This is a genomic window from Streptomyces sp. NPDC024687, from assembly GCF_055559055.1.
In genome coordinates this window covers 123002-177215 of record NZ_JBVHLJ010000012.1, presented here as the reverse complement: position 1 = coordinate 177215, position 54214 = coordinate 123002, and the positions used below count along the sequence as shown (strand labels likewise).

Below are 54214 nucleotides of genomic sequence, written 5' to 3'. Positions count from 1 at the left end.
ACAAGTCCAACAACTCGTGGACGTCCGTCCTGCGTCGTGCCGGTCTGGCCGAGCTACCTGAACAGGCCGGCGAGGAAGACCTTTTGAAGCGCGTGCATGCGTTCCTGCACGTCGACGACCTCGAGCGCGCGGAGGCATATACCCGCCTGCTGAGCGATGACGCTCCGACTTACGAAGGCTTGAACACGAGAGACAAGACATACGCGCGCATGCTCTTCTTCAACCTGTGGGACAAGGCCGGCGGTTTCAGCTCCTACGCGCAAGGGCTGGAATCGCTCCGCGAACAGCCAGCCCTCCGTAGCGAACTGCGGCAGGTGCTCAAGCACGTGATGGGGCAGGCCGACCACTTCCCCATCCCCTTGGAGGGCCCACACGCACACATCCCTTTGAAGATCCACAGCGCGTACAACCGCTCGGAGATCCTGGCTGCGCTGGGCGTCGCTCGACTCAACGGGCAGATGCCTGGCTCCTTCGCGCAGGGCGTCCTGTGGGACCAACCAAACCAGACGGACGCGCTGTTGATCACTCTAGAGAAGAACGAGAAGGACTTCTCCCCCACCGTCAGGTACAAGGACTACGCCCTGAGCCCTTCGCTCTTCCACTGGGAGTCACAGAGCACAACCGCAGAGACCTCTCCCACCGGTCTGCGTTACCAAGAGCACGTCCAACGCGGCAGCCATGTGCTGCTGTTCATGCGGCGGTATAAGGACACGGACATCGGCAAAGCCCAGCCGTGGATGCTGCTCGGCCCGGCGACCTACGTCCGGCACGAGGGCAGCAAGCCCATGGCCATCACCTGGCAACTTCATCATGAGCTGCCTGCAAGTGTGTGGTCATACTCGGCCATCGCCGCGGGCTAGCCGACCGGCTGTCGTGGGTTACGAATGATCTCGCCGGCTCGATGAAGGAAGGTGGCATGTGCTTCCGCCATCTCAGCCCTGGCCTGCTCAAAGCTGGCCCAATCTGCGCTTGAATTTGAGGAACTGACACTCTCGATGTGCAGTAAGGCGCGCGCGGCCGCCACCGACTTGCTCGTGATCGCATGGGCCAAGGAATATGCCTCAGTTGGCCCCCAAAGCGCCAATTGGCTGGTTTTGGCCTGCAGTTCGAGCGCTCGTTCTCGCACCTCACGGCCTGTCGGTTCATCAAGCCGGGTTCCACTTCGTATCTCAGGTGCCATACGGGCAAGCACTTCCTCAAGAGCGGCATAAGCCGCAAGGAGGGCGGCAAAGGACTGGTGTCGCTGACTACGCACCCATTGCCAATGCTCCGCCGCCGCCTGGCCGTGCACCTGCGCCAGGGCCGCCTCAACTGCCTTTCGCCCGCCCGCTTCCGCTCCGCGCTTGGCGTACCTTCCAGCGATCACAGCCCCGATGACCGCCGCCGCGAAAGCGATAACACCCGAGAGGACCGTCCCCGTCGCATCACTCATCACACCATCCTCGCTTGGACCCGGCGCCACCACAACGCCCCTCCAAGCGGACTGTGCCATTACCTGCGCTCTGTGAGCACTCAAGCTATTAGCCTCGACCCATGACGACACCCACACCCGGGTTTCAACCCGGCGCCATCCTCACCCGTGCAGAAATCCATCCCGTGCTTGGCGGCAGCGGGTACGCCGGTATCTGCCCGGCGAAGGAGAAAAGGAACGTTCTCCTGTTCTCCGACAGCAAGATTGGCGAGCGTTACGGATATCGCGACGGCTGGCTCGCTGAGGATGACGACATCGGCCCAATATTTACCTATACCGGAGCAGGTAAGCGAGGCGATCAGACCCTCAGTGGCGGAAATGCTGCAATCATGGAACACGCCAGCAAAGGCCGCACTCTACACTTATTTATCGCCGTGGGCAAGGTCCCAGGAAGCGACACACGAACGCACAGGTATATAGGCCAGTTTAAGGTCGACGACCGCAATCCGTTCGAGATACGGGAAGCCAGGGACGAACTAGGCGAGGATCGCAACGTCATTGTCTTCCGACTCCGCCCTATCGGTCTTTACATCCGGGAGGCTTCCGACACTCTTCAACCCGCGCCCACTTCCAGATTTCGCTTCCATCGGACTGCAGGCCGCCTCGCTCGGGCCTACCGACGCCAGAGGCGCCGACAGCAGCCGACCAACATCGAGCAGGTAGGAGCGGCGACCCGTGACGATCTGGCAGACGCTTTCGAGGACCGCGAGACTGCGGCTGGGGAAACTATCGTTCAATTAGAGGTGTCGATGCGGAATTCGACATCTCAACTTGTCTTCGATCTTTACAACCAGACGAACAACACGCTGTACGAGCCAGCGGCTAGCGCAGCAAGTGAGTCAATCACTCAGGCTCTTGCCCAACTCCTGCAAGCGCGCCGCTACTTGAGACGCCTGGCTCACAGTCAGCCCCTCCACCTGATGGTGCTCGCACCGACACTTCCCCGCGAAGACCTCCGTGATCTGCTCACTGAACACGGGATCGGCATCGTGTATCGAAATGACAGCGGCGGTTTCTCTGAGTTCGAGGCAAGCACCACGCCCTCGAGCAATGCTCCTGACTTCCGCTGCATAGATTGCCCTGCACTCGCCTCCTGAGTTTCAGGTGATGGCGCGCATGAGGGGCTGAACGGGAGGATTACCAGCAGGTGTGCAGGCGCTGGTAATCCTCCGACAGCTACCCAGCCTCCGCCTCGAAGCGGACCTGCGCCCGATCAAGCGCCTCGTTGGCGTCGCGTCCGTGAGCCCTCAGCCAGTGAAGGACGTCGACCATCACATCGATCGCCGCTTCTTCGACCACCGCCACCGCTCCGGTTCCTGCCCGCCACAGGCGCGCCCGCTCGCAGCCGTAATTGCTCAGCAAGCTCTCCACCCGATTCACGCGAGCGCCTCCAAAGTGCTCCTCTGCTGAGGACAGTCCCGTCGGCAGCTCACACCACGTCACCTTCTGGTCGGCCTGGAGCTGAACGCCCCAACGGTCGGTGACAGCGCTGATCAGCGCCATTCCTCTGCCGGACTCGGCATCCAGGCCGGCGTCGAGGAGCACCGGCAGTGCGCGGGTATCGGAGTCGTGAACCTCGATCCGCAGACGGCTTCCGCTCATGGACACGACGAGGGTGGCGGGCGTACCGGTACCCACGTGAGTGATGACGTTCGACGCGAGCTCGCTGACACAGAGCTGAGCGGCATCGATGACACCGTGAAGGCCCCACAGCCCCAGGTGAAGCCGCATGATCCGCCGCAGCGCGGCAACCTCCTGCGGCTCCGCCGTGAAGGGAAGACTCCAGGGCTTCCTCGGGACACCAGCGATGCAGTCCATCCATCAACACCTCTACCTTCGAGTCCAGTTGCTTCGTGCGACCACTCACATACAGAGAGTTGCATTGGAACTCTCAAAATGGAACTCTCATCTCAGGCTTCTGGTGGTGCGACCGAACGGAGAGCGCCCCCGGCGCGCGCCACCTTGCCGTTCCCTCGGGACAACCAGGACGATTCGCTAGATCGACACGAAGGGCCGCAGGCATGGCAGTTGGACCCACGACACGAAGGCGCCAACTCGGCGCCGACCTCCGTCGTCTCCGCGAGCGAACAGGGTTGACCCTCGAAGAGGCAGGCACCCGCGTCGGCATCTCGAAGGCGACCTTGAGCCGCTACGAAACGAAGGAAGGGACCGTCAAGTGGCCGGCCGTTGATGCCCTCTGCCGCGAGTACGGCGCCTCCGACGAGGAACGCCTTGCCCTCGTGGAGCTCGCGAAAGGCGCCAAGATTCAGGGCTGGTGGCGGTCCCTCGACGACCCCATCCCCGAGTCGATGAACCTCATGCTCACGCTTGAGGACGAAGTCGTACGCGAAGACCATTACGCCTGCATGTACATCCCTGGTCTTCTGCAGACCCGCGCCTACGCGGAAGCCGTCCACCGAGCCTCGGAAGTGCAGTGCCCCGAGCGCGAAGTTCAGCACATGGTCGACATCCGCATGAAGCGGCAAGAGCTCCTCGAACGAGAGGAACCCCCGCTGCTGTGGTGCGTGATCGATGAGGCGGCACTACGGCGCCGCGTAGGCGGCCGCGAGGTCATGCGGGACCAGCTCCACCACCTGCTCGCCATGACAGAGCGACCACACGTCACCGTCCAGGTGCTCCCCTTCTCATCTGGCGCACACGCTGCCGCCGTAGGCAGTTTCGCGGTCCTGCGAGGTCCGTCTCCCGAACTGGACGTGGTGTACGTGGACTTGCTCGGTGGTGGCCTCTTCATGGAGAAGCAACGGGAACTGGAGCGTTATAGATTGGCGTTCGAGTACCTCAGCGCGCAGGCGCTCGACCTTGAGTCCTCGGCGGCGGTCATCCGCCGTATAAGCAAGGAGCTTTGATGACGAAGGCACCGACGCACGCGTGGTTCAAGTCCTCCTACAGCGGAGGCAGCGGAACCGAGTGCGTGGAGGCCGCCTTCGTGCAGCCTGAGGTTCTCGTACGGGACTCCAAGGCGCCTGAACGCCCGTATCTCGTCATGTCAGTGGGCGCCTGGTGCGGCTTCCTGTCCGGAGTACGTCGTACCTCCCCTGAGGGCTTCTAGGAGCAGGCGACCGTGAGCGGACCGCAAGCCAAGAAACCCGTGCCCGCGCCCTTGCGAACCATCGGCGATATCCGGGCCGCCCTCCGGTCCGGGCACCGATTCTCCGACGACCAGGCATCGTTCGAAGCGGACCTCCAACGTGCGCTGGAGGCGTCGTCGGAGACGGATCTGAGCGCGGTCGCCTCGGTCATCGTCGGCTAAGAGGCAGGATCCGTCTCTGCCACGACCCTGACTTCGACACGGCGGTACAGGAAGGCATCGATCTCGTGGGGCGCCTGAAGCAGGAGACCGATGAGCGGTGAGTGGCGTCCTCGCGGCAATGATGAACGGGCCGATCGTCCCCACCAGGAGAACACCCCGTGACCACCGTGAACGGCATCGACGCCCGCGCCACACACCACTGCGAAACCACCACCCTCGGCGTCCTCCTCCGCCACCAAGGCATCGACCTCTCCGAGCCCATGCTCTTCGGGCTCGGTCGTGGGCTCTCCTTCGTCTACTGGGACAGCAAGCACATGCCGTTCCCGTTCCTCGGGGGACGGGTGAAACCGTTCGAGCTGACCCGGAATCTGGCCGAGACACTCGGGCTGGAGCTCGTGGTTCGGGAGACCTCCTCGCCACGGAAGGCGTGGGCGAACGTGGTGGAGGTGATTGATGCCGGGCGGCCCGTGGGGCTGCAGCTGGACAGTTATCACCTGGACTACTTCGGGGCGAAGGTGCACTTCGGGGGGCATGTCGTCGCGATGTACGGCTACGACGACCGGGTGGCCCACCTCGTTGACACCGGGCAGCAGGGCGGAGCGGTGTCCACCGGGCTGGACAGTCTCGCGCGGGCCAGGGCCGCGCGGGGACCGATGACCGCCAGGCACCGGTCGTTCACCCTCACCGCGCGGCAGGACCTGCCCGCTCCTGAGGAGAGGGTCGTTTCCGCGATCACCGGCTGTGCGGACGCGTTCCTCGACCCGCCCATCGCCAACCTGGGTCACCGTGGCATCGAGAAGAGCGGCAAGCTGGTCCGCACCTGGCTGCGGCGGAGCGAGGACCCGCGGCGGGACCTGCCGCAGGTCGCCCTGCTGATGGAGAAGGCCGGTACGGGCGGCGCCCTGTTCCGTAACCTCTACCGCGACTTCCTCGCGGAGTGCGCCGAACTGCTCGACAGTGACCACCTGCGCACCGGACACCGGCTGTACGCCGAGGCCGCCGCCCTGTGGACCCAGGTCTCGGCGCTGATCACCCGGGCCGGTGAGTCGGGCGAGGAGCAGTACTCGTACAGGCGGGCGCCACGCTCCTCGAACCGTCACGCATCGAGCGTGAGGCCATGGAGGCGCTGAGCCGGCTGGGGGGCGAGGGGGCCTGAACCGCAGGTCCGGATCCGGATCCGGATGCGGATGCGGATGCCCTCCTTGGCCGGTCGCTCCAGCCGACCTTCTTGGACCGCGCGACCAGGCGTGTCATGGACTACGGGGATACTGCCTCTCAAGCAACGACCCCGGAAGGCGACGACACCATGCTCATCCTCTTTGGCACCAAGGGATACCTGTACCAGCTCGCGATACTCACCATGGTGTGCGGGCGCTGCGGGAATCCGGCCGCGCACACCCTGCGCAAGCGCGTCACGAAGTTCACGCTGTTCTTCGTGCCGCTGTTCCCGATCTCCACCAAGTACGCGACGCAGTGCACCTTCTGCGGTGCGGAGAACAAAGTGACCTCGCAGGAGGCGGAGCAGCTTCAGGCGCAGGCAGCCGCCGGGGGTGGGCAGGGGGGCCAGGTGTCCGGCGGACAGGCCCCGCAGCAGCCGTACCACCAGTAAGGGAGTACGGCGGTACGGGTGCGGGTGAGCTTGCGGGCGCCCCGCCGTAGAAGCCGATCTCCTGCGAGCGGGGCGGCGGGGGTGTGTCCGGGCGCCTGACGGGACCTGGGCCACGCCCCGATCGATGAGCTCGAAGCCGTCGACGAAGCGCTCGGCGTCGATGTCGATCTCCTCGGCGCGGCAGTCGTCGCCGGTGATGGGCGGCTCCGGGCGTCCGGTGCGGGCGGGGTCTTTCGAGACCCATTCACTCCGACCGTCCGACCGTGACGCAGATCACAGCATTGAACTCCGGCCTTCGCGTCATCAATGGGCACTTCCGCGGTTCGAGAGGGCAATCGATACACAACCGCCCCCGCCTCGCAGCCGATCCGGAGACCCCGCTCATGCGCCTCACCACCCTGCAACAGACCGTCCGCGCCCGCCTGATCACCCCCGGCCACCCCGAACTCCCGTTGCGCCCCACGCTGCGCTACGACGCCGCCGATCCGTTCGCCGTGCACATCGACTTTCCCGCGCAGGTCTCGGCCGACGGTCAGGGCGTGACGTGGATGTTCGCGCGGACGCTGCTGGAGGAGGGGCTCGGGAGACCCGCCGGGGAGGGGGACGTACGGATACGGCCGCAGGGCTGGGCCCGGACCGTCATCGAGTTCCGCTCACCGCTGGGCCTCGCCGTGATCCGCTTCGGCACGGCCGGCATCCGCCGCTTCCTGCTGCGCTCCTACGACGTCGTCGAGATGGGCGCCGAGAACGTGGGCCCCTACCTCGACCACGGGCTCGCTTCGCTGCTCGACGAGGTGTGAGGCGGCGCGGGTAACGGCGGTCGGCCGGACCGCGTCACAGCCCTCGCGCGAACTCCGCCACCGTCTCGAAGTCGCCTTCGCGCAGCCCCACCCGGGGATCCACTCGATGCAGCAGAGCCGGACCGTCATGGTGAGCGGCCACGAACTCCCGGTCCCGGTCGTCGATTTCGTCGTCGAGCCAGACGAAGGGACGGCCGCCGGCGTGGGTGACGAGGTGGTGGGTCTTCCAGAACGTGCCGGTCGGGCCTGGGGTGAGGGTCGTGGGCCAGTCGACGACGGGGAGGTCCGGGAGGCCGAGGACGGGGGCGATGAAGGTGTTCGCCTCGTGGCGCCACATGGTTGCCCAGACGAGTTCGTAGCGGTCCGCCAGGGCCAGCAGCGCGGGTCCGTGGCCGGGGTTGAGCCAGACACGCAGGGGCTTGACGGCGGACGGGGGCAGGCCGGGGTGCTGGGCGATCCAGCCCTCGGGCTTCATGCGGTGAGTGGTGTAGCCCTCGGGGCGGCGTTCGGGCCGGGCGGCGTAGGGGTTCAGGGGGCCGTCGACGTCCAGGTAGAGGAGAGCGCGGCCGGCGTTCACGGCTGCGCGCCGCCGGCGAGGAAGCGCATCACCTCGGGGTCGCCGTCCAGGGCCACGAGATGGTCGAGGTCAGCCTCGGTGAACGCCCGCAGCCGCAACCGTTCGGTCTCCAGGAAGACGTACGCCATCGGCCCCTCCTCATCGTGTGAGGGAAGACTCGCCCGCCCGCTCGCTTCGCGCCAGCCGTTTTCCACTACCAGTCTGTGACAGCCCTGTTGCCGGAGGTGTGGGATCCGTCACAGCCGTACGCCTCCCGTGCTGCTGAACTCGGCGGACCCGGAAACGAGGCAGTCAGGGGGCCGGGATGTCGTCGTCGTTGATTCCGCGTCTGCGCGGCACCGCCGTGCTCGCGATGAGCGGGGCGGTCGCCGTGTACGTGTGGGGGCTGCTGCATCTGGCCGGGGCGTTCCTGGAGGCGGAGGACGGCGGCACGGGCTCGGCGCCGATCCCCCCGTGCCGCGGGGACGACCGGGTCGTCCATGTCATCGACTACTCGGTGGGCTTCTTCCCCCTCTCGTTCGACTGCGAGATGACGGGCGGCGGCAGCTACACCGCCGACGTGATTCCCGCCTACGTCAATCCCGCCGCCGTGGGCCTCGCCCTCGCCGCAGTCGGCTGTGTCGTCTGCGCCGGTTATGTGACGGAGCTGAGGCTGCGGGCCGAGGCGCGGAAGGGCGAAGCCCTCTAGACGGGGCGGGCGGGGGCGTCAGGCCGCTGCGGGGCTCAGGCCGCTGCGGGGGTCAGTTCCGCCTTGCCGAACAACAGGGCGTAACCGGAGGGCAGTCGGTCCAGAACGCGGTCCACGAGCTCGTCGCCCACCAGCTCCGGCAGCACGCTCAGGACCGAGCTGACGTCCCAGCGGGCCGTCGCCGGGGTCGCGCCCTCGATGCGGCCGGCCACGGCGTCCACGAACTCCGGTGCCGTCAGGGGCCTGTTGAGCGGGATCCGGGAGGCGACAAGCCTGGCGGCCTCCTCGGGCAGGGCCCGGGCGAGGTCGACACGTTCGTCGCCGGTGACATGGCCGCCGAGGGTGGACAGGACGACGCGGACGACACGTTCCGCCTCCGCCGTGGTCGCGTACTGTCCGGCCTCGCGCACGGCGTCGACGAGGTCGCTCCACCGTGCCGTTCTGGTCGCTCGATCCGCGCTGAGTGCGCTCATGTACGGGTCTCCTGGGGGTCGTTGCGCCCCGCGGGCGGACCTGCCGCTCCGCGGGAGCGCCACTGCCTTGCCTGTTCTTCGAGGCCTTGCCTGTTCTTCGAGCCGCCGCGGTCAGCGGCTGATCTCCTTGCGGCCGCTGTCGCCGCCCGTGATCTGGATCCGGCGCGGCTTGGCCTGCTCGGCCACCGGGATGCGCAGGGTGAGGACGCCGACGTCGTACGAGGCGTCGATACGTTCCGTGTCGAGGGTGTCGCCGAGGAAGAGCTGACGGGTGAACGAGCCCGTGGGGCGTTCGGCGACGATCATCTCCGCGCCCTCGGGGGCGGGGACGCGGCGCTCGGCGCGGACGTTCAGGACGTTGCGTTCGACGTCCAACTCGATCGTCTCGGGGTCGACGCCGGGGAGGTCGAAGTGGACGACGAACTCGTCCCCCGACCGGTACGCGTCCATCGCCATCGCGGCGGGACGGGCGGTGGAACCGAGAACCTGCTGCGCGAGCCGGTCGAACTCGCGGAAGGGGTCGGTACGCATGAGCATCACAGTCCATCTCCTTTCCACAGACTCCGTGGGTGCGATGCCCTATGCCTTCTTATATAGCTCGCGACCAGGAAACTTGACAAGCCCCGACTCAGGTTAGTTTCGGGGCGCCGGTCCGGAGTTAGCCTCGGGACACATCGACCGAGGAGGCAGGCATGGCGAAGGTTCCCAGCGCGGTGATCGCTGCGGGCGGGCTCGTCGGCGGGTACGGCGTGGCCCGCTGGACGAAGAAGCGGCCGCTGGGCGGGGCGGTACTGGCCGTCGCCGGGGCCGCGGCGGCCCGGCAGTGGCGGGAGCGGGCCGGCGGGAAGGCGGCCGGAGCACTGTCGGCCGCGTACGTGGCCGCCTTCGCGGGGTCCCACCCGCTGGCCAAGAAAGTGGGCGCGTGGCCCGCGGTGTTCGGCGTGGCGGGCGCGGTGGCCCTGGCGTCGTGGGCGGTCGCGGACCGCGACGCCTGAGAGGTCAGCGGCGTTCGCCGCCCCGGTGGGTCAGCACATTGACCACCTGGCCGTTCGGATCCCGGACGAAGAAGCGCCGTACGCCCCACTCCTCGTCCCGCAGCTCCCGTACGACCTCCGCGCCCGACGCCACGACCTGTGCGTACACGGCGTCGACGTCCTCGACCTCCACGCTCAGGTCGGGGACGACCGGCGCGGTGCGCTCCTCCGTGAGGAAGCTGATCTGCGCGGTCGGGTTGGCGGGCGAAGCCAGCGTCACGACCCACCCCATGTCCATGACCTCCTCGAAGCCCAGCAGGCCGTAGAAGTCACGGTTGGCGGTCAGGGCCTCCCCGGACTCGACGTGGATGTCGGGCATGATCCTGCGGATGCTCACGGGCACGGTTCCCTTCTGTTGCCTTTTCTGTCATCGGCGCTCTGTCATCGGCGTTCTGCCATCTGCTTTCTGTTATCGACAGTCCCACCCTCGCGTCTCCTGACCGTCCCAGCCACCGGCACGCGAGGAATGACGTCCGTGACTTCACAGATCAGCCGCCGCAGCATGCTCAAGGCGGCGGGAGCCGCGGGTGTCGCGGTGACCGCCGCGACGGCCCTGCCCGCCACCGCGGCCGCCGCCGACGCCGCCTTCGCGCACCCCGGCCTGCTGCACACCGGGGCCGACCTCGCCCGCATGGCCGCCAAGGTGAAGGCGGGCGCCGCGCCCTACACGGCCGGTTTCGCCAAGCTGACCGCCAATCGCCATGCGCAGAGCGGCTGGACGCCCAACCCGCAGGCCACGGTGTACCGGGGCTCGGGCTCCCCCCAGAACTACGCGATCCTCTACAACGACATCCACGCCGCCTACCAGAACGCCCTCCGGTACCACGTCAGCGGCGACAGCGCGCACGCCGACACGGCCGTGGCGATCCTGAACGCCTGGTCGGCGAAGCTGACCTCCGTCGAAGGCACCGCGGACCGCTTCCTCGCCGCCGGACTCTACGGCTACCAGTTCGCCAACGCCGCCGAACTGGTCCGCGACCACCCGGACTTCGACCTCGCCCGCTTCCAGGAACTGCTCTCCAAAGTCTTCGCCCCGCTCAGCGACGACTTCCTGGTCCGGCACAACGGGGCCGTCGTCACCAACTACTGGACCAACTGGGACCTCGCCGCCATGGCCTGCGTCCTGGCCACGGGCATCTTCTGCGACGACAGCTCCCAAGTCGCCCGCGCGGTCGACTACTTCAAGCACGGCGAGGGCCTCGGCGCCATCGAGCACGCCATCCCCGTCGTGTACGACGACGGCCTCGCCGAGTGGCTGGAGGCGGGCCGGGACCAGGGGCACGCGCTCCTCGGTGTCGGCCTGATGGGCACGTTCTGCGAGATGGCCTGGAACCAGGGGTACGACCTGTACGGCTACGACGACAACCGGTTCCTCAAGGGGGCCCAGTACGTGGCGAAGTGGAGCATGGGAGGGGACGTCTCCTACACGGCGAACACCCGCGCGAAGGGTGCGATCGGAGGGTGGTCCGGTCGGGAGACGGCGTCCGCGGCGGCCGGCGTCGACCCCGCGACGACCCGCCCCATCTGGGCCATGATCGCCAACCACTACACGAAACGCCGGGCCCTTCCGGCGTCGTACGTCACCCGCATCGCGACGAGGTCCGCGCCGGAGGGGGGCGGCGGGGACTACGGCCCCAACAGCGGCGGCTACGACCAACTGGGCTTCGGCACGCTGGCGTTCACGCGGGACCGGGTGTCGGGGGCGGGGGGTTCTGCCATCCCTACGCCCGGCGCGGCCGCTTCCCCGAACTCCGGCACACGTCCCCAGACGGGGCCCACGGCCGACCAGGACCTCGCGGCCACCGGTTCCGACGACATCGTCGGCTGGTCCGCCGCCGCGGGGATCACTGCGGTGGCGGGGGGACTGCTTTTGCTGCGGCGGCGCGGGCGGACGGAGTAAGGCTGCGGGCCGGTGGGGGCTGGTCGCGCAGTTCCCCGCGGTGCCGCTGCGCTGGGCTTGGACGGGGCGCCTATCGGGGTGCCGGGTCAGGTTTTCGGGCGGCTAGCGGCCGGTGGGGGCTGGTCGCGCAGTTCCCCGCGCCCCTAGGGGGTTGCGGTCACCCGCGTTACGACGGACCGTTCGCCGGAGTGGGTTGTCGGGCGCCCGCGGGCCGGTGGGGGCTGGTCGCGCAGTTCCCCGCGCCCCTGGGTGGGACTCGTGCACCCGCGTACGGCGGCGAGGGGACGGGGTGGGGGGTGTCCGCCCGCAGCGGCCGGCGTCCGTTACCGAGCACCGCCAAAGCAGCCGAGCCGCCGGACCGAGGACGGACACCCCCCACCCCGGCACCGACCCACCCACCGGACCGCACGCGCTACGCACACCCCCACCGGAGCCAAGCAGGCCGCCGCAGGCATCCAGGGGCGCGGGGAACTGCGCACAACGCCCGCCCCCACCGAACCCGCACACGCAACCCCCCTCACGCAGCAGTCAACGGCTTCGCGATGTCCTCCAGCGACCGCCCCTCCGCCCGCACCGCCAGGAACGCCGCCACCAGACCCGCCGCACACATCAGCCCGGCCCCGATCTGGAAGGCAAGCACCGTGTCACCGACCTTGCCCGTGCTCGTCAGGTCGGCGAACAGCAGCGGTCCGCTGATGCCGCCCGCCGCCGTACCCAGCGCGTAGAAGAACGCGATCGACAACGCCCGCGTCTCCATCGGGAACACCTCGGACACCGTGAGGTAGGCACTGGACGCACCCGCCGAGGCGAAGAACAGCACCGCACACCAGCACGCCGTCAACGTGCCCGCACTCAAGGAACCCTGGTCGAACAACCACGCCGTCCCGAACAGCAGCAGCCCCGACAGCAGATACGTCGACGAGATCATCACCCGCCGTCCCACCGTGTCGAACAGCTTCCCCAGCAGCAGCGGCCCGAAGAAGTTGCCGATCGCGATGACCGCGAAGTAGTACCCGGTGTCCCCCGTCGGCACGTCGAAGAACGTCGTGAGGATCGCCCCGAACCCGAACGTGATCGCGTTGTAGAGGAAGGCCTGGCCGATGAAGAGCGAGAACCCCAGGATCGACCGGCGCCGGTAGTCCGAGAACACCGTCCGCGCGATCTCCACGAACGTCACGCTCCGCCGCTGATGGATCGTGATCTCACCCTCGGGCCGCGGCAACCGCTCGCCGCCCCTCTCCTCCTCGACCCGCTCCTCGATCGAGGAGACGATCCGTTCCGCCTCCTCGTCCCGCCCGTGGATCAGCAGCCACCGTGGACTCTCCGGCACATGCCGCCGCACCAGCAGGATCACGAAGGCCAGCACCGCCCCCAGCGCGAACGTCAGCCGCCACCCCACGTCCTTCGCGAAGATGTCCGTGTTCAGCGCGACGATCGACAGCAGGGAGCCGCCCACCGCTCCCAGCCAGAAACTCCCGTTGATCATCAGGTCGACCCGGCCCCGGTACTGCGCCGGGATCAGCTCGTCGATCGCGGAGTTGATCGCCGCGTACTCGCCGCCGATCCCGAACCCGGTCAGAAACCGGAACAGGAAGAACCACCAGGAGTCGAAGGACACCGCCGTCAGCGCCGTGGCCGCCAGATACACCGCCAGCGTGATCATGAACAGCTTCTTGCGGCCCCACTTGTCCGTCAGCCGCCCCCAGAACAGGGCCCCCACACACGCGCCCGCCACATACAGCGCCGCCGCGATACCGGTGACCTGCCCGGAGGAGATGGACAGCCCGCTTCCCGGCTCCGAGAGCCGGCTCGCGATGTTGCCGACGACCGTGACCTCGAGGCCGTCGAGGATCCACACGGTGCCGAGTCCGATGACGATCGTCCAGTGCCAGCGGGACCAGGGAAGCCGGTCGAGTCTGGCGGGGATGTCGGTCGTCAGGGTGCGGCCGGTATCGGCCTGGGCTGTGGTCACGGAAGGGCTCCCTCCCCCTCGGGCGATCGTCGGGCGATCGTCGAACGAACGCCAAGCGGGTGCCCGCGACCAGTCCGGCTACGCCCCCAGCGCCCGCGACACCGTATAGATCAACAAGCCCGCGAGCGACCCCACCACCGTGCCGTTGATCCGGATGAACTGAAGGTCGCGGCCGATGTTCGCCTCGATCTTCCGGGTCGTGTGCTCGGCGTCCCAGCCGGCCACCGTGTCCGTGATCAGGGAGGTGATCTCGCGCCGGTAGGTGGTGACCACGTACACCGCGGCTCCCTCCACCCAGCCGTCGACCTTCGCCTGCACCTTGGGGTCGACGGCCATCCGCGCCCCCAGCGACAGCAGCGACGCGCGCACCCGCAGCCGCAGCTCACTGCGCTCGTCCTCGGCGGCGGAGACGATCATCGACCGTACGGCGGTCCAGGCGGAGGCGATCAGGTCCTGGACCTCGCCGCGGCCCAGCACCTCGCCCTTGAGCCGCTCGACACGCGCGCGGGTGTCCGTGTCGGACTGCAGGTCGTTGGCGAAGTCCGTCAGGAACCGGTCGAGGGCTCCGCGCGCCGGATGGGACGGCATGTCCCGCATCTCGGTCGCGAACCGCAGCAGCTCCTTGTAGACCCGCTCGCCGACCTTCTTGTCGACGAAACGCGGGGTCCAGCCGGGCGCGCCCCCCTGCACCGCGTCCATGACCTGCTCGTCGTGGAGCACTAGCCAGTCGTGGGCCCGTGCCACCACCAGGTCGACGACCCGCCGGTGCCCGCCGTCGGCGACGACCTTGTCCAGCATCTTCCCGATGCCGGGCGCGATCTCCTGGGCGTCGGCCCGCCGGGTGATCGCCTCGCCGACCACGGCCTGGACGTCGGAGTCCCGCAGGACGGTCAGGGCACCCCGGAGCGCGGCCGACAGCTCCGCGGTGACCCGGTCGGCGTGCTCGGGGTCGGCGAGCCAGGTGCCCAGCCGGCTGCCGATGCCCACGGCCCGCAGCCGCTGTCGTACGACGTCCTCCGAGAGGAAGTTCTCGCCGACGAACTCGCCCAGTGACACCCCCAGCTGGTCCTTCTTGGTGGGGATGATCGCGGTGTGCGGGATGGGCAGGCCGAGGGGGTGGCGGAAGAGGGCGGTGACCGCGAACCAGTCGGCGAGCGCGCCCACCATGCCGGCCTCGGCGGCCGCGGCGACATAGCCGGCCCAGGGGCCCGCCCCGGAGTTGTGCGCCCACGTGGCCAGCACGAACACCACCGCCACGAACAGCAGCAGCCCGGTCGCGGTGAGCTTCATGCGTCGCACCCCGCGCTGTTTCTCCAGGTCCGCGGCGCTGAAGGTGGTCATCGCACGTACGGCCGCGGCGGGCGCGGAACGGCCCGGGGACGTCACGCCCCCGCCCCCTCGGGCCGGCCGCTCCACGTCAGACGGTTCCGCTTCCTCAGATTTCGTGCGTTCCATCCGCTCCACCCGTTCGGTGATCCCCCACACATTGTCCCTTCCTGACCGACTCATGGAACAGAACAGGAGTTCCCGGCGTCAGTCCGGATGAGGGAATCGGTAGGGGGTCTCGTCACTTCTCCCCCGGTTTATGCCTCATCATGAGTTGATCAGATCGGAGCCCCGGGCTCCCATCGCCCTAGGAGAACAAGTCCGCATGACTCGGCGTCATGGTTACGCCCTGCTGACCGCGATCGTCGCCCTGATCGTGGCCCTGTCCACCGCCATCTACGTAGGAGTGGCGGCCGACACCGGCACCTCGGACCAGACCGCGCTGTCCGGCTCACCCGCACGCCCGTCCGCCGCGCCCGTGTCCGCCGGGGTCTGGGTCGGCAGCTGGTCCGCCTCCCCGGTCGGCGCCGAGCCCGGCACCGAGGCCGAGGGCATGACCGGCCGTTCCGTCCGCAACGTCGTCCACGCCGGCGTCGGCGGTACGAGTGCCCGTATCACGCTGTCCAATCTCTACGGCCGGACCCCGCTGACCATCACGCACGCCTCCCTCGCGCTCGCCGCCGGCCCGCGGACCGCCGCGGCGCAGGCGGGGACCACGCGGCGGCTCACGTTCGCCGGCACCACCACGGTCGTCATCGCGGCGGGCGGACAGGTGCTCAGCGACGCCGTCGCCCTGGCCGTCCCGACGGGCGGCGACGTCCTCGTCACCACCTACTCGCCCACCCTGTCCGGCCCGGTCACCTCCCACCCGACGGCCCGCCAGACCTCGTACGCCGGTCCGGGCGACCTCACCGAGGACGAGACCGGGACGGGGTACACCGAGCAGGTGGACCGCTGGCGGTACCTCACCGCGCTGGACGTGCTCGGCGACGAGGCCGACGGGACGGTGGTCGCCTTCGGTGACTCGCTGACCGACGGCAAGAACTCCACCCTCGACGCGAACGCCCGCTGGCCGGACTTCCTGAACCGGCGCCTGCGCACCGCGCTCGCCGCCGGCCGGGATCTGCCCCGCTACAGCGTCGTCAACGCCGGGATCGGCGGCAACCGGGTCCTCGCGGACGCCCGGGGCCGCATGGAGAACCAGGCCGGCATCCGCCGCTTCCGACGGGACGTGCTCGACCGCCCCAACGTCAAGATCGTCGTCATCGACCTCGGCATCAACGACATCCTCCGCACCCCGGGCACCGTCGACTCCGGCAAGCTCCTGGCCGGCCTGCGCGACCTGGTCCGCCAGGCCCACGCCCGCGGCATCAAGGTCGTCGGCGCGACGCTCATGCCCGTCGGCACCCGCGCCACCTGGACCGAGGCCCGCGAAGAGGTCCGCCAGACCGTCAACGCGGAGATCCGTGCGGGCAGGGTCTACGACGCGGTGATCGACTTCGACAAGGCGCTGAGGGATCCCTACAACCCCCTCGGGCTCCGCGCGATGTACGACTCGGGGGACCGCCTCCACCCCAACGACAAGGGGTACGAGCGGATGGCGGACACCTTCGACCTGGCCTACCTGAAGGGGTCCACGGCGGCACGGCTGTAGCTGCTGGCCGGTGGGGGCCGGTCGCCGCAACGGCCCCCACCGACCGCTCAGTCCTCGCGTCGCCGGCGTCGTTCCCGCATCAGGCCGTGCTGATCCCCGATCATCCGCCGATGCGCATCGCGCGCATCCTCCCGGACCGACTCCCTCAGCTCCCGGACGGCCTCCCGGCGCTCCAGCCGGTGCTGCCGCCGCTCGTCCCGGAGCCGCTGCCGCTCGGCCCTCGTCACCTTCCGCTCGACGCCGACGCCGCCCCAGAACGCGAACCCGGTCACGACCACCCGAGGTGCCCCCGGCTCCCCCGGGACGCCCTCCTCGCGGTGGTCGAACCCGCCCATGATCCCGATCCCGCGCACCACGACCTCGACCCCCGGCGGTACGACGACCTGCATCCCGCCCATGATCGCGACACAGTTGATCTCGACCTCGCCGTCGGCGAAGTTCGCCTCCCGCAGATCGATCTCCCCGCCGCCCCAGAAGGCGAAGCAGTTGAACCGCCGGGGCACGGTCCACCGCCCCTTGCGCTGGAACCCGGACATCACGGCGACGGCCCACGTGGACGAGCCCTCGCCGCCGACGATCCGGGACGCCCAACTCCCGTCCGGCTCGGGCCGCTTCAGCATGTCGACCTTGGGAGCGGTCACGCCGCCGACCGGCAGGTCACGGGTGATCGGCGCGAGCTCGCCGTACGTCCGCGCCTTGTAGGTCGCGTCCAGTCGCTCCTCGAACTCCTCCATGTCGAGCCGCCCCTCCGCGAGGGCGTCCCGCAGGACCTCGGAGACTCGCTCACGATCGGCGTCTGAAGCCCGGAGTTCCGGGAGTTCGTCGGTCATGTACAGCAGCCTACGAGCTAGCTCACCCCACGGCTACGACACCGCTTTCTCCGCTTCTCCCGCGTACATCTTCGCGATCACCGCCTCGATGTCCGGCTCCCGCACCGACAGATCCACCAGCGGGTACTCCGCCGCGACCCGCGCCACCAGCGCCGCCGCCGACTCGGACGCCGGGAACGCCAGCCACTGCCGCGGCCCCTGCACCTTCACCACGCGCGCGCCCGGCGCCTGGATCGGCGGCAACTCCCGCTCCAGGTCCACCACAAGCGTGCGCTCGCTCTCGCCCACCTCGTGGAGGCCGACGAGGGGACCGTCGTACATCAGGCGCCCGTGGTCGATGACCATCACGCGTGAGCAGAGTTGCTCGATGTCCTGGAGGTCGTGGGTGGTCAGCAGGACCGTCGTGCCGCGCTCGGTGTTCAACTCCCGCAGGAATCCCCGCACCTTGGCCTTGGAGATGACGTCGAGTCCGATGGTCGGCTCGTCCAGGTACAGCACCTCCGGGTCGTGCAGGAGTGCTGCCGCGATGTCCCCCCGCATCCGCTGGCCCAGGGACAGTTGGCGTACCGGGACGTCCAACAGGTCGGCCAGTTCGAGAAGTTCGACGCAGCGGTCGAGGTTCTCGCGGTAACGGGCGTCCGGGATGCGGTACATGCGGTGCATCAGCTTGTAGGAGTCGATCAGTGGGAGGTCCCACCACAGGGTCGTGCGCTGGCCGAAGACCACGCCGATGCGGTGGGCGAGCTTCGTCCGCTCCCGGGACGGGTCGATCCCCGCCACCCGCAGCCGACCACCGCTCGGCGTCAGGATGCCCGTCAGCATCTTGATCGTCGTCGACTTGCCGGCACCGTTCGGACCGATGTAGCCGACCATCTCACCGCGCGCCACGGTGAAGGAGATCGAGTCGACCGCCCGCACCTGGCGCCGCTCCCGTTTCAGGAAGCCGGTCTTCTTGCGCACGTCGAAGACCTTCTCGACGTGGTCCAGTTCAATGAACGTGTCCATCGCTAACTCCCGGTACTCCGATACGACCCGAGCCCCGCCCGCCACGCGAGCCCGGCCAGCGCACAGCACGCCAGTGCCACCAGCGGCGGTGTGAAGGCCGCCCAGTGCGGCAGATCCAGCGGATAAGGCCTGCCCAGCACATAGGAGGCCGGCACCCAGTTGACGAAGGCGAGGGGCAGCACGAACGTCACCCCGCGCACGAAGTCCTTCCCGAACACCGTCGGCGGGTACTGAAGCAGGGTCGTACCGCCGTACGTGAACGCGTTCTGCACCTCGGCGGCGTCCTGCGCGAAGATCTGGAAGGCCGCGCCCGCCACGAACAGCGCACTGAAGAGCACCGCGCCGCTGACCACCATCACCGGCACCAGCAGCACCTTCGCCGCGCTCCAGTCGACGTCCACCGACGCCAGCGCCCACACCAGCACCACCGTGCCCTGGATGATCCGGCCCAGGCGGCGCACCGCGAAGTGGTCCGCCCCGATCTGCGCGAGCACCGGTGCCGGCCGCACCAACAGTATGTCGAAGGAACCGTCCCGGATCCGGCCGCCCAGCACGTCCATCGAGCCGAGCACCAGGTCGGCGATCCCGAAGGCGGTCACCGAGATGCCGTAGAGGAAGGCGATCTCGGGCAGGCCCCAGCCGCCCAGCGAGTCGACCTGCGAGAACATCAACAGGATCCCGACGAAGTCCAGGCAGGTCATCAGCAGGTTGCCGCACATCGTGACGACGAAGGAGGTGCGGTAGGTCATCGCGGACCGCACCCACATGCCCGCGATCAGCCAGTAGGCCCGCACACCCTCGCCCAGGCGGGACGTCCCGGTCTCAGCCACCCTGCACCACCACCCGCCGGGTCGCCGCCGACTGCAGCAGCCGCCCGGCCCCCAGCAGCACCACCGCCCAGGTCGCCTGAAAGGCGTACGCCCCGAGCGGGTCGGTCTCCCCCATCAGCACGTCCGCCGGCACCTGGAGCTGCGCCGCCCACGGCAGCGCCTGCACGATGTCGCCCAGCACCCCGGGGAAGGCGTTGAGCGGGAACACGATGCCCGAGCAGAAGACCCCCGTGATCATCACCGCCTGCATGATGCCCATGCCGTCCATCAGCCAGAACACGCTCAGGGCGGCCAGATAACGGATCCCGAAACTGACCAGCATCGCGAGCAGCAGCGCCACCAGCAGGGCCGCCCAGGACATGACGTCCGTGGGCAGCGCCATCGGGAAGAACAGCGCGCCGAAGGTGAAGGGGATCACACCGCGGCCCACCAGCTGGAACAGTGACCTGCCCAAGTCGCTCGCCAGCCACCACAGTTGGAGGTCGGCCGGCCGGTACAGATCCACCGCGATCTCCCCCGTGCGGATCCGCTCGATCAGGTCCTTCTCGGCGCCGCCGCCCTGGAGCGCCAGCGTCGAGTAGAGACACTGCCCCAGCCATACGTAGGTGACCGCCTGCGCCTGGTCGTAGCCCCCGAGATGGGGCTTCTCGTCCCACAGCGCGAGATACGTGTAGACGAGGATCACGCCGAAAACGGTGTTGGTGAACACCCCCGCGAACGTGGCCGCGCGATATGTCGCGTATCGTCTGAATCCCCCTGCCGCGACGGCCGCGTACAACCGCCAGGAACCCACATCCACAGCCCTCCTCGGCCCGCCGGCACCAAAGCGCAGGAGCCTAGTGCGCAGGTGACAGGGCAGGCCACCCATTTTCCCGGCGAGACGCGCGCCATATCCGGGAACGGAACGCAGGGTGCGAGAGTCTTCAACAGGGGACGCAGAAGGCGTACGAGGTCGTACGGGAACGTACGACGCGAAACAGGAGTCCGTGCACGAGATGAGCGACCAGCCGCAGCAGCCGACCAAGGGCTGGGCACCGAGCGAACCGCAGACGCAGACGCCCGAAGAGCCCGGCGAAAAGAAGAAGGCCAAGCGGCCCAAGCGCACCGGCTGGCGACGGGTGATCCCGACCTGGCGCATGGTGCTGGGCACCCTCGTCCTCGGCCTGGTCGCCCTGGCCGGCCTGTTCTTCCTCGGCTACTCGATGGTCAAGATCCCGCCGGCCAACGCGCTCGCCATGAAGCAGTCCAACGTCTACCTCTACGCCGACGGCAGCCAGCTCGCCCGCGACGGCGAGGTCAACCGCGAGAACGTCTCCCTCTCGCAGGTCTCCAAGGAGGCCCAGCACGCCGTCCTCGCCGCAGAGGACCGCGACTTCTACACCGAGTCCGCGATCGACCCCAAGGCCATGCTCCGCGCCGGCTGGAACACCGCCACCGGCAAGGGCAAGCAGTCCGGCTCCACCATCACCCAGCAGTACGTGAAGAACTACTACCTGGCCCAGGAGCAGACCGTCACCCGCAAGGCCAAGGAGTTCTTCATCTCGATCAAGCTGGACCGCGAGAAGCCCAAGGACCAGATCCTCGAGGGCTATCTCAACACCAGCTACTTCGGCCGCAACGCCTACGGCATCCAGTCCGCCGCCCAGGCCTACTACGGCATGGACGCCGTCGAACTCGACCCGGCCCACGCCGCCTACCTCGCCGCGCTGGTCAACGCGCCGAGCGAGTACGACGTCGTCGCACACCCCGAGAACAAGGCGGCGGCCGAGGCCCGCTGGAACTACGTCCTGGACGGCATGGTCAAGAAGGGCTGGCTGGCCCAGTCCGAGCGCACCGGACTGAAGTTCCCGATGCCGAAGGAACAGACCGTCTCCACCGGCCTGTCCGGGCAGCGCGGCTACATCAAGAACGCGGTCGAGGACTACATCATCGACAACAAGATCCTCACCAAGGAGCAGCTGGAGGCGGGCGGCTACCGCATCACCACCACCCTGGAAAAGGGCAAGCAGGACGCCTTCGTGAAGGCCGTCAACGACCAGGTGATCAAGAAGCTCGACAAGAAGAACAACAAGGTCGACAACTACGTCCGCGCGGGCGGCGCCTCCGTCGACCCGAAGACCGGCAAGGTCGTCGCGATGTACGGCGGCATCGACTACGTCAAGCAGTACACGAACGGCGCGACCCGCGGCGACTTCCAGGTCGGCTCCATCTTCAAGCCCATCGTGTTCGCCTCGGCCGTCCAGAACCACTCCGAGACCCAGGACGGCCAGCTCATCACCCCCAACACCTACTACGACGGCACCAACAAGCGCCCCGTCGTCGGGTGGAACGGCGGCACCTACGCCCCCGAGAACGAGGACCAGGGCTCCTACGGCGAGATCACCGTCCGCGCGGCCACCGACAAGTCCGTCAACTCGGTGTACGCGCAGATGGCCGTCGACGTCGGCTCCGACAAGGTCAAGCAGACCGCGATCGACCTGGGCATCCCCTCCGACACCCCGGACCTGACGGCCTCCCCGTCCATCGCGCTCGGCGTGAACACCGCGAGCGTCCTCGACATGGCGGAGGCCTACGCCACCCTCGCCAACCACGGCCGGCACGGCACGTACACGATGATCGACAAGATCACCAAGGACGGCGAGCAGACCGTCGAGCTGCCCCGGAAGAAGACCGAGCAGGCCGTCAGCCGCGAGGCCGCCGACACCACCACCTCGATCCTTCAGAGCGTCGTCGAGAACGGCACCGCCACCGCCGCCCAGGGCGCGGGCCGCCCCGCCGCCGGCAAGACCGGCACCGCCGAGGAGGACACCGCGGCCTGGTTCGCCGGCTACACCCCCGAACTCGCCACGGTCGTCTCCGTCATGGGCCAGGACCCGGTGACCGCCGCGCACAAGTCGCTGTACGGCGCGATGGGCCTGCAGCGCGTCAACGGCGGCGGACCGCCCGCCGAGATCTGGGCGCAGTACACCAAGGCCGCCCTCAAGGGCACCTCGGACAGCGACTTCGACCTCGAGCTCCAGGCGGGCGCCGACGAGGTGGCCCCCAGCAGCCAGGCCCCCGTCGACCCGACCACGGGCGGCCAGGACGACGGCGGCACCACGGGCGACACCACCGGCGGCCAGGACACCGAGGGCCAGACCGAGGGGCAGACCCAGGGTCAGGACAACGGCGGCACGACCACGACCGGCGGCGACACCACGACGGGCGGCACCACCGGGGGCACGACCGACGGCGGCACCACGGACGGCGGCGGCACCACGACGGGCGAGACCACGGGCGGCCCGACGAACGGCGGCACCACGGGCGACGGCGGCACGACGGGTGACACGACCGGGGGCACCACCGGAGACAGCCCGAGCGGCGGGGCGACGACGGACGGCGCGGGCCTGGTGAGCCCGGCCAGACGGGACTGACCGTCCCGCGGCACGACGGCACGACGAGAGGGGCCGGTGACGTAGGTCACCGGCCCCTCTCGGATTTTTCCTGCTGTCTACAGATACAGGCCCGTCGAGTCCTCGGAGCCCTCGAACCGGTCGGCCGCCACGGCGTGCAGATCACGCTCACGCATGAGGACGTAACCCGTCCCGCGCACCTCGACCTCGGCCCGGTCCTCCGGGTCGTACAGCACCCGGTCCCCGGGCTCCACGGTCCGTACGTTCTGCCCCACGGCGACGACCTCGGCCCAGGCCAGCCGGCGCCCGACGGCCGCGGTGGCGGGAATCAGGATGCCGCCACCCGACCGCCGCTCGCCCTCACCGTTCTCCTGCCGCACGAGTACGCGGTCGTGCAGCATCCGGATGGGCAGCTTGTCGTGCGGGGTGTCGTTTCTCTTGGCGCTCACGCCACTGAACCTACCTGTCTTCGGCGCCCGTGTACTCGGCCGGGTCAGCGCTTGCGGCGCCGGGTGCCCAGGGCGAGCAGCCCCACGAGTCCCACGGCGACGAGGGCGACCGGCACGACACGCTCCAGCCGGGGCGCGCCCTCCTCGTCCACGAACTGGGCCTTCACATCCGTGACGGCCTTGTTGACGGAGACGTACGCCCGCCCGAGCGTGTGGTCGACGGTGGAGACGACCTTGGCCTTGGCGTCGCCGACGATCGTCTTGGGGTGCACCCGCACCCCGATCTCGTCGAGCGTCTCTGCCAGCACCTCGCGGCGGCGCTTGATGTCCGCCTCGATCTGCGCCGGGGTTCTGATGTCCGACGTGTCCGCCACGGTAGAGCCTCCGGTGTCGCTGCTACTTGTCCTGGACAGTGTGTCAGTTCCGCCCGCGACCGCACGGTCAGGACCCCCGGTTACGCTGACCCAATGAGCGAGCGACTCCAGCCCGGGGACGTGGCCCCCGCCTTCACCCTGCCCGACGCCGACGGCAACGACGTGTCCCTCTCCGCCCACAAGGGCCGCAAGGTCATCGTCTACTTCTACCCGGCCGCCCTGACCCCCGGCTGCACGAAGCAGGCCTGCGACTTCACCGACAACCTGGAGGTCCTGGCCGGCGCGGGCTACGACGTCCTCGGCATCTCCCCGGACGCCCCGGAGAAGCTGGCGAAGTTCCGCGACAAGGAATCCCTGAAGGTCACCCTCCTGGCCGACCCGGAGAAGACCGTCACCGAGGCCTACGGCGCCTACGGCGAGAAGAAGAACTACGGCAAGACCTATATGGGCGTCATCCGCTCCACGATCGTCGTCGACGAGGAGGGCAAGGTCGAACAGGCTTTGTACAACGTCCGGGCGACGGGGCACGTGGCCAAACTACTGAAGGACCTCTCGATCTGACCCTCACGTCAGGAGCTGGGCCAACCCGTACACTGAGTGCCGCCGGTCACCCGCGATGACCGTATGAGCGGCCGTGATGGAATTGGCAGTCATGCTGGGTTTAGGTCCCAGTGGGTTAACACCCGTGTGGGTTCGAGTCCCACCGGCCGCACACTGTCGAAGGGCCGCCCGACAAGGCGGCCCTTCCAACATTTTTCAGCCCAACAGCTCCCGAACCACCGGCACCAGCGCCCTGAACGCCTGCCCCCGGTGGCTGATCGCGTTCTTCTCCTCGGCGGTCAGCTCGGCGCAGGTCCGGGTCTCGCCCTCCGGCTGGAGGATCGGGTCGTAGCCGAAGCCGTTCGTGCCCACCGGGGTGTGGCGGAGGAGGCCCCGCAGTTGGCCCTCGACCACCCTCTCCGTGCCGTCCGGCAGGGCCAGGGCCGCCGCGCAGGCGAAGTGGGCGCCTCGGTGTTCGTCAGCGATGTCCGAGAGCTGGGCCAGCAGCAACTCCAGGTTCGCGCGGTCGTCGCCGTGGCTCCCCGACCAGCGCGCCGAGAAGATTCCCGGGGCGCCGTTCAGGACGTCCACGCACAGGCCCGAGTCGTCCGCGACCGCGGGGAGGCCCGTGGCCTGGGCCAGGGCGTGGGCCTTGAGGAGGGCGTTCTCGGCGAAGGTGACGCCGGTTTCCTTGACGTCGGGGATCTCGGGGTACGCGTCCGCGCCGACGAGGTCGAAGGGCAGACCTGCGTCGGCGAGGATCGCGTGGAGCTCGGTGATTTTGCCGGCGTTGCGGGTGGCGAGGATCAGGCGGGTCATGCCACCAGTATTACGGCGTGCAGACCTTGGTCAGTTCGCCGGCCGCGTCGGTGATCGGGCTCAGGTCCGGGGTCTCGTCGCCGTTCTTGACCGCCGTACGGACGTTGGCCACGGCGGAGTTGAGGTGGTCGACCGCCTTGTTGACGTCGGCGTTGTCGGTCTTGTCGCCGATCTCGTCGAGGTTCTGGTCGATGGAGGCGAGGGCCTCGTCGATCTGGGTGGGGTCGTTGGAGGCGTTCTCCACGGCCTGCTGGAGGTCGGTGACGCTGTCGGCGACGGCCTCGGCGGTCTGGACGCAGTCCAGTGCCTTGCTGACGGCGTCGCAGCCGGTGGTGAGGCCGACCGTGAGTCCCACGGCGGCCACCGCGGCGGCGATGGTGATACGGCGACTACGGCGGCGTCGGCTCGCGGCCATGGATCTGTTACCTCCCTGTGGCAGGCCTCAGGAGGCCCCCGTTGACTGGCCGGGCGCCCGTTGTGCACAAGCGGGCGCCCGTACTCCCGAAGACGCCGGTACGGTCGGTCGGGTTGCGCGCACCGGCCACCGTTCTTGGCGGTCCCTTTACCTTTCGAGGACCGTGTCGAGCGCCTTGTTCTGCAGGGCGGCGAGTTCCGAGCAGCCCAGGACCGCGAGGTCGAGGAGGGAGTTGAGCTCGTCGCGGGCGAAGGGCTCGGCCTCGGCGGTGCCCTGGACCTCGACGAAGCGGCCGTCGCCGGTGCAGACGACGTTCATGTCGGTGTCGGCGCGGACGTCCTCCTCGTAGCGGAGGTCGAGGAGGGGGACGCCTCCCACGATGCCGACGGAGACCGCGCTCACGGTTCCGGTCAGCGGTCGGCGGCCGGCCTTGATCAGTTTCTTGCCCTGGGCCCAGGCGATGGCGTCGGCGAGGGCGACGTAGGCGCCGGTGATCGCGGCGGTGCGGGTGCCGCCGTCGGCCTGGAGGACATCGCAGTCGAGGACGATGGTGTTCTCGCCGAGCGCCTTGTAGTCGATGACCGCGCGCAGGGAGCGGCCGATGAGCCGGCTGATCTCGTGCGTACGGCCGCCGATCTTGCCGCGGACGGATTCGCGGTCGCCGCGGGTGTTGGTGGCGCGGGGCAGCATGGAGTACTCGGCGGTCACCCAGCCCTCGCCGCTGCCCTTGCGCCAGCGGGGGACTCCTTCGGTGACGGAGGCGGTGCAGAAGACCTTGGTGTCGCCGAAGGAGACGAGGACGGAGCCCTCGGCGTGCTTGCTCCAGCCGCGTTCGATGGTGACCGGGCGGAGTTGTTCGGGGGTGCGGCCGTCGATTCGAGACATGGCGTTGAGCCTATCGGCCTCCCGCGTGGGCGCTCAGCTCACATCATGTCCTCGATCTCCGCGGCGATCGGGTCGGCGTCGGTGCCGATGACGACCTGGATGGCGGTGCCCATCTTGACGACGCCGTGGGCGCCGGCGGCCTTGAGGGCGGCTTCGTCGACCTTGCCCGCGTCGACGACCTCGGTGCGCAGGCGGGTGATGCAGCCCTCGACCTCTTCGATGTTCTCGATGCCGCCGAGTCCGGCGACGATCTTCTCTGCCTTGGTGGCCATGTCGGTCTCCTCATGCACAGTTGGCCCAACTTCGGGAGCGATTGCGCCGTGTGTACCGAAAGATGACGTCACAGCTGCTCAATCGTCCGTGACTGGTCTACACCACCCGACAGGCGGTCGCCAACTGATGAGTTCAGAGACCGACATCTCACCCGCGCGCCGGCGTTGGCAGTCGGCGTTCCAGGGGCTGCAGAAGATGGGTCGCAGTCTTCAGCTGCCCATCGCCGTACTGCCGGCCGCGGGCATCCTCAACCGGCTCGGTCAGCCGGATGTGTTCGGGGACGACGGGCTGGGCTGGACGAACGTCTCGAAGGTGATGGCGGGTGCGGGCGGGGCGCTGCTCGACGGTCAGCTCGGGCTGCCGCTGCTGTTCTGCGTGGGTGTGGCGATCGGGATGGCGAAGAAGTCGGACGGGTCGACGGCGCTGGCGGCGGTCGCCGGATTCCTCGTCTACTTCTCGGTGTTGAGGCAGTTCCCGGAGGACTGTCCGAGCGGGGCGAAGGCCGTGCAGGGCATCGGGTGTCAGGCGACGGTGGACCAGACGGTCGTGGCGTTCACGTACCAGAACCCGGGGGTGTTCGGCGGCATCGTGATGGGGCTGCTGACGGCGTTCTTCTGGCAGCGGTACCACCGCACGAAGCTGGTGGACTGGCTCGGCTTCTTCAACGGGCGGCGGCTGGTGCCGATCATCATGGCGTTCGTGGCGATCGTGTTCGCCGCGCTGTGCCTGTGGGTGTGGCCGCCGATCGGTGACGGGCTGGAGAACTTCAGCGACTGGCTGAAGGACGCGGGGGCGTGGGGTGCGGGGCTGTTCGGTGTCGCGAACCGGGCGTTGCTGGTGATCGGGTTGCACCAGTTCCTGAACGTGCCCATCTGGTTCCAGTTCGGGACGTACACCAAGCCGGACGGCACCGAGGTGCACGGCGACATCAACATGTTCCTGGCGGGGGATCCGAACGCGGGGCAGTTCACCTCGGGGTTCTTCCCGATCATGATGTTCGCGCTGCCGGCGGCGGCGCTGGCGATCACGCACTGTGCGAGGCTGGAGCGGCGCAAGGAGATCGGCGGTCTGATGCTCTCCGTGGCCCTGACGTCCTTCGTGACGGGGATCACCGAGCCGATCGAGTACTCGTTCCTGTTCATCGCGCCGCTGCTGTACGTGGTGCACGCGGTGCTGACGGGGGTGTCGATGGCGGTGACGTGGGGGCTGGGGGTGCATGACGGTTTCAGCTTCTCGGCCGGTCTCATCGACTACGTCATCAACTGGAACCTCGCGACGAGACCGTGGGCGATCGTGCCGATCGGCCTGTGTTTCGCGGTCCTCTATTACGTGATCTTCCGGTTCGCGATCACGAAGTTCGACCTCAGGACGCCGGGTCGGGAGCCGGAGGAGGAGGTCGAGGACGTCACCAAGGTGTAGTCCTCCGGTTGCGGAACTGACGGGTTCCTTATAACGCCCCCATCGTGTACAACAGGTCTACACCACTGAGTGGTGTAGACCACCACCCGATGGAGGAAGCGTTATGAGCACCGCCACTGCGCCCTCGGCGGCGCCCCCGAAGAAGCGGGGATCAGGCCTTTTCCAGGGCCTCCAAAAGGTAGGCCGCAGCCTGCAGCTCCCGATCGCCGTGCTGCCGGCGGCGGGCCTGCTGCTCCGACTCGGTCAAGCTGACTCCCAGAAGAAGTTCCACATACCCGCCGACGTGGCCAAGGTGTTCGCCGGTGCCGGTGGCGCTCTCCTGGACAGCTCCTTCGGTCTGCCCCTGCTGTTCTGCATCGGTGTGGCCATCGGCTTCGCGAAGAAGGCCGACGGCTCGACGGCGCTGGCCGCGGTGGTCGGTTTCCTCGCCTACTACGCGGTGATCCACCAGTACCCGATCAAGGACGGGCACGAGGGTGCCACGTACACGCCGACCGGCCTCGGCGGCGGCTTCTGGCAGAAGGGCACCGAGGCCGCGCAGACCGCGAGCTTCCAGAACCCGGGCGTGCTCGGCGGCATCATCCTCGGCCTGCTGACCGCCGTGCTGTGGCAGCGCTACCACCGCAAGAGGCTCGTCGACTGGCTCGGCTTCTTCAACGGTCGCCGGCTCGTCCCGATCATCACGGCCGCCGTCGGCACCGTCCTCGGTGTCCTGGTCGTCCTGGGCTGGGAGCCCATCGGTGAGGTCATCACCAACTTCGGCGAGTGGATGACGAGCCTCGGCTCCTTCGGTTCGGCGCTCTTCGGTCTCATCAACCGCGCGCTGATCCCGATCGGCATGCACCAGTTCGTCAACTCCGTGGCCTGGTTCCAGATCGGCGAGTTCACCAACTCCTCCGGCACCGTCTTCCACGGCGACCTTCCGCGCTTCTTCGGCGGCGACCCGAGCGCCGGTATGTTCATGACCGGCTTCTTCCCGATCATGATGTTCGGCCTGCCCGCCGCCGCCCTCGCGATCGCCCACTCGGCCCGTCCGGAGCGCCGCAAGGCCGTGATGGGCATGATGATGTCGATGGCGCTGACCTCGTTCGTCACGGGTGTCACCGAACCGATCGAGTTCACGTTCATGTTCATCGCCCCGGTGCTCTACGCCATCCACGCGGTCCTCACCGCGGTCTCGATGGCGGTGACGTGGGCGCTGGGCATGCACATGGGCTTCAGCTTCTCGGCCGGCTTCATCGACGTCTTCATCAACTGGGGCATCTCCACCAAGCCCTGGCTGCTGATCCCGGTCGGCCTGGCCTTCGGCGCCATCTACTACGCCGTCTTCCGCTTCGCCATCGTCAAGTGGAACCTCCCCACCCCCGGCCGCGAGCCCGAGGAGGAGATCGAGGACCTCACGAAGGCCTGATGCCCGGCTGACGTACGACGAAGGCCCCCGGAGTCCTGAACCTCTCCGGGGGCCTTCGTCGTGCCGTGGGCGATGCCGTGGTGCTAGATCTCGTACGACTGCCTCGGCGTCGCCAGGGACACCGTGCCGTCGAAGACCGCGCGCGCGTCGGCGAGGTTGACCTGGGGGTCGGTCCACGGGGGGATGTGGGTGAGGACCAGGCGGCGGGCGCCTGCCCGGGTCGCCGTCTCACCCGCCTCGCGGCCGTTGAGGTGCAGGTCGGGGATGTCTTCCTTGCCGTGCGTGAAGGCGGCCTCGCACAGGAACAGGTCGGTGTCGCGGGCGAGTTCGGTCAGGGCGGGGCTCAGACCGGTGTCACCGGAGTACGTCAGGGACTTGCCGCCGTGCTCGACGCGGATGCCGTACGCCTCCACCGGGTGTGCCACTCGCTCGGTGTGGACCGTGAACGGGCCGATGTCGAAGGTGGACGGCTTGACCGTGTGGAAGTCGAAGACCTCGCTCATGGAGGAGGCGGTGGGGGTGTCGGCGTAGGCCGTGGTGAGGCGGTGCTCGGTGCCCTCGGGGCCGTAGACCGGGATGGGGTCGCAGCGGCCGCCGTCGTGGCGGTAGTAGCGCGCGACGAAGTACGCGCACATGTCGATGCAGTGGTCGGCGTGCAGATGGCTGAGGAAGATCGCGTCGAGGTCGTAGAGACCGCAGTGGCGCTGCAGCTCGCCAAGGGCACCGTTGCCCATGTCGAGAAGCAGCCGGTAGCCGTCGGCCTCGACGAGGTAGCTCGAGCAGGCCGATTCCGCGGACGGGAACGACCCCGAGCAGCCGACGACGGTGAGCTTCATAAAACAGAAACCTCCGCTGGCGGGAACTTTTCTGGGATGGAGAACGGGGGTCGTGCGGTCCGTCGAGCGTAAGGCGCAAAACCCCCGGTCGCTCCTCCGCCAAGGGCTGTTGTGGGCGAACTCACCTGTGCTGTCACCGGTTCGGCTGGACCAGCGGCGCGTAGGGAGTGAGAGAGGGATCACGGGTTACACAGAGGGCGCGCGAGGCAGTTCGCGCGCCGGTACCGTCGTCCTCATGGACACGTCCTGGTGGCTCGCGCTCGTGGCGGTGGTGCTGCTCGCGCTGGTCGCCACCCTGGTGGACGGCTGGGGGCGGGGGCATCGGCCTCGCGGGCGCACGGACCGGACGACTCGGCCGTCCGGGCGTACGACGGGGGTGCGGCCGCGGCCCGCCGAGATCTGGTGGGCGCAGGTGCCGTACGAGGACGGTCCGGGGGCCAAGGACCGGCCGTGTCTCGTGTTGGCGGTGCGCGGCGGGCGGGTCACCGTCGCGAAGATCACCAGCAAGTACCACCACGAGCGGGGCGGGGTCATCCCGTTGCCGCCGGGCTCGGTGGGCGATGCCCAGGGCCGCGCGAGCTTCCTGGAGACGGACGAGCTGCGGCAGGTGCCGGTGGGGGACTTCCGGCGGAGGGCGGGGGTGGTGGACCCGGTCCTGTGGGATCAGGTCCGTCACCTGGCGACGTAGAACGTCACGCCCCGGAGCGCGACGTAGAACGTCACTCCCGGAGCGCGACGTAGATCGTCACGCCCAGAGCTGGCCCTGGAGCGTCTCGATCGCTTCCTCCGTCGTCGCCGCCGTGTAGACGCCCGTCGAGAGGTACTTCCAGCCGCCGTCGGCCACGACGAACACGATGTCGGCGGACTCCCCCGCCTTCAGCGCCTTGGTGCCGACGCCGATCGCCGCGTGCAGGGCGGCACCCGTGGAGACGCCCGCGAAGATGCCCTCCTGCTGGAGGAGCTCGCGGGTGCGGGTGACCGCGTCGGCGGAGCCCACCGAGAAGCGGGTGGTCAGCACCGACGCGTCATACAGCTCCGGTACGAAGCCCTCGTCCAGGTTCCTGAGCCCGTAGACCAGGTCGTCGTAGCGCGGCTCGGCGGCGACGATCTTCACGTCCGGCTTGTGCTCGCGCAGGTAGCGGCCGACGCCCATCAGGGTGCCGGTGGTGCCGAGGCCCGCGACGAAGTGCGTGACCGAGGGGAGGTCGGCGAGGATCTCCGGGCCGGTTGTCGCGTAGTGGGCGCCCGCGTTGTCGGGGTTGCCGTACTGGTAGAGCATCACCCAGTCGGGGTGCTCGGCGGACAGCTCCTTGGCGACGCGTACGGCGGTGTTGGAGCCGCCCGCGGCCGGGGACGGGATGATCTCGGCGCCCCACATGGCGAGCAGTTCGCGGCGTTCCTGCGAGGTGTTCTCGGGCATCACGCACACCATGCGGTAGCCCTTGAGCTTGGCGGCCATCGCGAGGGAGATGCCGGTGTTGCCGGAGGTGGGCTCCAGGATGGTGCAGCCGGGCGTGAGGCGGCCGTCCTTCTCCGCCTGCTCGATCATGTGCAGCGCGGGGCGGTCCTTGACCGAGCCGGTCGGGTTGCGGTCCTCGAGCTTCGCCCAGATGCGGACGTCGGCGGACGGCGAGAGCCGCGGCAGGCGCACCAGGGGGGTGTTGCCCACCGCGGCCAGCGGGGAGTCGTAACGCATCGACGATCAGGCCATGCCGCCGGCCACGGCCGGCAGGATCGTGACGTTGTCGCCGTCGGTGAGCTTGGTGTTGATGCCGTCGAGGAAGCGGACGTCCTCGTCGTTGAGGTAGACGTTGACGAAGCGGCGCAGCTCGCCGCCGTCCACGATGCGCGCCTGGACGCCCGTGTGCCGGGTCTCCAGGTCGGCGAAGAGCTCGGCGAGGGTGTTCCCGTTGCCCTCCACCGCCTTCTGGCCGTCGGTGTAGGTGCGGAGGATGGTCGGGATGCGGACCTCGATGGCCATGGTGGCGGGCTCCTGTCGGAAAGTGGTCTGGTCGGTGGGCGCACGGCGAACGCGCGCCGCGGCTCACGGCCGTACGGCGGCAGGGAAGGTCAACAGATGGCGCTGTTCAGCCTGCACAGGTCGACGTGCAGCCGCGCCACGAGCAGGATGCCCGGCGTCTTCTCGCTCACGTCGTTCAGAACCATGGGCTCATCGTATCGATTCCCGGTCCGGATCCCGGAATGTGATCTCGCATACTGGATGGTTCCCGACCGGATCGCGAGATCAGTAGGCCTCGACGACCGTGACCTCCTCCTCGGTGACCTCGCCGTCGAGGATCCGGTAGGAGCGGAACTGGAAGTCGCCGAGGCCGTCGGTGTCGGCGGTGGAGATGAGGACGTAGTGGGCGCCGGGCTCGTTGGCGTAGGAGATGTCCGTGCGGGAGGGGTAGGCCTCGGTCGCGGTGTGGGAGTGGTAGATGACCACCGGCTCCTCGTCGCGGTCGTCCATCTCGCGGTACAGCTTGAGCAGGTCGCCGGAGTCGAACTCGTAGAAGGTGGGCGACATCGCGGCGTTGAGCATGGGGATGAAGCGCTCGGGGCGGCCCGACCCGGCCGGTCCCGCGACGACTCCGCACGCCTCGTCGGGGTGGTCCTTGCGCGCGTGCGCGACGATCTGGTCGACGAGGGCCTGGGTGATGGTCAGCATGGTGGTCAGGATAAGCAAAAGGGCTGCCCGGTACCGAGGAGTGGTACAGGGCAGCCCAGATGCCGGACGTTCTATCCGGAGACCTTCTCGAACTCCGGCTCCCGCCGGTCCGCGATCCGCGGGTTCCGGGTCTTCAGGACGGCCCAGCCGATCCCCAGTGCCACGGCCCAGCCGGCCATCACGTACAGGCACACCCGCGACTCCGCGTCGGACATGATCAGGCCGATCACGAAGAGCAGGAACACGATGGCGATCCAGCTACCGACCGAGCCGCCCGGTGCCGGGAAGGAGGAGGCGGGCAGCCGCCCTGCCACGACCTCGCGGCGGTAGCGCACATGGCTGACCAGGATCATCAGCCACGTCCAGATGCCCGCGGCGGTCGCGACCGAGACGACGTATCCGAAGGCCTTCTCCGGCACGACGTAGTTCAGCACCACGCCGATGCCCATGAAGAGCACGGAGACCGTGATGGCCAGCGCCGGGGTGCGGGTGACGGAGAGCTTGTTGAAGGCCTGCGGTGCCTCTCCGCTGTCGGCGAGGGTGCGCAGCATGCGGCCCGTGGAGTACATGCCGGAGTTGCAGGAGGACAGGGCCGCGGTGAGGACGACGAAGTTCACGATGCCGGCGCCCGCGGGGATGCCGATCACGGCGAAGGCCTTCACGAAGGGGCTGACGCCCTTCGCGAACTCGGTCCACTTGACCACGCACAGGATGACGGTGAGGGCGCCGACGTAGAAGAGGCCGATGCGCCAGGGCAGGGTGTTGATCGCCTTGGGGAGGGTCTTCTCGGGGTTCTCGGACTCACCGGCGGTGACGCCGACCAGCTCGACGGCGAGGTAGGCGAACATCACGCCCTGCAGGGTCATCAGCGAGGAGCCGATGCCCTTGGGGAAGAAGCCGTCGAAGGCCCAGAGGTTGGAGACCGCGGCGGTGTCGCCGGCCGCGCTGAAGCCGAAGGTCAGCACGCCGAGGCCGATCACGATCATGCCGATGAGGGCGGTGACCTTGATCATCGAGAACCAGAACTCGATCTCGCCGAACAGCTTCACCGAGATCAGGTTCGCCACGAACAGGACGACCAGGAAGACCAGGGCCGTCGTCCACTGCGGGACGGCGGGGAACCAGTAGTTGACGTAGATCGCGGCGGCGGTGAGTTCCGCCATGCCGGTGACGACCCACAGCAGCCAGTAGGTCCAGCCCGTGAAGTAGCCGAAGAACGGGCCGAGGAACTCGCGGGAGTACTCCGCGAACGAGCCGGAGACCGGGCGGTAGAGCAGCAGTTCGCCCAGTGCCCGCATGATGAAGAAGATGATCACGCCGGCGACGGCGTACATCAGGATGAGGCTCGGACCGGCCTTGGCGATGTTCGCCCCGGCGTTGAGGAAGAGGCCGACGCCGATGGCGCCGCCGATCGCGATCATCTGGACCTGGCGGCTGCCGAGTCCGCGCTCGTACCCCTCTTCGGAGGCGTTCGGGGCCTTCTCCGGGCCTGAGCCTTTGTCTTCGACCTGAGCGGAGGTCATGTGGTGGTGCGCCTTTCTCCATACCGGACCGGGCCTCTCGTCGGCCTCGGACCGGTTCTCGATCCCCCCGGATTGATGGAGTCGTGCCTGGCCGGCGGTTACCGGCTCGGTGGCGCACCCGGCCGAACATACGGGTGGTGTTCGCCGGGCGGTCGTGAAGATTTATCACGGCCGCAGCATTGATCACCCGGGCGCTGTGTGGCGCAGAGCACAGGAAGAAGCGGACAAAGGACATGCGGGTGGAACGAAAGCCGTCAGTGCGGTGACGTGATCGTTATCCGGATTTGAGCGTCCTCTGAGCGAACACAGAACCGTCACATCTCAGGGCATAAGGGTGGTCACGAGGGTCTCCTGGAGACCGCCCAGCCACAGATACGCCATCACCATCGGCTTACGGGGGTCCTCGTCCGGGAGCCGGTAGAGGAGGTCGGTGTCCTCCTCGTCGGTGATGTCGAGACGGGAGCCGATCGCGAGGCGCAGGTCGTTGAGGGTGCTGAGCCACTGCTGGGACTCACCGGCCGACAGCTTGAGGACCGCCCCGCCGTCGCCTCCGGAGCGCAGGGCGTCCAGGGAGCGGACCACGGCGAGGGCGTTGTCGCGCTTGCCGGCCCGCAGGTCGTTCTCGGTGTAACGGCGGAACTCCGAGGAGTACGCCCGCTGTTCCTCGGCCTTCTCGGCCCGGGGAGCGCCCTCCGGATCGCTGTAGGCGTCCGGGAAGAGCCGCTTGAGCACCGGGTCGGAGGGCGGCTCGCTCGGGCCCTCCGCGAAGAGTTCCGCGAGCGGGTCGCCGGAGGCGTCCTCGGCGGGGCCGGGGCCGATGAGTTCCAGGAGCTGGACGGCCAGCGACCGGATGATGGAGATCTCGACGTCGTCGAGGGCGACGGCCGCGCCGCCGCCGGGGAGCGGTTCGAAGGTTCCGGGCATCAGGGTTTGTCGCTACTTCCGGTCCTGCTGGAGGGTGGCCCACAGACCGTAGCCGTGCATGGCCTGCACGTCGCGTTCCATCTCCTCGCGGGTTCCGCTGGAGACGACCGCCCGGCCCTTGTGGTGGACGTCGAGCATCAGTTTGGTGGCCTTGTCCTTCGAGTAGCCGAAGTAGGTCTGGAAGACGTAGGTCACGTAGCTCATGAGGTTGACCGGGTCGTTGTGGACGATGGTGACCCAGGGGACGTCCGGCTCGGGGACGGCGAAGACCTCTTCCGCCGACTCGGTGCGTTCGATCTCTACGGGAGCGGGTGACGTCACACGGCCCATGCTGCCACGCACCCCACAAATCGTCACACTGACGCGAAGTGGGGTAGCATCTCTTGTTATGAACACAGCGGACCTTGGGCTGCCGGTGGATGTTCCCTCGACGGCACTCTTCACGGACCAGTACGAGCTGACGATGCTGCAGGCCGCGCTGAAGGCGGGTACCGCCGAACGGCGCAGCGTCTTCGAGGTCTTCACCCGCCGGCTGCCGGAGGGGCGGCGCTACGGCGTCGTCGCGGGCACCGGCCGGGTGCTGGACGCGGTGGAGAACTTCCGCTTCGACGCCGACGTCCTCGGCTTCCTGCGCGAACGCTCCATCGTCGACGAGGAGACCCTCGACTGGCTCGCCACCTACCGCTTCGGCGGCGACATCTGGGGCTACCCGGAGGGCGAGGTGTACTTCCCGGGCTCGCCGATCCTGCGGGTGGAGGGCTCCTTCGCCGAGTGCGTGCTGCTGGAGACCGTGATCCTGTCGATCCTCAACCACGACTCCGCGATAGCCGCGGCCGCCTCCCGGATGTCCTCGGCCGCGGGTGACCGGCCGCTGATCGAGATGGGCGCCCGCCGCACGCACGAGCTCTCCGCCGTGGCCGCCGCCCGCGCCGCCTACGTGGGCGGCTTCACCACCACCTCCGACCTCGCGGCCGGTTTCCGCTACGGCATCCCCACGGTGGGCACCTCCGCCCACGCCTTCACCCTGCTGCACGACCACGAGCGGGACGCCTTCCGGGCCCAGGTGGAGTCGCAGGGCCGGGGCACCACCCTACTCGTCGACACCTACGACGTGACGGAGGCCGTCCGCCTGGCCGTCGAGGTCGCCGGGCCCGAGCTGGGAGCCGTGCGCATCGACTCCGGCGACCTGCTCCTGGTCGCCCACCGGGTGCGGCAGCAGCTGGACGAGCTGGGCGCCGAGCGGACGCGGATCATCGTCACCTCCGACCTCGACGAGTACGCCATCGCCTCGCTGGCCGTGGCCCCGGTGGACGCGTACGGCGTCGGCACCCAGCTGGTGACCGGGTCCGGGCATCCGACGGCCTCGATGGTCTACAAGCTGGTCGCGCGCGCCGAGTCCGACGATCCGAAGGCGCCGCTGATCCCGGTCGCGAAGAAGTCGTCCGGGGGCAAGACCTCGGTCGGCGGCCGCAAGTGGGCGGCCCGACGGCTGGACGCGGAGGGGATCGCGGAGGCCGAGGTGGTGGGCACCGGGCCGGTTCCGGCGGGGCTCACGGACCGGCAGCTGCTGGTGGAGCTGGTCAAGGGCGGCGAGGTCGTGGCCCGCGAGCCGCTGGACGTCGTACGGGACCGGCATGCCGCCGCCCGGGCCAATCTGCCGCTGTCGGCGACGCAGCTCTCGCGCGGGGAGCCGGTCATTCCGACGGAGTATGTCCACGGGCGCACGGGTAGCTAGGCCTTGTCCGGCGGGTGTCGTCCCGAACGCGCCCGCCCACGCCCCCTCCCGCCCGGTCCCCGAAGTCTCTAGGCTCGTAAGTTCACTCTTAGTCGAAGGACACCCACCATGCGCCGCGCCTTGATCGTCGTCGACGTGCAGAACGACTTCTGCGAGGGAGGCAGTCTCGCGGTGGCCGGCGGGGCCGACGTGGCCGCCGCCGTCACCGAGCTGATCGGGCAGGCGGGGGGCTCCGGCTACCAGCACGTGGTGGCCACCCGCGACCACCACATCGCGCCGGGCGGCCACTTCGCCGACAACCCCGACTTCGTGCACTCCTGGCCCGCGCACTGCGTCGCCGGGACCGAGGGGGTGGGGTTCCACCCGAACTTCGCGCCGGCCGTCGCCTCCGGGGCGATCGACGCGGTCTTCGACAAGGGGGCGTACGCGGCGGCGTACAGCGGGTTCGAGGGGGCCGACGAGAACGGCGTGACCCTGGCCGACTGGCTGCGGGCGCGCGAGGTCTCGGAGGTGGACGTGGTGGGGATCGCCACGGACCACTGCGTACGGGCCACCGCGCTGGACGCGGCCCGGGAGGGCTTCCGTACGCAGGTCCTCCTCGATCTCACCGCCGGGGTCGCCGAGGCGACGACCGAGCGGGCGATCGAGGAGCTGCGCGCGGCGGGCGTGGAGCTGTCCGGCAAGCCGGTCGTCTAGGAACAGGGCCCGGCCTCAGGCCGGTGCTGTCGGCCTCCTGAGCAGTGACCTGATCGGATGCCACAGCTCCTGGGCGAGCTCGGGACCGCCCAGGACAGCGTTGTCAGGGGCGGTACGCCATATCAGCCCGTCCGGATGGTGCAGTACGGCGGTGATCTCGTCCGGGGTCGGGGGCGCGCCGTTGCCGCGCAGGTACACCGCGCGCAGTCCCAGGTTGCGCAGCCTGGTCAGGGCGCGCGCCCGGTTGTGGGCGTGGACGAGTACCCGCACACTGCCGTAGCCGTCGGCGGGCGGGCGGGGCAGATTCAGCGCCACCACCACCCTGCCGTTCGGCAGCTTGCAGAAACCTCCTGCGGCCATGCGGGTCACACCCCCGTGCGCGTCGGTGTCAATAAGGAAGCCACAGGACGCACCTAAACACGATCGGCGGCAACCCGCCAGGGGTTACCGCCGATACGCTTGTGACCTGCGGTTTTACTTCTTCTTGGCCGAAGGTCCGACCTGGAGCGTGATCGTCGAGCCGTTCAGGGGCTCCTTGACGATCTTGATCCGGGTGTCGGTGTCAGTGATGTTGACGCCCGCCAACGGGTTCGACGGGTCGTAGTAGCTCGACGTGCCGTCGTCGAAGACCGGGACGCCGGGCTTGGACTTGATCTTCGTCGGGACGTCGGCGTTGTGGAGCGTGACCGAGTCCGTCGGGTACCAGCTGAAGGTGGAGTCGTAGGCCTGGATGCGGTTGCGCATCAGCGTGCCGTCCGACCACTTGAGGGCGGTCGGGTGGGAGTCGACCGGGAGGATCAGACCCGTACCCGGGTGCTGGCTGGTGTTGTCGTCCGCCTGGGAGGTGTCCCACTTCCAGATCAACAGGCCGTTCTGGTAGGCGTAGTGCTCCACCCAGCCCGGACGGGTCGTCGAGAAGCCGTAGTTGTACGGGCCGACCTTCAACACCTTGTCGTACGACACGTATTGGCGGTTCTCGGCGATGTAGTACTGGGCGTAGTCGTCCGTGATCGAGGCGCCGATGCGCGAGAAGCCGTTCGCGGTCCAGGCGGCGTCCGCCGTCTCGGCGTTGTCGGAGAACAGGGTCGCGCCGTCGGCGGTCACCGTGATCTCGTCGGCCGTGAAGCCCTTCAGGGCGGCCCCGCCGTCGGTCTGGTAGCGGAAGCGCAGCTGGATCTTCTGGCCCGCGTAGGCGTTCAGCGGGAAGGTCAGCTTCTGGTGGGCGGAGACCGAGCCGGTGAGGGCCGGCTTGCCACTGCCGTCACGCGGGATGGCGGTGCCGTCGGCCAGGGTGCCGTCGACGGGCGTCCAGTTGGAGCCGTCGGTGGAGACCTCGGTGTAGAGGTAGTCGTAGTCCTGCTCGATGTCCCACCAGCCGTCGAGGGTCAGCGCCGCCGAGGCCTTGCCGGTCAGGTCGAGCGGGCGGCTCAGGGTGTTGCGCAGGTCGTTGCCGCTGCCGCTCCACCACTGGGTGGCGCCCTGTGCCGGGGTGACCACCGGGGTGCTGACCGTCTTCTTGGGCAGCTGGACCACGAGCGCCTGCGGGTTCTTGGTGTTGTACTCCGCGACGCCCAGCTTGTGGCTGGACCGCTTGCCCGCGTTGGCCACGTCGTAGTCGAGCCAGCCCAGTTGGAGCTTGTCCCAGGCGTTCATGTCGCCGGGCAGGTCGCCGATGGAGTCCTTGCCGGTGCCGAGCCAGGAGCCGGAGGACATCAGCGTCCAGAAGCCGGTGGAGTTCTCGCCGGCACCGGAGGTGTCGTACTCGTCGGGCAGGCCCAGGTCGTGGCCGTACTCGTGGGCGAAGACGCCGAGTCCGCCGTTCTCCGGCTGGATGGTGTAGTCGCCGACCCAGATGCCGGTGTCGCCGATCTGGGTGCCGCCGAGCTTGTTGGTGTCCGGGCCGGTGGAGCCGGCGTCGGTGCCGAAGGCGTACCAGCGGTGGGCCCAGATGGCGTCCTCGCCCTGGGCGCCGCCGCCCGCGGACTCGTCCTCGCCGGCGTGCACGATCTGGAAGTGGTCGATGTAGCCGTCGGGCTCGTTGAAGTTGCCGTCGCCGTCGAAGTCGTAGCGGTCCCACTGGTCGAACTCGGCCAGTTCCGCGGCGATCTCGGCGGCGGTGTCGCCGGCGGCCTCGCGCTGGGCGACCCAGGCGTTGACGCCGTCCTGCACGGCGTACCAGGCGCCGGTGGACGCCTTGTTGGAGCCGTAACGGGCCTCGTTGTAGGGGACCTTGACCCAGTCGGTCACTTCACCCTCGACCGAGTAGCGGCCCGAGGACTGCTTCTCGTAGTACTTCTTCAGCGACTCGGTCTTCTTGCCGGTGCCGAAGTACAGGTCCTGGAAGTGCGCCTGGTTGTAGTCCGCCTGCCAGGCCGTGCTGTTGTTCTGCTTGCGGTCCGGCTTGGCTATCCGGTTGTGCAGCGGACCGGCCGTGCCGCCGTAGCGGGGGTCGACCTGGTCGCCGAACTCCACCAGGATGGTGAAGATCTTGTCGGTCTTCTCCCGGCCGAGTTCGACGTACTTGCTGTCGCCCTTGCGGCTCTTGAGCTCGACCACCTGGGAGCCGTTGCGGTTCCTGACCGCGGCGTCCCCGGATATGACCTGGTCGAGCGCCTCCTTCCGCTGCGCCTCCTGGGTCTTGGTCAGCGGGCCGTCGAAGTCGTGCTCCCTGGCCTTCGCCGGCTGCGGGTCGCGCCGGTCGGCCGCGGAAGTCTTCGTGGAGCTGTCCGCGGCCTGCGCCACGGTGAACGTGGAGAACGTGGCCGAGGCCGCGGCTATCGCCACGACTGTCGCTGCCGTCCTGAACGTCCAGGATCTGTCCGTCACTTGTACCTCTCCCCTATCAGGCAAGTGACCCGTATTTGACTAAAGGTTGGGGAGAAAAGACAGATCTTGACTTGGACCCGACAAGTGCATTATTGGGAGCCGGTGTTCGTATTGCGGACACGCGACTGCAACACGACAGGCGCGCACGGCCGTCCACTTGATGGACGTCATGACTCCGTGCGCCCCCTGTGCTCCGGCACTGTTGGTTAGGTCACGCTTACTGTTCGTTCCGCTCGGGCAAACAGGCGATTAGAGTCGATCGGCGGAACGCCCGGATGTCGGCGGAATGCCAGGCCGACACACCCCGTGGACCCCCGATTCCGAGGACACGATTGCCATGCCTCGTCCGACTGCCGCACAGATCGCCTACGGTTCGATCACCGTCATCTTCTCGACGCTCGCCATGCTGCTGCTGTCGCAGACGAGTTCGGCCGTGGGGACCGCGGTCGTCGCGGTCTCGGCGCTCGCCCTCGGCCTGCTGGTCGCCATGACGGTGCCCCAGCCGAAGCCCCGCGTGGTCGCGATGAACAAGCCCGCCGAACACCCGGCGGCGCAGGAACAGGTCCCGGCGGCGGCCACGAGCTCCAAGACAGCCGCCTGAACACTGCGTTCGCTCAGCAGGGTGGTCCGCGTCGCCTCCCGGGTTCGTCGAAGCGGGCCGGCCCCGATCCCGTCCGCCGAGCCGGGTGCTTCTTCTCGTCCCCCGGGTTCGTCGGGGCGGCTCGGGTGCTCCGTCAGGGCGGCCCGGCCCGGATCGCGTCCGCCGCGCCGAGGGCTTCTTCTCGTCCCCGGGTTCGTCGCTGCGGCCTGAGCGCCAGCCGCGTTCGCCGACCGAAGCCCGCGCCGTCGCGGAGAGCAAGCCCGTCGACCACCCGGGGCCGTGGCCAGGACCTCCACGACGGCCGTCTGAACCCACGTTCGCTGAGCAGGGTGGACGGGCCGGGCACCGATCGCGTCCGCCGAGCGGAGTGCCTCTCTCCACCTCGGGTTCGCCGGAGTGGCCCGAGTGCCAGCCACGTTCGCCGGCCGAAGCCCGCGCCGTCGCGGAGAGCACCCGGCGAAAGAACCGGTACCCGCCACTGCCACCCGCTCCACGACGGCCGCCCGAACACCGCGTTCACCGAGCAGGGCGCTCCAGGCCCGGGGACGGGTTCGCCGGGACGGCTCGGCGCCCGACCGCGACCGCCATGAGGGCACGCCGCACGCCTCCCGGGAGGAAGCGGCCCCCCGCCCGGTTCAGCCCGTGTTGACCACCACCGTCTTCGCCGCCTTGTCGTGGAGGCCCTGCTTGTACGGCTTGTCGAAGTAGCTCCAGCCGCCCGAGATGGCGGTCCAGATGCAGGCGCAGCAGAACGCGAACGGGATCCACAGCACCGCCGAGCGGATCAGCGTGGTCTGCACGGTGGGGGTGGAGCCGTTGTCGAGGTTCGCCACCCGCATCCCGAGCCACTTCTTGCCGAGCGTCTGCCCGGACCGGGTGATCAGGATCGTGTCGTAGGCGATGTACAGCACCGCGGCGAGCGCCGACTGGGCGAGCGACTTGCCGTACTGCATGTCGTCGCCGTCCACGTCGAACTCGCTGACCCCGAAGCCCCAGGTGAGGAGCCAGACGACGATGCCCACCATGATCATGTCGATGATCCGGGCGAGCGTGCGCCGGCCGCTGGGGGCCAGTGGGGGCATGCCGGCCAGCGGGTCGGCGGGGCCACCGCCGTACGGGTCACCGCCGCCGTAGGGACTTCCGCCGTACGGCGGCGGCGTGCTGTACGGCGATCCCGAGCCCTCGGCGGGCGGGGGCTGCTTCCTGAACGGGTCGTCATCCGGCGGCTGCTGGCCGGAGCCGGGAGGCGGTTCACTGCTCATGGCCCGAGTCGACCGCGAACCCCCCGACTCCGCATCCGGCGCGCGGCCGTACGGAGTACCGAATCCCGTACGTCGTCCGCGGGACCCGCTCAGCCCGCCACGAACGTATGCGCCGCCTTGTCGTGCCAGCACTGGCGCCACGGCCGGTCGAACAGGCACCAGGCGACGCCCACGAGACCGATGCCGAGCAGACCCGGCACGCTGTAGACCAGCCAGCGGCGCAGGGCACCGGCGAAGGACGGGGGCTCGTGGCCCTCGATGTCCCGCACCTCCAGGCCGAACAGCTTCTTGCCGAGCGTGCGGCCCCACTTGGCCGTGGGCCACGCCTCGTACAGGATCCCGGCGACGAGAAGCACGGCGACCACGATGCCGAGATACACCGACGTGGTGCCGTCCAGCAGCCAGACCGTCACGGTCTCGCCGGAGAGCTTGGCCGCGTCGATCTTCTCGTTGATGTGGTCGGCCGCCTTGGTGCCGAGGGGGACGGCAGCCACGGCCGTGACCGCGCCGACGACGAGGGTGTCGAGCAGACGCGCCGCCAGGCGCTTGCCGAGGCCCGCGGGTCTGGCCGAGGCCTGGCGGCGGGCGGCCGCCTGGAAGATGTCCTCGACCGGCGGCTTCCAGGGGACGGGCTGCTCCTCGTCGGGCCCGGCGAGCCGGTGCACCTGCTGGGCCCAGGAGGGCTGACCGCCACCGGGGCCGGGGCTCATGGGAGTGGCTGCGGGCTGAACTGCGGCGGGCGGAACTCCGACCGCCTGCTGGGGGCCGCCGCTCTGCTGCGGGACACCCTGCGGCGACGGGACCGGGGCTGGGGCCGGGGCGGAGGCAGGGCCTTGGGGGCCCGCGCCACCGGCCGCCGCGGCGCGCTCGGCGGCGGCCTTGCCGGCACCGAAGCCCGGGGCCTCGGCAGCGGCGGAGACACCGGCCGCGGAGGGCTGGGCGCCGGCGCCCTGGCCGCCCTGTGCGACGGGGCCGGCGTACGCGGGTCCGGGTGTGCTTCCGCTCTGCGCCCCGGGCCCCCCGCCCTGCTGCGCCGTGCGCGGGGAGACCGCGCGGAACTTCATGGTGCCGTCGTCGTCGGACTGCTGGGCGCCCCCAGCGGCCCCAGCGGCCCCCGCCTCCCCCGCTCCCCCGGACCCGGCCGTGGGCCTGCGGAAGACCCGTGTGCCGCCGTCCTCGTCCGGCTCGACGGGCGGGATCGTGGCCGTGCCGTCGGTACGGGCCGCGTGGCCCTCCGGCTGGGCCGGGGCGGAACCGTGGGCCGGCCGCCCGGGACCGGGCACCCTCGGGTCGGCGCCCCGCGGAGTCTGCGGCGCGCCGTGCTGAGCGCCCTGCGGCCCCTGCTGGGCCCCTTGGTGCGGAATCCCCTGAGCCTGCGCGGCCGCCTGCGGGGACCCCCACGACACCCGGCGGTCCTGCTCGCCGCCGAAGCCCGCCTGGTGGACCCGGTCGGCGGCCCACGCGGACGCGGGTTCGGGGCGGGTGCCGTGCTGGGTGTCGGGGTGCGGGGGCTCCTCGGCCGGGTCCTCGTCGAAGAAGTGCGGGCCCGTCTCCTCCACCGGGGACGGGCCCGGCTCGGAGCCCGCGCCGGTCGGCGGTGCGAGCGGTTCACCGGCCGCCGGGGCGGGACGGCTGGTGCCCGGCACCCAGGAGGCACCGTTCCAGTAACGGACATATCCAGGAATGGACGGGTCCGGGTAGTAGCCCTCGCGGGGCCTGTCGTCACCGGGTGCCGGGGTTGGGGCGCTCATGTCCGTCGTCCCGTATCTGCTCGGGGGTCAATAGAGGGGGCTCCACATCTATCAGACCGGCGCAAGACCCACTGCCAGTCCCACCGGACCCACCCCTTTTGGGCACGACTGACACCGGCCGTGACACCGGGCGTGGTACCGGACGTGACACCGCCGGAAAAAGTTCGCCGAACCCGCGTAATGATCCCTCCCTCCACCCCTCTCACTCGTACGGGCCCACCGCGGGACCCGACGAGAGCCAAGTGCCGAGAGCCGAGAGAGGAACGAACGACATGCATCACACGGTGGTGGAGCGCGAACTGGAGCTCCGACTCATCCTGTCGCCCGAGCGCAGCATCCCCGTCCCGGCCCGGCTGGGCTACCGCAGCGACGACCCCTTCGCCGTCCACGTCACCTTCCACATCGGCTCGGACCACCCCGTCCACTGGACCTTCGCCCGCGAACTCCTCGTGGAGGGGGTGTTCCGCCCGTGCGGGCACGGGGACGTGCGGGTGTGGCCGACGAAGGTCGAGGGGCGCAGTGTCGTGCTGATGGCGCTGAGCTCCCCCGCCGGCGACGCCCTCCTGGAGGCCCCGGCCGCGCAGGTCGCGGCCTGGCTGGAGCGCACGCTGAGGGCGGTCCCCCCGGGCTCCGAGGCGGAGCAGCTCGGCATCGACGACGGCCTCGCCGAGCTGCTGGCCCCGACTCCGGCCGACGACCTGTGGCTGGGCGACCCCTGGCCAGGCGACGCATCGGCGGACGAAGGGGAGTGAGCGACCGCAACCATCAATTGAGGAACCACAACGGCGACCAGCCAGGTCCGCGAGAGCGGCGGCGGTTCAGCCGCAAAGAACAGTCAGAACAGCTTGCCCGGGTTCAGGATCCCCAGCGGGTCGAAGACGCCCTTCACGGCCCGTTGCATCTCCACGCCCACCGGGCCGATCTCGCGCGCCAGCCACTCCTTCTTCAGTACGCCCACCCCGTGCTCCCCGGTGATCGTGCCGCCGAGCTCCAGGCCGAGGGCCATGATCTCGTCGAAGGACTCGCGGGCCCGCCGGGACTCGTCGGGGTCGGCGGCGTCGAAACAGACCGTGGGGTGGGTGTTGCCGTCGCCCGCGTGGGCGACGACACCGATGGTGAGCCGGTGCTTGTCGGCGATCCGCTCGGTCCCCTCGAGCAACTCGCCGAGCCGGGAGCGGGGCACGCACACGTCGTCGATCATCGTGGTGCCCTTGACGGCCTCGAGAGCGGTGAGGGAGAGCCTGCGGGCCTGGAGCAGCAGTTCCGACTCGGCGGCGTCGTCGGCCGGGACGACCTGGGTGGCACCGGCCGCCTCGCACAGCGCGCCGACGGCGGCGAGGTCGGCGGCCGGGTCTGTGGTGTCGAAGGCGGCGAGGAGCAGGGCCTCGGTGGTCTCCGGGAGTCCCATGTGCGCCAGGTCGTTGACGGCCTTGACCGTCGTACGGTCCATCAGTTCGAGGAGGGACGGCACGTGCCCGCCCTCCATGATCCGGCACACCGCGTCGCAGGCGGCGGCCCCGGAGGAGAACTCGGCGGCCAGCACGAGCTGCTCGGGCGGCTTCGGCCGCAGGCCCAGGACCGCCCGCACGACGATGCCGAGCGAGCCCTCGGAGCCCACGAACAGGCGGGTCAGGTCGTATCCGGCGACCCCCTTGGCGGTACGGCGGCCGGTGGACATGAGCCGCCCGTCCGCGAGCACGACGTCCAGTCCGAGGACGTACTCCGCCGTGACCCCGTACTTCACACAGCACAGTCCGCCGGACGCGGTGCCGATGTTGCCGCCGATCGTGCACATCTCCCAGCTGGAGGGGTCCGGCGGGTAGTAGAGGCCGAGTTCGTTCACCGCGCGGGCGAGGGTCGCGTTGACGACGCCGGGTTCGACGACGGCGATGCGGTCGACCGGGTTGATCTCCAGGATCCGGTCCATCTTCGTCAGGGAGAGCACGATGCAGCCGTCGGAGGCGTTGGCCGCGCCCGACAGGCCCGTGCGGGCGCCCTGGGGGACGACCGGGACGCGCAGTTCGGTGGCGATGCGCATGACGTGCTGGACCTGTTCGGCCGTACGCGGCAGGACGACCACCGCGGGGGTGCCGGCCGGGCAGAAGCTCGCCATGTCGTTGGCGTAGGAGACCGTGACGTCCGGGTCGGTGAGGACGGCGTCGACGGGCAGACCGGTGAGCAGGCGGTCCACCAGGTTGCCGGTGACCTCGTCGCGGGGGGCTTCGATACGGCTCATGATCACAGCGTCGCACCGGGGGCCATCGGTGTGAACCCCACCAGCGGCAACCGCCGCATGCCGGGGTGTGCTCGTCGTACTGGCGCACAGTGAGCGCCATGGAGAACCAAGCCACCAAGGACCGGCCGGAGGAGCGGCGGCGGGATCGCCCGGAGGAGCGGCGGGCCCGGCTGCACGGGCGTCTGGTGATCGCCGCGGTCGCCGGCTGCGCGGTGCTCGGTACGGTGCTGGCGCTGCTGCCCGCGGAGCGGACGGCGACCCGCGCTCCCGCGCCCGCCCCGGGAGCCCAGGCGCTGACGGCGGTCGCCGCCGGGGTGCCGGCCGCGCTGCCCGATCTGGCGGCCCTGATCGGTGAGCGGGAGAGCCATCTGCGCCGCCATCCCGAGGACGCCGAGTCGTGGGCGGTGCTCGGGACGGCGTACGCCGAGCAGGGGCGGCGGACGGCCGACACGACGTTCTACGCCAAGGCCGACGACAGTCTGCGGACGTCCTTGAAGGTGCGGGCGAACGCGGCGGCCCTCGGTGGTCTGGCCGCCCTCGCGAACGCGCGCCGGGACTTCCGGACCGCCCGGACCTGGGGCGAGGCGGCGCGGAAGCTGGAGCCGAAGCGGTGGACGACGTATCCGGCGCTGATCGACGCGTACACGGGACTCGGCGACTACAAGGCGGCCCGTGCGGCGCTGGAGCGGCTGACGGAGCTGCGGTCGGGGCCGGCGGTGATGGCCCGGGCGGCGGCCGTGTACCGGGACCGGGGCTGGCGCGAGGACGCGGCGGCCCAGCTCTCCGACGCGGCGGCCGGGGCGCGGGCGCCGGCCGAGCGGGCCGCGTATCTGGAGCGGGCCGGGCAGCTCGCCTGGGAGCGCGGTGACCGCGAGGACGCGCTGCGGCACTTCCAGGAGGCCGTCCGGATCGACCCCGACCAGCGGGCCGCACAGGCCGGGCAGGGGCGGGTCCTCGCGGCACTGGGCCGCACGACGGAGGCCCTGAACGCCTACCGGATGGCCCTCGCGAAGCAGCCGCTTCCGCAGTACGCCCTGGAGCTGGGCGAGTTGTACGAGTGGCTGGGGCTCGGGCAGGCGGCCCGGGTGCAGTACGACCTGCTGCGGGCGGTGGTGGAACGCGCCGCGGCGGACGGGGCCGACGAGGAGCTGGTGCTCGGGCAGTTCGAGGCGGACCACAGTGACCCGGCGTCCGCGGTACGGCGTCTGCGGGCCGAGTGGCTGCGGCAGCCGGGGATCGCGGTGGCGGACGCGCTGGGGTGGGCGCTGCACCGGGCGGGCCAGGACAAGGAGGCCCTGCGGTACGCCCGGATCGCGACGGACAAGGTGCACGGGGGCGGGGTGCGCAGCGCGCTGTACGCCTATCACCTGGGCATGATCGAGCGGGGGACGGGGCAGTACGCCCCGGCGCGCCGTCATCTTCGGGAGGCGCTTCAGATCAACCCCTGGTTCTCGCCCTCGCGGGTGCGGGCGGCGCGGGAGGCGTTGGCGGCGCTGGGGGAGGTGCCGGACGAGGGCGTGCCGGATGCGGATGTGCCGGCGATGGACGCGAAGGGGGTGGACGCGAAGGCGATGGACGCGAAGGCGGTCACACCGCGGCCGTACCGATGAGGGCGTTCCTCGTCACCAGCGCCGCCAGCTCCTGCTCGCCGAGTCCTTCCGTGCCCTCGGGCCTGCGGGGCAGGACCAGGTAGCGGGTCTCCGCGCTGGAGTCCCACACCGTGATCTGAGTCGAGTCGGGCAGGGTCAGGCCGAACTCCCGCAGTACCTCCCGTGGTTCGCGGACCACGCGGGAGCGGTAGGCCTCGGACTTGTACCAGCTGGGAGACGGGCCCAGGAGCCGGAGCGGGTAGCAGGAGCAGAGGGTGCAGACGACGACGTTGTGGAGCGACTCGGTGTTCTCCACGACCCGCAGGCGCTGGAACGAGCCCTCCATGTAGCCGAGTTCCCGCACGGCGGCCGTGCCGTCCGCGAGCAGCCGGGCCCGGTAGGCGTCGTCGGTCCAGGCGCGGGCCACGACCCGTGCCCCGTTGGCCGGCGAGGACTCGGCGAGGAACGCGTCGATCGCCTCGTCAAGGCGCTCGCCGGTGATCAGCCCCTTCTCCTCCAGGAGGGTCTCCAGGCGCCGTACCCGCCGGGCGATCGTCGCGTCGGTGTGGTGGTCACCGCTCGTCATCGCGGTCCTCCTCCAGGTAGCTCTCCCAAAGGTCCAGTACGACGTGGTGGTCGCCCTCGCCCCAGAGGTCGCGGGCCTCGAAGCGGACCGCGTAGATCTGCTCGACGGGCGCGTCCCCCCGCCCCTGCGCACTGACGTCGGCCAGTTCCTCCGGGCCCTCCGGCTCGACGACCATGCCCCGCTTGCCGCGCGCGTACCGGGGCAGGCGGGTGTGGTGCGGCGGGTCGTGGCGGTAGGTGCGGACCCGGGTGCCGGGCGGGAAGCGGTCGGGGGGCGCCTCAGTCATCGAGCTCACCCGGCTCGATCACGCCCTTGCGTTCGAGCAGGACGCGGATCGCGGTGAACCAGCGCTCGTAGTACGACGCCGCCAGGTACTCCGCCGGCGGCATCGACTCGATCGCGTCCCGGAACTCGTTCGTGTTGAAGACGCCTTGCGCGCGCAGGGTGTTGAAGAGGCCGACGACCCGAGCCTCCCAGTCCGCGTGGAAGGGCTCGGTGTCGTCGGTGGTGTCGATCGCGCCGAATCCCTGCGTGCCGCCCACGTCGTTGATCCTGGCCATGGGGCCAGCCTACGAGCGTTACGCGGAAAGGGGGCTTGCTAGAGGTTGCCCCGCTTCTCCTGCTCCCGCTCGATGGCCTCGAACAGGGCCTTGAAGTTGCCCTTGCCGAAGCCCATGGAGCCGTGCCGCTCGATGATCTCGAAGAACACGGTCGGCTTGTCCTGGACCGGCTTGGTGAAGATCTGCAGCAGATAGCCGTCCTCGTCGCGGTCGGCGAGGATCTTCAGATCGCGGAGCGTGTCGACCGGCACCCGGGTGTCGCCGACCCACTCGCCGAGGGTGTCGTAGTAGGAGTCGGGGGTGTCGAGGAACTGGACCCCGGCCGCCCGCATGGTCCGTACGGTCTGCACGATGTCGTTGGTGTTCAGCGCGATGTGCTGGACGCCCGCGCCGCCGTAGAACTCCAGGTACTCGTCGATCTGGGACTTCTTCTTGGCGATGGCGGGCTCGTTGATCGGGAACTTCACCTTGAGCGTGCCGTCGGCCACCACCTTCGACATCAGCGCGCTGTACTCGGTGGCGATGTCGTCGCCCACGAACTCCTTCATGTTCGTGAAGCCCATGACCTTGTTGTAGAAGCCGACCCACTCGTTCATCCGGCCGAGCTCGACGTTGCCTACGCAGTGGTCGACGGCCTGGAAGGTGCGGTGGGCGGGCGGCTCGACGATCGGGGCGGCCGCGGCGAAGCCGGGCAGGTACGGGCCGTCGTAGCCGATGCGCTCGACCAGGGTGTGGCGGGTCTCGCCGTAGGTGGCGATCGCGGCGAGGACGACCGTGCCGTGCTCGTCCTTCAGCTCGTACGGCTCGGCCACCGAGCGGGCGCCGTGTTCGAGGGCGTAGTCGTAGGCGCGGCGGGCGTCCGGGACCTCGATGGCGAGGTCGATCACGCCGTCGCCGTGCTCGGCCACGTGCTGGGCGAGGAAGTGACCCCAGGGCGTGGCGGGCTTGATGACCGAGGTGAACACGAACCGTGCGGAGCCGTTCTCCAGCACGTAGCTCGCGGTCTCGCGGCTGCCGTTCTCCGGTCCGGAGTAGGCCACGAGCCGCATGCCGAAGGCGGTCGAGTAGTAGTGCGCCGCCTGCTTGGCGTTGCCGACGGCGAAGACGACCGCGTCCATTCCCTTGACCGGGAAGGGATCGGCCTGCCGGGCGGTGTCGGGAGTGTGGTGTGTGGTCTGCGTCATGTGCGAAGCCTGGCTCCGCACTGCAAGGTGCGCAATAGTTCGCGCATTCACTGGACAATGTGTTCAGCAGTACGGCCGTATCGGCGGCCTTTCTGTACATGATGACCATCTCTCCGGGAGGCTGCTGTGGGGATCGACGCACTGGACGGGCGGATCATCGTGCTCCTCGCGCGCGAGCCGCGGATCGGGGTCCTCGAGATGTCCCGGCGGCTGGGGGTGGCCCGGGGGACCGTGCAGGCGCGCCTGGACCGGCTTCAGTCGAACGGAGTCATCCGGGGGTTCGGTCCGCAGGTCGATCCGGCGGCGCTCGGCTACCCGGTGACCGCGTTCGCCACGCTCCAGATCCGGCAGGGGCAAGGGGCCGACGTACGGGCGCACTTGGCGACCGTGCCGGAGGTCCTGGAGCTGCACACCACCACCGGCAGCGGGGACATGCTGTGCCGCCTCGTGGCCCGCTCCAACGCCGATCTCCAACGTGTGATCGACCGGGTTGTCGGTTTCGATGGGATCGTCCGGGCCGCCACCGCGATCGTCATGGAGAACCCCGTTCCGCTGCGGATCATCCCGCTGGTGGAGCAGGCGGCGGAGGATCCGGCCCTTCGGGAGTGACCTAGCCACTGGGGTGAGCGGGTGTGACCTTCTGGGAGTACCTCGGCGACCGTCACCAGCAGCTGCTCACGGACGCCTACCAGCATGCGAGCGTCGTCTTCCAGTGCATGGTCGTGGCGACGGCGATCGGAGTGCTGATCGGTGTCGTGACCTGTCGGAGCGAGTGGGGCGGCAACCTCGCCACCACGGCCACCTCGACGATCCTGACCGTCCCGTCGCTCGCCATGATCGGTCTGCTCGTCCCGGCCGTGGGACTGGGGATGCCGCCCACGGTGATCGCCCTGACCCTGTACGGGCTGCTGCCGATCGTCCGCAACGCGATCGTGGGCCTGCGCGGGGTCGATCCGTCCCTGGTGGACGCGGCCCAGGGCATCGGGATGTCCCGGGTGACGCGCCTGGCGCGGGTCGAGCTGCCGCTCGCCTGGCCGCCGATCCTGACCGGGATCCGGGTCTCGACGCAGATGCTGATGGGCATCGCCGCGATCGCCGCGTACGCCTCCGGGCCCGGCCTCGGCAAGGAGATCTTCCGCGGCATCGCCTCGCCGGGCAGCGAGAACGCGCTCAACCAGGTGCTCGCGGGCACGCTCGGGATCATCGTCCTCGCCCTGCTGTTCGACGCCGCGTACGTCCTGATCGGACGGTTGACGATTCCGAGGGGGATCCGTGTCTGAGTCGTCCGGCACCTCGGGTGCGTCCATCGAGCTGGAGAACCTGACCAAGAGGTATCCCGGCAGTGGGCAGCCCGCCGTCGACAACGTCACCCTGGACATCAGGGCGGGCGAGACCGTCGTCTTCGTGGGGCCGTCCGGATGCGGTAAGTCGACCACGCTCAAGATGATCAACAGGTTGATCGAGCCGACCGGTGGACGCATCCGGATCAACGGTGAGGACGTGACCGACGTCGACCCGGTCAGGCTGCGCCGCAAGGTGGGTTACGCCATCCAGTCGGCCGGGCTCTTCCCGCACATGACGGTCGCGCAGAACATCGCGCTCGTGCCGAGGATGACCGGCTGGGGGAAGGGCCGGATCGAGGACCGGGTGGAGGAACTGCTCGGCCTCGTCGGGCTGGACCCCGGCGAGTTCCACGGCCGCTATCCGCGTCAGCTCTCCGGCGGCCAGCAGCAGCGGGTGGGCGTGGCGAGGGCGCTCGCCGCCGATCCGCCGGTCCTGCTGATGGACGAGCCGTTCGGCGCGGTCGACCCGATCACCCGTGACCATCTCCAGGAAGACCTGCTCCGGCTCCAGCGCGAACTGCGCAAGACGATCGTCTTCGTCACCCATGACTTCGACGAGGCGATCAAGCTGGGTGACCGGATCGCCGTGCTGCGCGAGCGCTCCCACATCGCCCAGTTCGACACCCCCGAGGCGATCCTGGCCCACCCGGCCGACGACTTCGTGTCCGGGTTCGTCGGCGCCGGGGCGGCGCTGAAGCGACTGAACCTCACCCGGGTGCGGGATGTGGGGATCACGGACTGTCCGACGGCGAGCATCGACGACCCCCTCCAGGAGATCTTCAACAGGCTCCGGGGCAGCCGGACGAACGAGATCCTGCTGCTGGACAGGCGCGGACGGCCCTACAAGTGGCTCAGGCGCGGCGACATGATGCGGGCGAAGGGGTCGCTGGCCCGGGCCGGGACGCCGGTGAGCGACACGGTGCCCGGGGACGCGACCTTGCGGGACGCGTTGGGGGCCGTGCTGGCCGACAGCGCGGGGCGGGTCGCGGTGACCGGGCGGCACGGTGAGTACACGGGGGTCGTCGACATGGAGACGCTCATGAACTGCGTGCACGAGATGTTGGTGGCCGACCGTTTCGAGACCGCGGAGCGGGAGGGTGCCGGCGAAGGGGTGCGGAAAGCGTGACGGCTTCTGAGACTACGGAGCTGGAGGAGGCTCTGGGACCTACGGAGACTTTGGGGTCGGCGGAGGCTCCGGAGCGGGAGGAGACTGCTGAGCCGGCGGAGACCCGGGAGCCTGCGGAGACCCGAGAGCCTGCGGAGACTCCGGGTGCGACTGAGACGGCGGCTCCTCCCCTACCGGCCCCGCCCCGACCTCACGTGACTTGGCAGAAGCTGACCCTCCTGCCCGCGTTCCTCATCGCCGTCCTGCTCGCGACCTGGCTGTGGTTCGAGCAGGCCGACCTGGACCCGCTCTCGGCGAAGGCGCTGTCGAACGGGCAGGTGTCCAAGGCCCTGTGGCAGCACGTGAAGCTGACGGTGATCTCGACGTTCTTCGTGCTGCTCCTCGCGATCCCGCTGGGGATCGGGCTGACCCGCGGGGCCTTCAGGAAGGCGAGTCGGGTGGTGACGGCGGTCGCCGGCACAGGCCGGGCGACCCCCGCGATCGGCCTGCTGGCCCTGCTGGTGATCTGGCTGGGCACGGGCACGAAGGCCGTCCTGATCGGCATGATCGCCTACGCCGTCCTGCCGGTCCTGTCGAACACGATCGCGGGCCTGAAGGGCAACGACCCGACCCTGCTGGAGGCGGCGCGGGGCATCGGCATGACTCCGCTGGGAGTCCTGACCCGCGTCGAACTCCCGCTGGCCGTCCCCCTGATCCTCGCGGGCGTCCGCACGGCCCTGGTCCTCAACATCGGTACGGCGACCCTGGCGACCTTCGCCGGAGGCGGCGGCCTCGGCGTCCTGATCACGACGGGCATCACCGACCAGCGCATGCCGGTACTGATGCTGGGCTCGATCCTCACGGTAACGCTCGCCCTACTGCTCGACTGGCTGGCCTCACTGGCGGAACTGCTGGTGCGGCCACGGGGGTTGAGGGTGGGGACGTGAGGCGGCGATGCCCGCGGGCGGCTGGGGGCATCGGGGTGCCCCTGTCGGGAGTACCGGCGAGCGCGCCGGCCAGCCTCGCTGGGCGGACGGCTGCCACGGGGCATGAAGGCGGGGGTGCCTGCGGGGGGCCGGGGCATCGTCGCGCGCCTGCCGGGAGTACCGGCGAGCGCACCGACTGACCTCACCGGGCGGGCCGCCGCCACGGGTGTTGGAGGCCGGGATATGAGGCGAAGGTCCCTGCGGACGACCAGGGGCATCGGCGTACTTCGGCCCGCAGCACCGGCGAGCGCACCGGCCGGCCTCACCGGGCGGGCCGCTAACACGAGGACTGGAGGCCGGGATATGAGGCGAAGGTCCCTGCGGACGACCAGGGGCATCGGCGTACTTCGGCCCGCAGCACCGGCGAGCGCACCGGCCGGCCTCAC

The 54214-nt window shown here is 69.4% G+C and carries 61 protein-coding genes, 1 tRNA gene and 1 pseudogene (1 of these 63 only partly in view); 27 read left to right on the top strand and 36 right to left on the bottom strand.

What is annotated here, in order from left to right; translation table 11 throughout:
- Positions 1–860, top strand: the final stretch of a protein-coding gene (locus tag ACZ39I_RS36115) for a DEAD/DEAH box helicase (RefSeq protein WP_467249299.1). Its footprint begins 2302 nt before the window's first position; only the last 860 of its 3162 coding nucleotides appear in the window; its start codon lies beyond the left edge, outside the window; the stop codon is at positions 858–860.
- Here ACZ39I_RS36115 and ACZ39I_RS36110 read toward each other — a convergent pair.
- Positions 857–1432, bottom strand: coding sequence for a hypothetical protein (locus ACZ39I_RS36110; RefSeq protein ID WP_467249169.1), 576 nt, complete (start codon positions 1430–1432; stop codon positions 857–859). The two genes, ACZ39I_RS36115 and ACZ39I_RS36110, sit on opposite strands and share 4 nt — an antisense overlap.
- A gap of 101 nt (positions 1433–1533) precedes the next feature.
- Here ACZ39I_RS36110 and ACZ39I_RS36105 point away from each other — a divergent pair, with 101 nt between their 5' ends.
- Complete coding sequence (locus ACZ39I_RS36105) at positions 1534–2568, top strand: SRA domain-containing endonuclease (protein WP_467249167.1); 1035 nt, start codon at positions 1534–1536, stop codon at positions 2566–2568.
- 79 nt (positions 2569–2647) lie between these two features.
- On the opposite strand, the gene ACZ39I_RS36100 is transcribed toward ACZ39I_RS36105, so the two are convergent.
- Positions 2648–3289 carry an ATP-binding protein gene (locus ACZ39I_RS36100; RefSeq protein ID WP_467249165.1) on the bottom strand — a complete coding sequence of 214 codons (642 nt, stop codon included), beginning with the start codon at positions 3287–3289 and terminating at the stop codon, positions 2648–2650.
- Positions 3290–3492: 203 nt separating this feature from the next.
- On the opposite strand from ACZ39I_RS36100, the gene ACZ39I_RS36095 reads away from it, so the two are divergent.
- The 6 genes and pseudogenes from ACZ39I_RS36095 (at position 3493) to ACZ39I_RS36070 (ending at position 7151) form a co-directional block, all read left to right on the top strand.
- A complete protein-coding gene (locus ACZ39I_RS36095) occupies positions 3493–4338 on the top strand; it encodes a helix-turn-helix domain-containing protein (protein ID WP_467249163.1) in 846 nt (281 codons plus the stop codon).
- The gene (locus tag ACZ39I_RS36090) at positions 4338–4541 is read left to right on the top strand and encodes a DUF397 domain-containing protein (protein WP_352391270.1); all 204 of its coding nucleotides are present in this window, start codon (positions 4338–4340) and stop codon (positions 4539–4541) included. The genes ACZ39I_RS36095 and ACZ39I_RS36090 overlap by 1 nt, the downstream gene beginning before the upstream one ends.
- A gap of 12 nt (positions 4542–4553) precedes the next feature.
- The gene (locus tag ACZ39I_RS36085; RefSeq protein WP_467249151.1) at positions 4554–4742 is read left to right on the top strand and encodes a hypothetical protein; all 189 of its coding nucleotides are present in this window, start codon (positions 4554–4556) and stop codon (positions 4740–4742) included.
- A gap of 158 nt (positions 4743–4900) precedes the next feature.
- Positions 4901–5898 (top strand): annotated as a pseudogene (locus ACZ39I_RS36080) (BtrH N-terminal domain-containing protein).
- Positions 5899–6048: 150 nt separating this feature from the next.
- Positions 6049–6351: a zinc-ribbon domain-containing protein gene (locus ACZ39I_RS36075; protein ID WP_352391268.1), complete on the top strand. Its 303-nt coding sequence runs from the start codon at positions 6049–6051 to the stop codon at positions 6349–6351.
- Positions 6352–6734: 383 nt separating this feature from the next.
- A complete protein-coding gene (locus ACZ39I_RS36070; protein ID WP_467249149.1) occupies positions 6735–7151 on the top strand; it encodes an SsgA family sporulation/cell division regulator in 417 nt (138 codons plus the stop codon).
- Between the two features lie 34 nt (positions 7152–7185).
- Here ACZ39I_RS36070 and ACZ39I_RS36065 read toward each other — a convergent pair whose 3' ends face one another.
- Together ACZ39I_RS36065 and ACZ39I_RS36060 are read right to left on the bottom strand one after the other, a co-directional pair.
- Positions 7186–7728 carry an HAD domain-containing protein gene (locus ACZ39I_RS36065; RefSeq protein WP_467249147.1) on the bottom strand — a complete coding sequence of 181 codons (543 nt, stop codon included), beginning with the start codon at positions 7726–7728 and terminating at the stop codon, positions 7186–7188.
- Positions 7725–7856, bottom strand: a complete 132-nt coding sequence (locus ACZ39I_RS36060) for a GNAT family N-acetyltransferase (RefSeq protein WP_467249145.1) — start codon at positions 7854–7856, stop codon at positions 7725–7727. The genes ACZ39I_RS36065 and ACZ39I_RS36060 overlap by 4 nt, the downstream gene beginning before the upstream one ends.
- A 176-nt stretch (positions 7857–8032) precedes the next feature.
- Between ACZ39I_RS36060 and ACZ39I_RS36055 the strand changes: the two genes are divergently transcribed.
- On the top strand, positions 8033–8416 hold the full coding sequence (locus ACZ39I_RS36055) for a hypothetical protein (RefSeq protein ID WP_467249143.1): 384 nt from the start codon (positions 8033–8035) through the stop codon (positions 8414–8416).
- 35 nt (positions 8417–8451) lie between these two features.
- On the opposite strand, the gene ACZ39I_RS36050 is transcribed toward ACZ39I_RS36055, so the two are convergent.
- Positions 8452–8889, bottom strand: coding sequence for a DUF2267 domain-containing protein (locus ACZ39I_RS36050; RefSeq protein WP_403652822.1), 438 nt, complete (start codon positions 8887–8889; stop codon positions 8452–8454).
- Between the two features lie 111 nt (positions 8890–9000).
- Positions 9001–9426, bottom strand: coding sequence for an Hsp20/alpha crystallin family protein (locus ACZ39I_RS36045; protein ID WP_467249141.1), 426 nt, complete (start codon positions 9424–9426; stop codon positions 9001–9003).
- A gap of 155 nt (positions 9427–9581) precedes the next feature.
- Here ACZ39I_RS36045 and ACZ39I_RS36040 point away from each other — a divergent pair, with 155 nt between their 5' ends.
- Positions 9582–9884 (top strand): hypothetical protein, encoded by a 303-nt coding sequence (locus tag ACZ39I_RS36040; RefSeq protein WP_467249139.1) that lies wholly within the window; start codon positions 9582–9584, stop codon positions 9882–9884.
- A 4-nt stretch (positions 9885–9888) separates the two neighbouring features.
- Here ACZ39I_RS36040 and ACZ39I_RS36035 read toward each other — a convergent pair whose 3' ends face one another.
- The gene (locus ACZ39I_RS36035; RefSeq protein WP_467249137.1) at positions 9889–10260 is read right to left on the bottom strand and encodes a VOC family protein; all 372 of its coding nucleotides are present in this window, start codon (positions 10258–10260) and stop codon (positions 9889–9891) included.
- 165 nt (positions 10261–10425) lie between these two features.
- Between ACZ39I_RS36035 and ACZ39I_RS36030 the strand changes: the two genes are divergently transcribed.
- The gene (locus tag ACZ39I_RS36030; protein WP_467249297.1) at positions 10426–11823 is read left to right on the top strand and encodes an alginate lyase family protein; all 1398 of its coding nucleotides are present in this window, start codon (positions 10426–10428) and stop codon (positions 11821–11823) included.
- A gap of 517 nt (positions 11824–12340) precedes the next feature.
- Here ACZ39I_RS36030 and ACZ39I_RS36025 read toward each other — a convergent pair.
- Both ACZ39I_RS36025 and ACZ39I_RS36020 read right to left on the bottom strand, forming a co-directional pair.
- A complete protein-coding gene (locus ACZ39I_RS36025) occupies positions 12341–13795 on the bottom strand; it encodes an MFS transporter (RefSeq protein ID WP_467249135.1) in 1455 nt (484 codons plus the stop codon).
- A 78-nt stretch (positions 13796–13873) separates the two neighbouring features.
- Complete coding sequence (locus ACZ39I_RS36020; RefSeq protein WP_467249133.1) at positions 13874–15304, bottom strand: DUF445 domain-containing protein; 1431 nt, start codon at positions 15302–15304, stop codon at positions 13874–13876.
- A gap of 142 nt (positions 15305–15446) precedes the next feature.
- Here ACZ39I_RS36020 and ACZ39I_RS36015 point away from each other — a divergent pair, with 142 nt between their 5' ends.
- Positions 15447–16775 carry an SGNH/GDSL hydrolase family protein gene (locus ACZ39I_RS36015; RefSeq protein WP_467249131.1) on the top strand — a complete coding sequence of 443 codons (1329 nt, stop codon included), beginning with the start codon at positions 15447–15449 and terminating at the stop codon, positions 16773–16775.
- Between the two features lie 47 nt (positions 16776–16822).
- Here the strand turns inward: ACZ39I_RS36015 and ACZ39I_RS36010 are convergent, their stop codons facing one another.
- Genes ACZ39I_RS36010 through ACZ39I_RS35995 form a run of 4 tightly spaced genes read right to left on the bottom strand, consistent with a single transcriptional unit; the run spans position 16823 to position 20233 of the window.
- Positions 16823–17605, bottom strand: a complete 783-nt coding sequence (locus tag ACZ39I_RS36010) for a DUF1707 SHOCT-like domain-containing protein (RefSeq protein ID WP_467249129.1) — start codon at positions 17603–17605, stop codon at positions 16823–16825.
- Positions 17606–17638: 33 nt separating this feature from the next.
- Positions 17639–18610, bottom strand: a complete 972-nt coding sequence (locus ACZ39I_RS36005; RefSeq protein ID WP_467249127.1) for an ABC transporter ATP-binding protein — start codon at positions 18608–18610, stop codon at positions 17639–17641.
- Positions 18611–18612: 2 nt separating this feature from the next.
- Complete coding sequence (locus ACZ39I_RS36000; protein WP_467249295.1) at positions 18613–19377, bottom strand: ABC transporter permease; 765 nt, start codon at positions 19375–19377, stop codon at positions 18613–18615.
- Between the two features lie 55 nt (positions 19378–19432).
- The gene (locus tag ACZ39I_RS35995) at positions 19433–20233 is read right to left on the bottom strand and encodes an ABC transporter permease (RefSeq protein WP_467249293.1); all 801 of its coding nucleotides are present in this window, start codon (positions 20231–20233) and stop codon (positions 19433–19435) included.
- Positions 20234–20435: 202 nt separating this feature from the next.
- Between ACZ39I_RS35995 and ACZ39I_RS35990 the strand changes: the two genes are divergently transcribed.
- On the top strand, positions 20436–22853 hold the full coding sequence (locus ACZ39I_RS35990; protein ID WP_467249125.1) for a transglycosylase domain-containing protein: 2418 nt from the start codon (positions 20436–20438) through the stop codon (positions 22851–22853).
- A 77-nt stretch (positions 22854–22930) separates the two neighbouring features.
- Here ACZ39I_RS35990 and ACZ39I_RS35985 read toward each other — a convergent pair whose 3' ends face one another.
- Both ACZ39I_RS35985 and ACZ39I_RS35980 read right to left on the bottom strand, forming a co-directional pair.
- A complete protein-coding gene (locus tag ACZ39I_RS35985; protein ID WP_123761009.1) occupies positions 22931–23281 on the bottom strand; it encodes a GroES family chaperonin in 351 nt (116 codons plus the stop codon).
- 44 nt (positions 23282–23325) lie between these two features.
- Entirely contained in the window at positions 23326–23655 is a 330-nt protein-coding gene (locus ACZ39I_RS35980; RefSeq protein WP_467249123.1) for a DUF3618 domain-containing protein, read from the bottom strand.
- A gap of 93 nt (positions 23656–23748) precedes the next feature.
- Here ACZ39I_RS35980 and bcp point away from each other — a divergent pair, with 93 nt between their 5' ends.
- Together bcp and ACZ39I_RS35970 are read left to right on the top strand one after the other, a co-directional pair.
- Positions 23749–24216, top strand: a complete 468-nt coding sequence (gene bcp, locus ACZ39I_RS35975) for a thioredoxin-dependent thiol peroxidase (RefSeq protein WP_467249121.1) — start codon at positions 23749–23751, stop codon at positions 24214–24216.
- 67 nt (positions 24217–24283) lie between these two features.
- Positions 24284–24367: transfer RNA gene (locus ACZ39I_RS35970), tRNA-Leu, on the top strand.
- Between the two features lie 44 nt (positions 24368–24411).
- Here ACZ39I_RS35970 and rdgB read toward each other — a convergent pair.
- The 4 genes from rdgB to ACZ39I_RS35950 form a co-directional block, all read right to left on the bottom strand.
- Positions 24412–25014, bottom strand: coding sequence for an RdgB/HAM1 family non-canonical purine NTP pyrophosphatase (rdgB, locus tag ACZ39I_RS35965; protein ID WP_451476819.1), 603 nt, complete (start codon positions 25012–25014; stop codon positions 24412–24414).
- 10 nt (positions 25015–25024) lie between these two features.
- Positions 25025–25429 (bottom strand): hypothetical protein, encoded by a 405-nt coding sequence (locus tag ACZ39I_RS35960; protein ID WP_403652861.1) that lies wholly within the window; start codon positions 25427–25429, stop codon positions 25025–25027.
- Positions 25430–25576: 147 nt separating this feature from the next.
- Complete coding sequence (gene rph / locus ACZ39I_RS35955) at positions 25577–26314, bottom strand: ribonuclease PH (protein ID WP_467249118.1); 738 nt, start codon at positions 26312–26314, stop codon at positions 25577–25579.
- 38 nt (positions 26315–26352) lie between these two features.
- On the bottom strand, positions 26353–26586 hold the full coding sequence (locus ACZ39I_RS35950) for a PTS sugar transporter subunit IIB (RefSeq protein WP_123989592.1): 234 nt from the start codon (positions 26584–26586) through the stop codon (positions 26353–26355).
- Positions 26587–26713: 127 nt separating this feature from the next.
- Between ACZ39I_RS35950 and ACZ39I_RS35945 the strand changes: the two genes are divergently transcribed.
- Positions 26714–28006, top strand: coding sequence for a PTS transporter subunit EIIC (locus ACZ39I_RS35945; RefSeq protein WP_467249116.1), 1293 nt, complete (start codon positions 26714–26716; stop codon positions 28004–28006).
- A gap of 103 nt (positions 28007–28109) precedes the next feature.
- On the top strand, positions 28110–29417 hold the full coding sequence (locus ACZ39I_RS35940; protein ID WP_467249114.1) for a PTS transporter subunit EIIC: 1308 nt from the start codon (positions 28110–28112) through the stop codon (positions 29415–29417).
- Positions 29418–29500: 83 nt separating this feature from the next.
- On the opposite strand, the gene ACZ39I_RS35935 is transcribed toward ACZ39I_RS35940, so the two are convergent.
- Positions 29501–30253, bottom strand: coding sequence for an MBL fold metallo-hydrolase (locus ACZ39I_RS35935; RefSeq protein WP_467249112.1), 753 nt, complete (start codon positions 30251–30253; stop codon positions 29501–29503).
- A gap of 235 nt (positions 30254–30488) precedes the next feature.
- On the opposite strand from ACZ39I_RS35935, the gene ACZ39I_RS35930 reads away from it, so the two are divergent.
- Positions 30489–30941 carry a type II toxin-antitoxin system PemK/MazF family toxin gene (locus ACZ39I_RS35930; RefSeq protein WP_467249110.1) on the top strand — a complete coding sequence of 151 codons (453 nt, stop codon included), beginning with the start codon at positions 30489–30491 and terminating at the stop codon, positions 30939–30941.
- 57 nt (positions 30942–30998) lie between these two features.
- Here ACZ39I_RS35930 and ACZ39I_RS35925 read toward each other — a convergent pair whose 3' ends face one another.
- The 7 genes from ACZ39I_RS35925 to clpS all read right to left on the bottom strand — a co-directional run bounded on the left by ACZ39I_RS35925 (position 30999) and on the right by clpS (position 35698).
- A complete protein-coding gene (locus tag ACZ39I_RS35925; RefSeq protein ID WP_352391179.1) occupies positions 30999–31949 on the bottom strand; it encodes a PLP-dependent cysteine synthase family protein in 951 nt (316 codons plus the stop codon).
- Positions 31950–31955: 6 nt separating this feature from the next.
- Positions 31956–32234, bottom strand: coding sequence for a MoaD/ThiS family protein (locus ACZ39I_RS35920; RefSeq protein WP_352391178.1), 279 nt, complete (start codon positions 32232–32234; stop codon positions 31956–31958).
- Positions 32235–32323: 89 nt separating this feature from the next.
- The gene (locus ACZ39I_RS35915) at positions 32324–32419 is read right to left on the bottom strand and encodes a putative leader peptide (protein WP_020940333.1); all 96 of its coding nucleotides are present in this window, start codon (positions 32417–32419) and stop codon (positions 32324–32326) included.
- Between the two features lie 79 nt (positions 32420–32498).
- Complete coding sequence (locus ACZ39I_RS35910) at positions 32499–32921, bottom strand: M67 family metallopeptidase (RefSeq protein WP_467249107.1); 423 nt, start codon at positions 32919–32921, stop codon at positions 32499–32501.
- Between the two features lie 71 nt (positions 32922–32992).
- The gene (locus ACZ39I_RS35905) at positions 32993–34444 is read right to left on the bottom strand and encodes an amino acid permease (protein WP_467249105.1); all 1452 of its coding nucleotides are present in this window, start codon (positions 34442–34444) and stop codon (positions 32993–32995) included.
- 321 nt (positions 34445–34765) lie between these two features.
- Positions 34766–35368 carry a DUF2017 domain-containing protein gene (locus ACZ39I_RS35900; protein WP_467249103.1) on the bottom strand — a complete coding sequence of 201 codons (603 nt, stop codon included), beginning with the start codon at positions 35366–35368 and terminating at the stop codon, positions 34766–34768.
- 12 nt (positions 35369–35380) lie between these two features.
- Positions 35381–35698, bottom strand: coding sequence for an ATP-dependent Clp protease adapter ClpS (gene clpS / locus ACZ39I_RS35895; protein WP_053848598.1), 318 nt, complete (start codon positions 35696–35698; stop codon positions 35381–35383).
- Between the two features lie 58 nt (positions 35699–35756).
- On the opposite strand from clpS, the gene ACZ39I_RS35890 reads away from it, so the two are divergent.
- Together ACZ39I_RS35890 and ACZ39I_RS35885 are read left to right on the top strand one after the other, a co-directional pair.
- Complete coding sequence (locus ACZ39I_RS35890; protein ID WP_467249101.1) at positions 35757–37103, top strand: nicotinate phosphoribosyltransferase; 1347 nt, start codon at positions 35757–35759, stop codon at positions 37101–37103.
- Positions 37104–37211: 108 nt separating this feature from the next.
- On the top strand, positions 37212–37799 hold the full coding sequence (locus ACZ39I_RS35885; RefSeq protein ID WP_467249099.1) for an isochorismatase family protein: 588 nt from the start codon (positions 37212–37214) through the stop codon (positions 37797–37799).
- A 15-nt stretch (positions 37800–37814) separates the two neighbouring features.
- On the opposite strand, the gene ACZ39I_RS35880 is transcribed toward ACZ39I_RS35885, so the two are convergent.
- Positions 37815–38159 carry a hypothetical protein gene (locus ACZ39I_RS35880; RefSeq protein ID WP_451476828.1) on the bottom strand — a complete coding sequence of 115 codons (345 nt, stop codon included), beginning with the start codon at positions 38157–38159 and terminating at the stop codon, positions 37815–37817.
- 114 nt (positions 38160–38273) lie between these two features.
- A complete protein-coding gene (locus ACZ39I_RS35875; RefSeq protein ID WP_467249097.1) occupies positions 38274–40625 on the bottom strand; it encodes an immune inhibitor A domain-containing protein in 2352 nt (783 codons plus the stop codon).
- A gap of 337 nt (positions 40626–40962) precedes the next feature.
- Between ACZ39I_RS35875 and ACZ39I_RS35870 the strand changes: the two genes are divergently transcribed.
- Complete coding sequence (locus ACZ39I_RS35870) at positions 40963–41226, top strand: hypothetical protein (RefSeq protein ID WP_467249095.1); 264 nt, start codon at positions 40963–40965, stop codon at positions 41224–41226.
- Positions 41227–41861: 635 nt separating this feature from the next.
- Here the strand turns inward: ACZ39I_RS35870 and ACZ39I_RS35865 are convergent.
- Both ACZ39I_RS35865 and ACZ39I_RS35860 read right to left on the bottom strand, forming a co-directional pair.
- On the bottom strand, positions 41862–42488 hold the full coding sequence (locus ACZ39I_RS35865; RefSeq protein ID WP_467249094.1) for an RDD family protein: 627 nt from the start codon (positions 42486–42488) through the stop codon (positions 41862–41864).
- An 89-nt stretch (positions 42489–42577) separates the two neighbouring features.
- Positions 42578–44239 carry an RDD family protein gene (locus ACZ39I_RS35860; RefSeq protein ID WP_467249092.1) on the bottom strand — a complete coding sequence of 554 codons (1662 nt, stop codon included), beginning with the start codon at positions 44237–44239 and terminating at the stop codon, positions 42578–42580.
- Positions 44240–44511: 272 nt separating this feature from the next.
- On the opposite strand from ACZ39I_RS35860, the gene ACZ39I_RS35855 reads away from it, so the two are divergent.
- Positions 44512–44991 (top strand): SsgA family sporulation/cell division regulator, encoded by a 480-nt coding sequence (locus ACZ39I_RS35855; RefSeq protein WP_467249090.1) that lies wholly within the window; start codon positions 44512–44514, stop codon positions 44989–44991.
- A gap of 83 nt (positions 44992–45074) precedes the next feature.
- On the opposite strand, the gene ACZ39I_RS35850 is transcribed toward ACZ39I_RS35855, so the two are convergent.
- The gene (locus ACZ39I_RS35850; RefSeq protein WP_467249088.1) at positions 45075–46481 is read right to left on the bottom strand and encodes an FAD-binding oxidoreductase; all 1407 of its coding nucleotides are present in this window, start codon (positions 46479–46481) and stop codon (positions 45075–45077) included.
- Positions 46482–46573: 92 nt separating this feature from the next.
- On the opposite strand from ACZ39I_RS35850, the gene ACZ39I_RS35845 reads away from it, so the two are divergent.
- A complete protein-coding gene (locus tag ACZ39I_RS35845) occupies positions 46574–48085 on the top strand; it encodes a tetratricopeptide repeat protein (RefSeq protein WP_467249086.1) in 1512 nt (503 codons plus the stop codon).
- Here ACZ39I_RS35845 and nthA read toward each other — a convergent pair.
- The 4 genes from nthA to hppD are packed head-to-tail and all read right to left on the bottom strand — an operon-like array spanning position 48063 to position 50394.
- Positions 48063–48650, bottom strand: a complete 588-nt coding sequence (gene nthA, locus ACZ39I_RS35840) for a nitrile hydratase subunit alpha (protein ID WP_467249085.1) — start codon at positions 48648–48650, stop codon at positions 48063–48065. The genes ACZ39I_RS35845 and nthA overlap by 23 nt on opposite strands.
- A complete protein-coding gene (locus ACZ39I_RS35835) occupies positions 48637–48936 on the bottom strand; it encodes an SH3-like domain-containing protein (protein ID WP_467249083.1) in 300 nt (99 codons plus the stop codon). The genes nthA and ACZ39I_RS35835 overlap by 14 nt, the downstream gene beginning before the upstream one ends.
- The gene (locus ACZ39I_RS35830) at positions 48929–49210 is read right to left on the bottom strand and encodes a hypothetical protein (RefSeq protein ID WP_467249081.1); all 282 of its coding nucleotides are present in this window, start codon (positions 49208–49210) and stop codon (positions 48929–48931) included. The genes ACZ39I_RS35835 and ACZ39I_RS35830 overlap by 8 nt, the downstream gene beginning before the upstream one ends.
- Before the next feature lie 38 nt (positions 49211–49248).
- Positions 49249–50394 carry a 4-hydroxyphenylpyruvate dioxygenase gene (hppD, locus tag ACZ39I_RS35825; protein ID WP_467249079.1) on the bottom strand — a complete coding sequence of 382 codons (1146 nt, stop codon included), beginning with the start codon at positions 50392–50394 and terminating at the stop codon, positions 49249–49251.
- Positions 50395–50520: 126 nt separating this feature from the next.
- On the opposite strand from hppD, the gene ACZ39I_RS35820 reads away from it, so the two are divergent.
- From ACZ39I_RS35820 to ACZ39I_RS35805, 4 genes are read left to right on the top strand one after another with little or no spacing between them, the layout of a single operon-like run.
- A complete protein-coding gene (locus tag ACZ39I_RS35820; RefSeq protein ID WP_031041595.1) occupies positions 50521–51003 on the top strand; it encodes an Lrp/AsnC family transcriptional regulator in 483 nt (160 codons plus the stop codon).
- Positions 51004–51026: 23 nt separating this feature from the next.
- Positions 51027–51674, top strand: a complete 648-nt coding sequence (locus tag ACZ39I_RS35815) for an ABC transporter permease (RefSeq protein WP_467249077.1) — start codon at positions 51027–51029, stop codon at positions 51672–51674.
- Positions 51667–52863: a betaine/proline/choline family ABC transporter ATP-binding protein gene (locus ACZ39I_RS35810; RefSeq protein ID WP_467249075.1), complete on the top strand. Its 1197-nt coding sequence runs from the start codon at positions 51667–51669 to the stop codon at positions 52861–52863. The genes ACZ39I_RS35815 and ACZ39I_RS35810 overlap by 8 nt, the downstream gene beginning before the upstream one ends.
- A 32-nt stretch (positions 52864–52895) precedes the next feature.
- A complete protein-coding gene (locus ACZ39I_RS35805) occupies positions 52896–53789 on the top strand; it encodes an ABC transporter permease (RefSeq protein WP_467249291.1) in 894 nt (297 codons plus the stop codon).
- The last annotated feature ends 425 nt before the right edge of the window (positions 53790–54214 follow it).

Coding starts and splice junctions, on each gene's coding strand:
- ACZ39I_RS36110 (WP_467249169.1), bottom strand. CDS start 1,432: ATGAGTGATGCGACGGGGACGGTCCTCTCGGGTGTTATCGCTTTCGCG.
- ACZ39I_RS36105 (WP_467249167.1), top strand. CDS start 1,534: ATGACGACACCCACACCCGGGTTTCAACCCGGCGCCATCCTCACCCGT.
- ACZ39I_RS36100 (WP_467249165.1), bottom strand. CDS start 3,289: ATGGACTGCATCGCTGGTGTCCCGAGGAAGCCCTGGAGTCTTCCCTTC.
- ACZ39I_RS36095 (WP_467249163.1), top strand. CDS start 3,493: ATGGCAGTTGGACCCACGACACGAAGGCGCCAACTCGGCGCCGACCTC.
- ACZ39I_RS36090 (WP_352391270.1), top strand. CDS start 4,338: ATGACGAAGGCACCGACGCACGCGTGGTTCAAGTCCTCCTACAGCGGA.
- ACZ39I_RS36075 (WP_352391268.1), top strand. CDS start 6,049: ATGCTCATCCTCTTTGGCACCAAGGGATACCTGTACCAGCTCGCGATA.
- ACZ39I_RS36070 (WP_467249149.1), top strand. CDS start 6,735: ATGCGCCTCACCACCCTGCAACAGACCGTCCGCGCCCGCCTGATCACC.
- ACZ39I_RS36060 (WP_467249145.1), bottom strand. CDS start 7,856: ATGGCGTACGTCTTCCTGGAGACCGAACGGTTGCGGCTGCGGGCGTTC.
- ACZ39I_RS36055 (WP_467249143.1), top strand. CDS start 8,033: ATGTCGTCGTCGTTGATTCCGCGTCTGCGCGGCACCGCCGTGCTCGCG.
- ACZ39I_RS36050 (WP_403652822.1), bottom strand. CDS start 8,889: ATGAGCGCACTCAGCGCGGATCGAGCGACCAGAACGGCACGGTGGAGC.
- ACZ39I_RS36045 (WP_467249141.1), bottom strand. CDS start 9,426: ATGCTCATGCGTACCGACCCCTTCCGCGAGTTCGACCGGCTCGCGCAG.
- ACZ39I_RS36040 (WP_467249139.1), top strand. CDS start 9,582: ATGGCGAAGGTTCCCAGCGCGGTGATCGCTGCGGGCGGGCTCGTCGGC.
- ACZ39I_RS36030 (WP_467249297.1), top strand. CDS start 10,426: ATGCTCAAGGCGGCGGGAGCCGCGGGTGTCGCGGTGACCGCCGCGACG.
- ACZ39I_RS36020 (WP_467249133.1), bottom strand. CDS start 15,304: ATGAGTCGGTCAGGAAGGGACAATGTGTGGGGGATCACCGAACGGGTG.
- ACZ39I_RS36015 (WP_467249131.1), top strand. CDS start 15,447: ATGACTCGGCGTCATGGTTACGCCCTGCTGACCGCGATCGTCGCCCTG.
- ACZ39I_RS36010 (WP_467249129.1), bottom strand. CDS start 17,605: ATGACCGACGAACTCCCGGAACTCCGGGCTTCAGACGCCGATCGTGAG.
- ACZ39I_RS36005 (WP_467249127.1), bottom strand. CDS start 18,610: ATGGACACGTTCATTGAACTGGACCACGTCGAGAAGGTCTTCGACGTG.
- ACZ39I_RS36000 (WP_467249295.1), bottom strand. CDS start 19,377: ATGTGGGTGCGGTCCGCGATGACCTACCGCACCTCCTTCGTCGTCACG.
- ACZ39I_RS35990 (WP_467249125.1), top strand. CDS start 20,436: ATGAGCGACCAGCCGCAGCAGCCGACCAAGGGCTGGGCACCGAGCGAA.
- bcp (WP_467249121.1), top strand. CDS start 23,749: ATGAGCGAGCGACTCCAGCCCGGGGACGTGGCCCCCGCCTTCACCCTG.
- rdgB (WP_451476819.1), bottom strand. CDS start 25,014: ATGACCCGCCTGATCCTCGCCACCCGCAACGCCGGCAAAATCACCGAG.
- ACZ39I_RS35960 (WP_403652861.1), bottom strand. CDS start 25,429: ATGGCCGCGAGCCGACGCCGCCGTAGTCGCCGTATCACCATCGCCGCC.
- rph (WP_467249118.1), bottom strand. CDS start 26,314: ATGTCTCGAATCGACGGCCGCACCCCCGAACAACTCCGCCCGGTCACC.
- ACZ39I_RS35950 (WP_123989592.1), bottom strand. CDS start 26,586: ATGGCCACCAAGGCAGAGAAGATCGTCGCCGGACTCGGCGGCATCGAG.
- ACZ39I_RS35945 (WP_467249116.1), top strand. CDS start 26,714: ATGAGTTCAGAGACCGACATCTCACCCGCGCGCCGGCGTTGGCAGTCG.
- ACZ39I_RS35940 (WP_467249114.1), top strand. CDS start 28,110: ATGAGCACCGCCACTGCGCCCTCGGCGGCGCCCCCGAAGAAGCGGGGA.
- ACZ39I_RS35935 (WP_467249112.1), bottom strand. CDS start 30,253: ATGAAGCTCACCGTCGTCGGCTGCTCGGGGTCGTTCCCGTCCGCGGAA.
- ACZ39I_RS35930 (WP_467249110.1), top strand. CDS start 30,489: ATGGACACGTCCTGGTGGCTCGCGCTCGTGGCGGTGGTGCTGCTCGCG.
- ACZ39I_RS35925 (WP_352391179.1), bottom strand. CDS start 31,949: ATGCGTTACGACTCCCCGCTGGCCGCGGTGGGCAACACCCCCCTGGTG.
- ACZ39I_RS35920 (WP_352391178.1), bottom strand. CDS start 32,234: ATGGCCATCGAGGTCCGCATCCCGACCATCCTCCGCACCTACACCGAC.
- ACZ39I_RS35915 (WP_020940333.1), bottom strand. CDS start 32,419: ATGGTTCTGAACGACGTGAGCGAGAAGACGCCGGGCATCCTGCTCGTG.
- ACZ39I_RS35910 (WP_467249107.1), bottom strand. CDS start 32,921: ATGCTGACCATCACCCAGGCCCTCGTCGACCAGATCGTCGCGCACGCG.
- ACZ39I_RS35905 (WP_467249105.1), bottom strand. CDS start 34,444: ATGACCTCCGCTCAGGTCGAAGACAAAGGCTCAGGCCCGGAGAAGGCC.
- ACZ39I_RS35900 (WP_467249103.1), bottom strand. CDS start 35,368: ATGCCCGGAACCTTCGAACCGCTCCCCGGCGGCGGCGCGGCCGTCGCC.
- clpS (WP_053848598.1), bottom strand. CDS start 35,698: ATGGGCCGTGTGACGTCACCCGCTCCCGTAGAGATCGAACGCACCGAG.
- ACZ39I_RS35890 (WP_467249101.1), top strand. CDS start 35,757: ATGAACACAGCGGACCTTGGGCTGCCGGTGGATGTTCCCTCGACGGCA.
- ACZ39I_RS35885 (WP_467249099.1), top strand. CDS start 37,212: ATGCGCCGCGCCTTGATCGTCGTCGACGTGCAGAACGACTTCTGCGAG.
- ACZ39I_RS35880 (WP_451476828.1), bottom strand. CDS start 38,159: ATGGCCGCAGGAGGTTTCTGCAAGCTGCCGAACGGCAGGGTGGTGGTG.
- ACZ39I_RS35870 (WP_467249095.1), top strand. CDS start 40,963: ATGCCTCGTCCGACTGCCGCACAGATCGCCTACGGTTCGATCACCGTC.
- ACZ39I_RS35865 (WP_467249094.1), bottom strand. CDS start 42,488: ATGAGCAGTGAACCGCCTCCCGGCTCCGGCCAGCAGCCGCCGGATGAC.
- ACZ39I_RS35860 (WP_467249092.1), bottom strand. CDS start 44,239: ATGAGCGCCCCAACCCCGGCACCCGGTGACGACAGGCCCCGCGAGGGC.
- ACZ39I_RS35855 (WP_467249090.1), top strand. CDS start 44,512: ATGCATCACACGGTGGTGGAGCGCGAACTGGAGCTCCGACTCATCCTG.
- ACZ39I_RS35845 (WP_467249086.1), top strand. CDS start 46,574: ATGGAGAACCAAGCCACCAAGGACCGGCCGGAGGAGCGGCGGCGGGAT.
- nthA (WP_467249085.1), bottom strand. CDS start 48,650: ATGACGAGCGGTGACCACCACACCGACGCGACGATCGCCCGGCGGGTA.
- ACZ39I_RS35835 (WP_467249083.1), bottom strand. CDS start 48,936: ATGACTGAGGCGCCCCCCGACCGCTTCCCGCCCGGCACCCGGGTCCGC.
- ACZ39I_RS35830 (WP_467249081.1), bottom strand. CDS start 49,210: ATGGCCAGGATCAACGACGTGGGCGGCACGCAGGGATTCGGCGCGATC.
- hppD (WP_467249079.1), bottom strand. CDS start 50,394: ATGACGCAGACCACACACCACACTCCCGACACCGCCCGGCAGGCCGAT.